Source organism: Yoonia sp. R2-816 (assembly GCF_046762905.1).
Lineage (GTDB): Bacteria > Pseudomonadota > Alphaproteobacteria > Rhodobacterales > Rhodobacteraceae > Yoonia.
The window spans coordinates 169,736-224,034 of the sequence record NZ_JBKQXN010000216.1 but is presented as its reverse complement, the minus strand read 5'-3'; the positions used below and the strand labels follow the sequence as shown (position 1 = coordinate 224,034).

The window sequence follows — 54,299 nt, the reverse complement described above, 5'->3', positions numbered from 1 at the left end:
GTTGATTGATCATCATGAACTGCCTTGCATTACGGGCGCTTGCACGACATCCTTTGCGCTCTCACAGGGTGGTGGGGAACGCCGTATGCTGGTTTAGGAGTGTCTGATGCCCATCATCAACCGCATCGCTGATTTTGCTGACGATATGACCGCCTGGCGCAGGCATTTGCATGCCCATCCCGAGTTGCGGTTTGAGTGTCATCAGACCGCGGCATTCGTGGTGGACCGTTTGCGGGAGTTTGGTGTGGACGAGATCCATGAGGGTATTGCCACATCCGGTGTTATTGCCATCATCGAAGGGACAGGCGGGGGTCCGACCATCGGGTTGCGCGCCGATATGGATGCCCTGCCGATGGATGAGATTACAGGGCTGGATTATGCCTCGACCATACCGGGCCGCATGCATGCCTGTGGCCATGACGGCCACACGACGATGCTGCTGGGGGCCGCCCGTTATCTGGCCGAAACCCGGAATTTCGCTGGCCGTGTCGCGCTGATCTTTCAGCCGGCTGAGGAGGGCGGCGGCGGGGCTGAGGTGATGGTGAATGAGGGGGTTCTGGACCGGTTCGAGATTGCCGAGGTCTATGCCCTGCACAATGCGCCGGGTACGCCGGTGGGGGCGTTTTACACCACGCCCGGGCCGATCATGGCGGCGGTCGATACGTTTCATATCAATATCAGCGGCCGGGGCGGACATGGCGCGATGCCGCATGAGACCGCCGATCCGATTGTGGCAGCTGTGGGCATGGTGAACGCGATCCAGACCATCGTCAGCCGCAACCATTATGCGCAGGATGATCTGGTTGTTTCGGTGACCCAGATCCATACCGGGTCGGCTGACAATATCGTGCCGGAAACTGCCTATATCAATGGTACCGTTCGCACCTTCAAACGCGGGGTGCAGGGCATGGTCATGGCCCGGCTGGATCAGATCGTGGCCGGGCAGGCGGCGGCCTATAGTGTTGAGGCGGAGCTGGACTATGAGGTTGGTTATCCCGCAACGATCAATGATCCGGATCGTACGGCCTTTGCCGCGGGTGTGGCACGTGAGGTCGCGGCCGAGGTGATTGACGATGCGGGCCGCGAGATGGGCGCGGAGGATTTCGCCTATATGCTGGAGAAGCGCCCGGGGGCCTATCTGTTTGTTGGCAATGGGGACACGGCGGGTCTGCATCATCCGGCCTATGATTTTGACGATGCGACGGCCCCGGCGGGTGCGTCGTTCTTTGCCCGGCTGGTGGAGCGTGCGCTGCCGCTGGGATAATCAAATTTCCAGAAATTTGATCCCTCCGGGGGGAGTATTTTGGGAAGAAAGAAGAGGGTCGCATGGCGCTTGAGGATGCAAAAGGGCAGGTTGATCTGGCGTTTACGCGGGCTGATCGTCGTGGGCTGGCCTATGAGAACGCATTTGGCGGAGCGGTGTCGTTTCTGCGCCGTGCCTATAGCAAGGATCTGACCGGCGTGGATCTGGTGGTGACCGGTGTGCCGTTCGATCAGGCGGTGACCCATCGCCCCGGGACGCGGTTTGGCCCTCGTGCGATCCGTGAGGCGTCGTGCCTGCAGCCTTATGATCCGCCCTATGGCTGGGACGGGTTTGATCCGTTGTCGGCGTTTTCCATCGTCGATTATGGCGATGTAGCGTTTGATTACGCCAATGTGCCGGGGGTGCCTGCGCTGGTCGAGGCGCATGTGGCAGGCATATTGGCGGCGGGGCCGGGGACCGTGACATTGGGTGGCGATCATTTCATCACTCTGCCAATCCTGCGTGCCTATGCCGCCAAATATGGCCCGATGTCAGTGATCCAGTTCGACGCCCATTCCGACCTGTGGCCGGATGATGATATGGACCGGATCGATCACGGGACGTTCATGTATAAGGCTGTGAAGGCGGGGTTGGTGGATGTGACCCGGTCGGTGCAGGTGGGTATACGCACCGAATGCGCCGATTATCTAGGGATGCCCTATATTGATGCCCGGACCTGTCACGAACTGGGCAGCGCTTATGTCGTGGATCGTGTGAAGGCGATTGTGGGCGATCATCCGACTTATGTGACGTTTGATATCGATGCGCTTGACCCTGCCTTTGCCCCCGGTACCGGCACCCCGGTCTGGGGTGGTCTGGCAAGCTGGCAGGCAGCGGCGATCCTGCGGGATCTGGCGGGGGTGAATGTGGTCGGCGGTGATGTGGTTGAGGTGTCGCCGCCTTATGACACGACAGGGGCGACGGCAATTGCGGGGGCGCATGTGGCGATGGAGCTTTGCTGTCTGGCGCTTTGGAACAAAAGGAAAAAGTGATGCCGAACCAGCCTATCAGCGGGAATGATCTGGCGCGGTTTTCGGGGCCGCAGACATTCATGCGCTTGCCGGAGGCGGCGTCGGCTGCGGGCCTTGATGTGGGATTTATCGGGATTCCGATGGATATCGGCACATCCTGGCGGTCGGGCACCCGGATGGGGCCGAAGCAGTTGCGCGAGCAATCCGCGATGATCCGTCCCTACAATATCCAGACGGGTGCGGCGCCGTTTGACGCGCTGCAATGTGCCGATCTGGGTGATGTGCCGATCAATACGTTTTCGCTGAGCGAGAGTATTCGCATTATTACAGAAGCTTATGCGGCACATTTGAAGCATGATTTCGTGCCGATGACGTTGGGTGGCGATCATACATTGACGCTGCCGGTGTTGCGGGCGGTCGCGGCCAAGCATGGCCCGCTGGCATTGATCCACGTGGATGCCCATGCGGATGTAAATGACGAGATGTTTGGTGAGCGCGAGACCCATGGTACGGTGTTTCGGCGGGCCTATGAGGAGGGTCTGATCACGCCCGACCGGGTGTTTCAGATCGGGTTGCGCGGCACCGGGTATACGGCGGATGATTTTACCGAGGCTGCCGGGTGGGGGTTCAACCAGTATCTGGCCCCGGATCTTTGGCATAAGTCGCTGACCCCGCTGGCGGCTGAAATCATGGCGAAGATCGGTGATCAGAAGACCTATGTGACCTATGATATCGACAGTCTTGATCCGGCTTATGCCCCCGGGACGGGGACGCCGGAGATTGGCGGACTGACCACGCCGCAGGCGATGGAACTGATCCGGGGCTTGCGGGGCCTGAATATCGTGGGCTGTGATCTGGTCGAGGTGTCGCCGCCTTATGATCCGTCGGGCAATACCGCGCTGACCGGGGCGAACCTGATGTTCGAGATGCTGTCGATCCTGCCGGGAGTGACGTATCGGTAGCTGTGCAAAGCGCCACCTTGCCCCAATACCGCACCTGATGCAGACTGATATGCGGGGGAGGCATGTGTCATGACATCCAAGACCGCAGGTTCCACACCACAAGGCAATCTGACGCCGCAGCAGCCGGGCAGGCCCGCCATCAACAAGGTGACGGCAAATGATATCGCGGAGGCGCTGAAGGCCGGATTTTCCGACTTTCTGGCACGCCCGGTCATGAGCGGCTTTTTCGGTCTGTTCTATGCGCTGTTCGGCATTTTGTTTGTTTGGGTCCTGTTCTGGCTTGGCGAGGTCTGGATGGTCATTCCCGCCGCAATCGCCTTTCCGCTTGTGGCCCCCTTTGCAGCCGCCGGGCTTTATGAAATGTCGCGCCGGTTGCAGAAGGCAGAGAGCTTTGGCTGGTCGGACATACTTTCCGTCATGGCCCGGCAACGCAAGCGCGAGATGGGCTGGATGGCCTTTGTCACCCTGTTCATTTTATGGGTGTGGTTTTACCAGTTTCGAACCGTGTTGGTGATCGTGCTGCAGAATGCGTCCTTTTCGGATTTGGACGGGTTTGTGAACACCGTGTTCTTCACATCCGAAGGCTGGACGTTCCTTGCAATCGGCACTTGCGTTGGCGCGTTTTTGTCGGCCGTTCTCTTTTCGGTGACGGTCGTGGCCATGCCTATGTTGCTGGACCGGGACATCGATTTCATTTCTGCGATGCTGACGTCGCTCCGTGTTGTTCAGGAAAATCCGGCGGTCATGCTGGGATGGGCGGCGATTATCACCGTCACCATGCTGTTGTCGTTGGTTCCGGCGTTTCTGGGCCTGATTTTCACGCTGCCGATCCTGGGGCACACCACATGGCATCTTTATCAGCGGGCTGTGGCCCCGGCGGAGAGATGATCCTTGTAGCGGGTCTTCAGCCCGACACTACCCGTCGGTCAGATAATCGGCCGAGACGTAGCCGCTGACCTCTGGTGCGTCGGCCAGTGAAACCTCGCACCAGAGTTGGCCGACTTCGGTGAGGCATGTGCGTCGATTAAGAACTGTGCCTTCCGGCAGGCCCATGATGATGTTGAAACCCAGGCTGGGGCCGGATCGCAGTTTGAGCAATTCATCGCCCGTGCCGGCGACAACGACCCTGTCTGTGCCAAGCGTGGCGCAGCCAGCGGCCATAGTGAGGGCAAAGAGTGTGCTAAGGGTTTGGCGCTGCATGATATGACCTTTTTGTTTTGCCTTCGATAGCGCGGCCATTGCCCAAAGCCTAGTGTGTTCTTTCGGCATGGTTTGGGCTGGCAGCCCGCGCGCAGAATGCGTACACAGCGCGTAGACCTGTTTTACATGCCCCGAGCTGAAGGAGCGATGCCGATCCATGCGAATTCTAGCCTTTCTGTTGGTATTTGTGCTTGTGGTTGTGGCCTATATCCGGCTTGCGCCGACCAACGCGGCACGCTGGCACAAATTGCCGGATATGGCGGAGCCGGGCGATACGTCCGAGGAGGGTGGGTTTTTATCGGTCCGCCGCATTACGGCCCCCGCTGATGAGGTGTTGAAGGCGGTGGAGCAGCGCGCGCTGGCCACGCCGCGCACCCGGCTGATTAAGGGCAGTGTGGATGAGGGTATGATGACATTTCAGAGCCGTTCGCTGGTCATGGGTTTTCCCGATCATACGACGGTGACGGTGCAGGGGGACCTTCTGGTGATCTATGGACGCCTGCGCTTTGGCCGGTCTGATCTGGGGGTCAACCGTGCCCGGATCGCGGGCTGGCTGGAAACGCTTGGCCCCTTGACCGAGCCGCTGTGATGCGCCAATCGGTGCCCTATGATAGCGCCTGAAAAAATCGAACAGATCATTGACCGTTTCCAGTTTCTGGAGGCGAAGATGGCTGATGGCGCGGCAGGGTCCGAGATTGCCGCGTTGGGCCGCGAATATGCCGAATTGCGCCCCGTGGTGGAGACCGTGACGGCCTACAAGGATCTGGTTAGCCAGATCGCCGATGCCGAGGCGATGCTGGCCGACCCGGAGATGAAGGAACTGGCCGAGGCGGAACTGCCGGAGTTGAAGGCGCAACTGGAAGCGTCTGAGCATGATGTCCAACTGGCGCTGTTGCCAAAAGATGTGGCCGATGCCCGTCCGGCCTTGCTGGAAATTCGGCCCGGCACTGGCGGTGATGAGGCGTCGCTTTTCGCGGCTGATCTGCTGCGGATGTATCAGCGCTATGCCGAAAAGCAGGGCTGGCGATTTGAAATCCTGGAAGAAAGCCTGACAGAGTTGGGCGGTATCAAGGAAGTTGTCGCGCGGATTGCGGGCGATGGTGTCTTTGCCAGGATGAAATACGAAAGCGGTGTGCATCGCGTCCAGCGCGTGCCGGAAACGGAAAGCGGGGGGCGTATTCATACCTCTGCCGCGACCGTTGCGGTGCTGCCGGAGGCAGAGGATGTCGATATCGAGATCAACCCGGCTAACATCCGGATTGATACGATGCGGGCGTCCGGGTCGGGTGGCCAGCATGTCAACACGACCGACTCAGCGGTGCGTATCCTACATGAGCCGACGGGGATCATCGTGGTCAGTTCCGAAAAATCGCAGCATCGCAACCGCGAGATTGCGATGCAGGTCCTGAAAACCCGGCTGTTTGATCTGGAACGTCAGCGGGTCGATAGTGAGCGCTCTGCCGATCGGAAATCGCAGGTGGGGTCTGGCGACCGGTCGGAGCGTATTCGCACCTATAACTTTCCGCAGGGCAGAATGACGGATCATCGCATCAATCTGACCCTGTATTCGCTGGGACAGGTGATGCAGGGCGATCTGGATGAGGTTATCAACGCATTGCAAGCCGATGCGCAGGCCACGCTGTTGGCCGAGATGGGCGCGTGACCCGTCCGCTGACAGGCAGCCAGATGCTGCTTGCAGCGACCAAAACCCTGAGTGATGCCGGTGTGCCGGATGCGGCGCGTGATGCGCGCAAGCTATTTGCCTATGCGTCAGGGGTCGAGGCATGGCGGCTGACCCTGACCTTGCCCGAACCTGTGACCGACGAGGTGCGAGACCGGTTTGATCTGCTGATTTCGCGCCGTGCCGCCCGCGAGCCTGTGTCCCACCTGATCGGCACGCGAGAGTTTTATGGTCGCAGTTTTGAGGTCACAGCAGATGTGCTTGATCCGCGTCCTGAAACCGAAACACTGATCGACGCGGCGTTGCGCAATAACTTTGCTCGGGTTCTCGATCTTGGCACTGGGTCGGGCTGCATTCTGGTAACGCTTCTGGCCGAGATGCCCCATGCGATTGGTGTGGGGGGTGATGTCTCTGCCGCCGCGCTGGCGATCGCCGAGCGGAATGCCCGCCGTCATGGTGTCGATGATCGTGCCACATTTGTGCAAAGCGACTGGATGGCGTCCATTCCGCAGCCCTTTGATCTGATCGTGTCGAACCCGCCTTACATTGCGGCGGATGAAATGGCCGACCTGTCGCCCGAAGTGCGCGGGTTTGAGCCGCGCATGGCGCTGACGGATGAGGGTGATGGGTTGTCGGCCTATCGGGCGATCATCGCGCAGGCAATCCCGGCCTTGATGCCGGGCGCATCGCTTTTGCTTGAAATCGGCCCGACACAGGGACATGCGGTGGGGCAACTGATGCGGGATGCCGATTTGCGGAACGTGACGGTCATTCCCGATCTGGACGGGCGGGACCGGGTGGTCGCGGGCCAAATGGTGGGATTTGACGCGGCAACCCGCCGATAAGTGGCAAAAACCTGCATTTCGACCAATTTATGCTTGTCTTGCGTGGCCTGCCATGCTTATTCAATGGCATCAGCAGGAACGAGGGCCGTTCGGACCTCTCCGCCGATTTGCCGCCAAAACATCGCAAGGCCATATTTTTGAGACACGCATAAGGCGTGATGCACGGTCAGCGAAACGACAGCCAAAGGCTTGAAAGCATATCAATGAGATCATCGAAGTCACGGTCGCGGAATAAGAACCGCAACAACCGACCCTCGGGCGGGAATATCATCAACCGGGTGTTTGACAGCTCGGGTCCTGATGGCAAGGTGCGCGGCACCCCGCAACAGATCATCGAGAAGTATAATCAGTTGCACCGCGATGCGTTTTTGTCGGGTGACCGGGTGGATGCCGAAAACTTTGCCCAGCATGCCGAGCACTACACAAGGATGCTGGCCGAGGCGCAGCGCGAGGTGGATGCCAAGCGCGAAGAGCAGGAAGAACAGAACCGTCAGCGTCAGGCCGAACGTGATCGCGAACGCAATGAACGCCTGAAAGCACAGGAAGCCGCGGCCAATGACCCGTCCGCGATGGATCAGCCAGCAGTTGATATCCCCGAGCAGGATAGCGGTCTGGTGGAAACGCCGGAAGAAAAACCCAAGCCGCAGCGGGCCCGCAAGCCACGCCCGCCACGCAAGCCGCGTCCGAACCCCGATGAGGGGGACAACCCGGGGGGTGACAGCGCCCCAGAGGCCGCAGAGTGATAGATCAGCCCTCCGATTTCGGGGGGCTTTCTTTTTGCAGGGTGGTGGTTGTGGGAGCCAATGGCGCGGGCAAGACCTGGTTTGCGCGGCGGCTGTCGGATCGCATGGGCGCGTCGGTGATCTGTAAGGATGCTTTGGCTTTGAAGACTGGTTGGGTCCAGCGCGCCCGCGCCGATGTACGGGCCGACATTGTTGATCGCATTTCGGCGGAGCGTTGGGTGCTAGAGGGCGGGCCATCGGTGTTAATTCCAGAGGTTCTGGCGCGAGCCGGACTGGTGATCTGGCTGGATATATCGGCCGGTTTGCGATTCTGGCGGATTATACGCCGTAGCCTGCGCTATGCCGGTCGTGTGCGCTCGGAACATCCGCCGGGCAATCGTGACTGGCCCGGTTTGCGGCAGTGGCGGTTTGCCTGGGGCGCGTTGACAGGCGGTGACCGGTTTCGCGGGGCGATTGAAGCGGGGTTGGATGGGGTGGTTATCCCGGTGGTGCGGCTCAGGACGCGGGTGGAGGTTGTCGACTGGCTTAACGCTCATCCCGGCGGCTGAGTATGAGGTCCCGGATCAGGTCCGGGACGGTGTCAAGCGAGACTGCGTGCGAGGGCGCAAAATTCCTCAAGCCCGACCTGTTCGGCCCGTTCGGTGGGTTTGATCCCCACGACGGTCAGGTGATCCTCGATCTCCGGGCTTACGGATTTGAGTGCCGAGCGCAGCATCTTGCGCCGCTGGTTGAAGGCGGCGGCCACGACTGTGTTCAGTATTCCGGGGTCAGCCGGATAACGAGGCGCGGGTAGGGCGGTCAGATGGACCACGGCAGAGCTGACCTTGGGCGGGGGGGTGAACGCCTCTGGAGGGAGTTCCATGACGATCTGCGCGTCGGCGCGCCATTGCGCCAGCAGAGCGAGCCGCCCGTAGGCTTTGCTGCCCGGTATCGCCACGATCCTCTGTGCCACTTCGCGCTGAAACATCAGTGTCAGGCTGTCCCAGAACGGGGGCCATTCCGGCGGTGTCAGCCAGCGCACGAGAAGTTCGGTACCGACATTGTAGGGCAGGTTGGCTGCGATCTTGATCGGTTTGGTCAGATGGTCGAGCGGGTTGACGGTGAGCGCGTCGCCATTGATGACCTGCAGCCGCCCCGGATAGGCGTTGGCGATTTCGGCAAGGGCCGGCATGCAGCGCGGGTCCTTTTCGATGGCCAGCACCTTGCGCGCGCCCTCGGCCAAAAGCCCACGCGTGAGCCCGCCGGGACCGGGGCCGATTTCGAGGATGTCCGCTTGCGTCAGATCCCCCGCCAATCGCGCGATCTTGGCTGTCAGATTGAGGTCGAGCAGGAAATTCTGCCCCAGCGATTTCTTGGCGGCCAGATCGTGTTTCGCAATCACCTCGCGCAGGGGAGGCAGCGCGTCGATCCCGCTCATCCGCGTGCTTGTGCCATTTCGGCGGCCATGCGCAGCGCTGCGATCATTGAGGTTGGATCAGCAACCCCCTTGCCCGCGATGTCGAAAGCCGTGCCGTGATCGGGCGAGGTGCGGATAAACGGCAGCCCAAGCGTGACATTGACCCCGCCTGAAAAATCCAGCGTCTTGATCGGGATCAGCGCCTGATCGTGATACATGCAGACGGCCACATCATAGGTTTCGCGCGCGCTTGCGTGAAACATGGTGTCGGCGGAAAGCGGGCCAGTGATATCCATCCCCTTGGCCCGTAGCGTGGTCAGGAGTGGCGAGATCAGGTCAATCTCTTCGCTGCCCATCTTGCCGCTTTCGCCAGCATGGGGGTTGAGACCGGCCACCGCAATGCGTGGGTTGGCGATGCCGAAATCCTTTTGCAGCGCCTGATGTGTGATCTGAAGCGTGTCGGACAGCAGTGCTTCGGTCAGTTCGGTCGCAACGGCGGATAGCGGGATATGAATGGTTGCCGGAACCACCTTCAAAGCATCGCAAGCCAGCATCATGACCACCCGGTCAGTTTCAGCGAGTGCCGCCAGATATTCGGTGTGGCCGGGGTAGGAAAAACCGATACCGTCAATGAGCGCGGCCTTGTGAATGGGGGCGGTGCACAGTGCACTGGCTTGATTGTTCACGACGAGTTCGACACCGGTCCGGATGGCGTCGATCACACCCTGCGCATGTGCCGGATTGGCCATGCCGGGTGTGGCGGCAGAGCCGAAGTTTTGCACAAGAACCGGCAAGGCGTGACGTACGATTGCTTTGGCGTCCGCAGCCTTGCCCACGGGCTGAAACGGTGTGCCGGTTGGCAGGTGCGATGGATCGCCGATCCAGACAAGCGGCAGTTCATCCTTGAGCGCCTGCCATGCGGCGACGGCGATTTCAGGCCCGATCCCGGCGGGTTCCCCGCAGCTGATTGCGACAGGTTTCATCGGAATGTGATCACGGCAGAGGAGCGCAAGTCTTCGAGCAGGGCATCTGCAAAACCGGCAAGCCGCTGGCCGCGGATCTGGTTGCGCACCGCATCCGGATCAGCCTCGCCCTGACCGGCGGCGGTGCGTCCACATAGCATGAGGAAAACCAGTGTTTGCCCGTTGTTGCGGGTCAGGTTGTAGGACGCTTCGCCGGGATCAAGCCGGGCAAGCTCAAGCGCCACGTCCTGCGGGATTTCGGATGGGGCCACATCGCTGCGGTCCAGCACCTCTGCCGGTTGGTTCCGAGCGATCCCATAAAGGTCATCGCAGGTATCCACGCTGGCGGCAATCTGGGCGGCGGTGCGCAAGCCGGCGTCTGATTGGCCACCGGGGATGTAGTAGGCCGCATAGTCAATGCTGGCAGGTGAGGCGACGGTCTGTGCGACCTCGCGTACCCCACGCATCTGAAACAGTGCTACGCCATTGGTGATGTTGATCGGATCGGTGACTTCGCCAGGCCGTAGATCCAGCAACAAGCCCCGCAATTGTGGCGGGTAGTTGGTGATTGGCAACCAGCCGAGCCGTCCACCCTGATCGCGCGATGGCAGGGCAGAAACTTCGCGTGCTGCGGCTTCGAACGCGCCGAAGGAGCGCAGTCGCGAAATCCGTTCAGCGGCGGCTTGCGCCTGTCGTGCCCGGTTTGGCGGGGCCGGAATGATGATTTCGGACAAGAGTACTTCGATCGCGGTGGTGCTGTTGCCGCGCCCTGCGATAGCCCGTTCCACATCAGCATCGGTGATGGTGACCTGCCTGCTGAAGCGGCTGCGAATATAGTCGCGCCAGCTGATCCCGATCTCAACAAAGTCGCGCAAGGTTTGGAAATCTATGCCATTTTGCTGCAGGACCCGTGTGAATTGATCGAGATCCTGATTGGCCCGCCCGGCGAATTCCTCAAGTGCTGTATTCAGCGCCTCTTCGGTCAGGACCAGCCCGACACGGTCAAGCTCCTGCTGTTTCAGCCGATCCTCGATCAACCCATCGCGGGCCTGTTGGTCGAGGTCACCGGGCGTGCGGAACAACTCCAGCAAACGTTTGCGTTGGTCGATCTCGTACTGGCTGATCGCCCGTTCATTGACCGTGATGGCCGGGGCGAATTGCCCTTGGGCGCCAGCGGTGCCTGCAAGGGCAAAACCCAGCATCAGGGCCAAAAGCGTGGCAAGTGACAAACGTGCGCGCATGCGGTTCCTCATCTTCTTCGTTCAGTTCGTGCAACGGGCTGCGGGGCGGCCCCCGGACCGGCCTGCGGAGAACCCGCTGATCGACCCGCTGAGCCCGAATGATGTTGTCGGGTCTACCGTAGTGGAAGACGTGTACCTGCGCGAGGCGGAAACGTCGATGGTCACGCATTCGTTGCGCCATTCCAGCCCGATCCCGCCGCGTACCGGCCGGTCGGCGGCCACGTCATAGCGCGCATCGAGGCTAAGCGACCACGCCTGACTGAGTTCGAAAGCTGCATCAAGCGTCCATTCCGATACCGTGTCGGGTCGGTTTTCCGCGGCATCCTTGGCCTGCCAGATATAGGCGGCGGAGAGCGAAACCGTTTCGTTTTGCCAGCGGATCAGGCTGGCGGCCCGTGTGGGTTCCAGATTGTCGTCGAACAGCGTCCGCGCGTCGAACGCGAACCCGTCGGGGATCTGCAATTGCCCGACCACAACCCAATCGGATTGGTTGTTGGCCAGCCCTGATGACCGGGTGAAATCGGCGTTGTCTTCGGTGCGTGAGACTCGCCCGAATGTTAGGGTTGAGATTGTGCCCGCAGATCCGGTACGTGTCCAAGTCACACCCGCTGCGACTTGTCCGCCGGTCTCAACCGCGTCCTCGCCAGCGAAGCGCGAGATTGAGAACAGGTTGGCCTGATCGAATTCGCTGCGCGTGCTGTCCTCATTCGGGGGGATATCGCCGAACTGATCTGATCCGGCGATCAATACAGTTGGTTCGATCAGATGCGACGTGCCGGTATCGGTGGTCATCGCCCAGGGCCAGCGCAAGGTCACGCCGACATGTGGCACGATCCGCAGGTTGGTATCTTCGAATGCCGTGTCGTCCTGCACGTCGTAGATATCGGCCCGGACGCCTGTTTGCCATTCGCCGACGATGCCGTAGCCCAGCAGCCGGTCCTGTTGCCACACCGCGCGCGCGCCAGCACGGGTGACATCCCGACCCGCATCCCCATTGGTGTCGCTATAGCGATATGCGGCGTCAAGGCTGGCCCCAAGCGTCAGCGTGCCGCCGAATGTGGGGCGGGTCCGCGTTTCATAGCTAAGATCGGCCACGATGGGGGGCAGGGACGAATTGTCTTCGTCGTCGCGCAGCGTCTGGTAATAGGTCAGATTGACCTGGGTCAGCGTGCTGTCGGTGACCCGCAGCAGCCCGATGGCGCTGTCCAGACGGTCCTTGCCCGAATAGCCGTAATCCAGCAGATACGCCCGGTCGCTGACCGCTTCGATATCAAAACTCAGCTGGTAGTCGCCAGACAGCCTGAATGTCCCTTCGGCGAAGATATATGACCGGTTTTCGTCTTCGAGTGTGTCATCGCTGACCGCCCCTTCGGCCCGGAAAGTCCCGTTCACAAAGGCCTGCCGATAGATCAGTTCCAGTGTCCGGGTTTCGGGTGAGAGATACGGCGTGACGGTGATATCCCGGTGATCCCCGAGCGTGATGAAATAGGGGACTTTGATCCCTGTTCCGAGTTGCGTCGTGTTGGCCTGTTCTGGGATCAGGAGACCCGTGGCCCGTTCCAGATTTGGGTCCGGCAGGCGCATGCGCGGGATCCATGCCACAGGCACGTCGCGGATCAGGAAGGTCGCGTTTTCGAAATAGAGCTGTTGCTCGGTTTGATCATGGATGACCCGTTCGGCGCGGATGCTCCAGATGGGCGGCCGGTTGCCGCAAACAGCGCAGGATGATGCGACGGTGCGATAAAGTTGCGAGTATCGCCCATTGCGCCGGTCGAGTTGGTTGGCCGCGACCTGCAGTTGTTGATCCAGTACCAGTCGCGCCCCTTGCAGAACGCCGTTTTCAAGCTGGGGATCAAGGCTGGCCTGATCAGCCGTTAAAAGCGTGCCGTCAGCGGCCTGAAGAACAATCGGCCCTTCGATTGTGAGTTGGTCGGTGGTCTGGTCATAGATGATCCGGCTGGCGCGTAGCCTGTTGCCTTCGTACAGCACCTCGATATTGCCGCTGGCGATCAGTTGATCCTGACCGTTCAGGGTCACGTTGTCGGCCACCAAGGTCGCAGCCCCTTGCGACAGCGCCAACGTGGGCAGCAGCATCAGCAGAAGAGCGAGGATGCGCATTATCCGTCCTCGTTATGCAGAAGAAAGCCGAGCGACAGGGCGATGGCCGCAAGGGGCGGTGCCCAGGCGGCGAGCACCGCGGGCAGTTGACCGTTTTCGCCGAGGATTTGCGCGAAGTTGCGGATAAAATAGATCACGAAGGCCAGAATGATCGCAAAAAGCACCATCAGCCCGGTCCGCCCGCCGCGCTGGTGGCGCAGGGTGAAGCTCGCCCCGATCATGACCATCGATACCAGAAATGCGGGCAGTGCCAGTTCGGTGTGAAACCAGACCAGATGCCGCTGGGCGGAGAAACCTGCCGTGCGCAGCCGGTCGATAAAGGCTGGCAGTTCCCAGATCGGGATGGATGCGGGCGTGCCGAAACTGTCCCTGATCTGATCGGGGGTCAGGCTGGAGGGGATTGTGAGCGTGTCGTGCAACGTCGCCGAAGCTTCGGGTGTCTGTTCCCCATCCAGTTCCCAGAGTTTAGCGCTGGCCAATGTCCATGCGCCATCATTCAGGATGGCGCTGGTTGCGTCGACCCGCTGCACCAGCCCACCCTCTGGTGTGAATTTGATGAAGGTGACTTCGTTCAGGGCGGTGCCATCAAGATTTGCGCTTTGCGCCCGGATCACTGTCTGGCCCTCCCGGTTGCCCTGCCGCAGCCAAAGGCCGGAGGAGCCAATCGACAGGACCGAACTTTCGCCCTTGAGCGCGCCGCTGCGCGCCTCAAACTGTTTGAGTGTACCAGCCACGATAGGGTTGAAGATGGCCACCGACACAAGCCCGATCATCAATGCCACCAGCAGCGGCGCCCATAGGGCCCGCAGCGCCGAACGCCCAGCTGCCCGGGTCACAACCATTTCCGACGACCGAGCAAGGCTGAGAAAGAGCGCGATGGCCGTCAGGATCATGATCAACGGCATGATCCGATAGATCCCTTGCGGGACATTGAGCAGGGTCAGTGCAAAAACCTCGACGAAGCTGGCGTCATTTGCATAGCGCCGCAATTGTTCGACAAGGTCGATGAATACCAGCATCAGAAGAAATACAGCGAAGATGCCCAGAAAGGTCATCAGGAAGCGCCGGGCAAAGTAACGGTGCAGGATCATGATGGTACGCTGTCCCTGATCCGGCGTTTGAACAAAGACGGCCTGCTGGCGGCAAAAAGCAGGCACCAGACGATGAAGAAGCCCGCAATACTTGGCAGATAAGTGGCAAACCACAGGTTTTCATTGGTTCGCGCCGCGTTGAGGCCAGCGGTTTCGATGCCCTTGACCACGATGATCAGGAATATCGCCGCAACGATTTGCCGCCAGACGCCAAAGCGGCTGAAGCCGCCGATAAGCAGCGTGGCAAAGCCAAGTAGGGCTGCGACCGTGCCAAGGATCGACTGGCTGAACCGGTCATGCCCGCGCGACAACAGGCGTGCAGCGCTGTTCCCCGTCTCTTCCTCTAGCGCGGGCGTTGGGTTCAGCAGCTCCCATGTGGGAACCTGCGAGGCCCGCCGCCCGCGGCTGGTGCCGGTAGTGATCAGGCTGCCGATATTGTAGGCAAAATCGTCGAAGGACGTCGTGAACAACCGTTGGTCGGCAGTCCGCAGGGTTTGTGCCATGCCGTCCACCATCACCAATTGGGTGTCGTCCCCGTCGCGGACCAGATAGGCCTGAGCCGCCGTATAGGTCACTTCCTCATCAGGGTTGCGCGTGTCGGACAGAAAGATGTTCAACAACTCACCCGCCGGTGTGATTTCACGGACATAGAAGGTCACATTCTGGATCGGTTCAATGAACTGCCCCTCGGTCAGGAGCCGCGCTGTTGCGTTCTGGGCGATGTCGTTTTGTCGCTCTGCCAGCCGGGCGGTGCTGATGGGCACTAGGAAATGCATGAGAATGGACATCAGCAGCGCCACGATCAGTCCGAAGTAAAGGACCGGCCGTGCCAACCGGAAGGCGGAATATCCGGTGGCCTGTACGACGACCAGTTCGGATTCGGTTGTCATCCGGTTGGTCACGTAAATTGCCGCTGCAAAGGCTGCCAGCGGCAGCGCCAGCCGGATCACGGCGGGGAGTGTCAGCGCGGTGAATTCCAGAAAAACCCATGCTGACTGCCCGTCGGCAATCAGTTGGTCAAACAGGACGACGGCCCGATTGATCCAGTAGATCAGCACGAGGACAAGGCTGAAGAAGCCAAACAGCACCATCAGTTGCGACAGCATATACCTGTCAAATCGTCCCAATGCTGCATCCTTTGCCGATATGCCTGCCTGATTTGCGGCAAACTAGCCCATCCGCCAGATGGATTGAACAGCTATCTGGTCATTGCGCCGGGTGCGGGCTACCTATTGCGACAACCCATCAGAAAAAGGAGCCACCATGACCACGCCCATCGAAATTCAGTTCAAAGATGTCGATCTTGATGCCGTGGCCACCGCCGACGGTCTGGTAGCGGTATTTGTGGATGGCGATGGCAAGCTGGATGCGGGAGCGCGGAAGGTGAACACGCTGACCCGCAAGTCGCTGGCCCGTTTTGTGGAAAGCGAAGCCTTTGAAAAGGCATCACCGGGTGATGTGTCGCTGCTGTCCTATCCGGTGGGCATGGCCGCGACCGGTGTGTTGGTGGTCAAGCTGGGGCGTCGCCCGTCATCGCAGGAGGCCCGCAAGGCCGGTGCGCAGATCGCCAAGCGGTTGGGCGACAAATCGCTGCTGGTTCTAGCCGGGTCGATTGGCCGGGCGGATGAAATTGCGCTGGGTCTGATGCTGCGCGCCTATGATTTCGATACGCACAAGACCGGTGACAAATCCGGTCGCGGTGCGGTGACATGCATGGCCTCCAAGCCGGATGAGTTGCGCAAGGCGCCGTTGAAGGCCATTGCCGAAGGTGTGTTTTTTACCCGTGATCTGACCAATGAGCCTGCCAATATCCTGACCACCACCGATTTCGCCGACCGTCTGGCGGCCATGCGCGATCTGGGGCTTGAGGTCGAGGTGCTTGAGGAAAAGGACCTTGCCAAGCTGGGCATGCGCACCTTGCTGAGTGTCGGGCAGGGGTCGGTCAGCCCGTCTAAAGTTGTCGTCATGTCCTGGAATGGCGGCAAGAAGAAAGACGCCCCCTTTGCGCTGGTGGGCAAGGGCGTGGTGTTCGATACCGGGGGTATCAGCATCAAACCTGCCGCCGGCATGGAAGACATGACAATGGATATGGGTGGTGCCGGTGTTGTGGCCGGGGTCATGCGCACGCTCGCCCTGCGCAAGGCCAAGGCCAATGTCGTGGGCCTTGTGGGGATCGTGGAAAATATGCCCTCTGGTTCGGCCACCCGCCCGGGCGATGTCGTCACCTCGATGAAGGGCGATACGGTCGAGATCATCAATACCGATGCCGAGGGGCGTTTGGTACTGGCTGATGTGCTTTGGTACGCTCAGGACCGGTTCAAGCCTGCGGGGATGATCAATCTGGCGACCCTGACCGGTGCCATTCTGGTCGCTTTGGGCAACGAAAATGCCGGCGTGTTTTCCAACTCTGACGAATTGAGCGGTGATTTCATCAAGGCGGCGAAGGCCGAGGGCGAAGGCGCATGGCGCATGCCCATGGCCAAAGCCTATGACGCCCTGCTGAAATCGCGCATCGCGGATATGAAGAATGTGGGTGGCCGCAATGCGGGGTCGATCACAGCGGCCCAGTTCCTGCAGCGTTTCGTGAAAGATGACGTGCCTTGGTGCCATCTGGATATCGCCGGGGTGGCCAGTGTGAAATCCGAAACAGCACTGGCCCCTGCGGGAGCGACAGGCTGGGGTGTCATGGCGCTGAACCGTCTGGTGGCCGACAAGTACGAGGGCTAGATGGGCGCCGCCTATTTCTATCATCTGACCGACAGCCCGCTTGAGGCGACGCTGCCGATGCTGATTGGCAAGGCCCGTGGTGCGGGCTGGCGGGTGTTGGTGCGCGGGTCTGATCCCGCGTTGCTCAAACGCTTGGATGACGTGCTGTGGCAGGGGCCGGATGACGGCTTTCTGCCCCATGGCATGGCTGGCGGGCCGCATGATGCCGACCAGCCGGTGCTATTGGGTGATGTGCCAAGCGACGGTTTTGCATGTGTGATGAGCGTGGGTGGCGCGGATGTCAGCGCGGACGAAGTGACAGCGGTCGAACGTGTCTGCATCCTGTTTGATGGCCATGACGGGGCGGCGCTGGAGCATGCGCGGGGGCAGTGGAAAGCCCTGACCGATGCCGGATGCGCAGCCCAGTATTGGGCGCAGGACGGCGGGCGCTGGATTAAAAAGGCAGAGAAGGCCAGCTAAGGCGCGGGTTTATTTGCCCCTTGTCTGCAAGGCCGCTTGGCCGCGCCAACCCAATCAAAATACTTGATATTTTCCGGTTCGGGTTTATCGTTCGACTGTTGTCAGTTGACGTAGGGGAAATATGTACCTCGGCCTTTTAGGCCGATTGAACATTCTTTTGGGGAGGAAGTTATGCACGACCGATCAATCCAAAGACCTGCCGTCTGGCTTATGCCAATGGCCGCTGCCGCCGTCCTGACGGCTGCACCCGTACTTGTCGAAGCCGGGCCGAATACGACGAGTCTTCAGCATACTTATGTGCTGTCCGATCTCGAAAATCCGTGGGATATGGCGTTTCTTGACGATGGCACCATGTTCTTTACCGAAAAGTGCAAGGGGCTTTCCGTGCTGATGCCATCGGGTGAGGTCAATGCCCTGTTGGGCATGGATGGTAGCGAGGGTTACGGGACGACAGGGGATGACCTGTTCTGCGATGGGCAGGCCGGAATGAATGGTGTCGCCGTTGATCCGGATTTTGCCGACAATCGCCGGATCTATGTCTATTCGACCTCCAACCTGTCTGATCCACAGACCAACAGGCTGATGCTGTTGGTCGTGAACGAGGACTTCACCAATGTTTCGGATCGTACCGATATCGTTGATGATGTGCCTTACAAGACGGCGGCGACCGATCACCCGTTTGGTGACACCGGTGCCCATAATGGCGGTCGTGTGCGGTTCAATCCGGCGGATGGCTTCCTCTATCTGACCACGGGCGATACGCATAACGGGGAAGTGCCGCAAAGCCCCACGCTGATGGGCAGCAAGGTGCTGCGCATCGACACCGACGGCAATGCGGCCCCCGACAACGCGCCGCCCGACGGGTTTGATCCGCGCACCTATACCTATGGGCACCGCAACATTCAGGGCATCGCGTTCCACCCGGAAACCGGGGCGCCGATTGTGGCGGAGCACGGTCCTTGGCATTCGGATGAAATCACCGTGCTGCAAAATGGGGGCAATGCTGGATGGGACCCACGTCCGAACATGGCTGGACGCGGTGACTGCCCGGACAATTACTGCGGCTACATGCCAAACCAGATGGACGGGATGAATCGCTACGAGCGCGCATCTTTCATGCCAATGACCGACCTTGCCACTTATCCCGACGCCATGCCCCCGATCTGGGACAATAACGGCTGGTCGCAAGGCACATCGTCAGCCGCGTTCCTGGTTGGTGACCAGTGGGGCGATTGGAATGGCAATATGGTGGTTGGCATCATGGGGATCGGCTTTGGCGGTACCCCGATTGGTCAGCGGATTGATGTGATCGAACTGTCGGACGATGGACAGTCCGTCATCGACGTCACCGAGATGACCCTGCCAATGGAGGCCGGGCGCTTTCGTTCGGTCGTGCTGGGGCCCGATGGCAGCCTTTATGCCGCGGTGGACGAAGGCGAAATCCACAAGCTGACACCAGGCGGCTGATAACACCTGCCCACGCCGCGCTGCGCGGCGTGGGCGTTAGGCGGCGTCTGCATTTACCACGCGCCATCTAGGCCGCGGACAGGATCAGCGCAGGTAGACCGCGCAACACATCGGAATTGCGGGTCGCACGGGCGAGGGTCCAACCGCCCTGAATAGCAAGAAAGAGCCGCTGCGCGTCGGCGTCCGCCTGCGCGGGCGTTTCGCCCAGCCGGATCGCGTGGTCGCGGATGCGGGCCATCCAGGCATTGAAAATCTCTTTCAATGCCAGTTGAAAGGTCGCGTTTTCCGGGCCTTCCAGCAAGGTAGCCGAGACCGGGCATCCGATCTTGCCCTCCTGAATGTCAAAGAATTTCGCTAGCTTGTAGCATAGCGTCGTGGCCCCGTTTGCGTAATCCGTTGCCGGGCTGAACGAGTCGTCAATGATCCGCAGCATCTCGGTCGAGGCGATGTCAGCGGCGGCGAGGGCAAGGTCAGCCTTGCCGTTTGGGAAGTGATGATAAAGCGACCCCTTCGGCACGCCCGCCTCTTGCAGGATCTCGGCGACGCCGACCCCGTGAAATCCCTTTTGCTGGAACAGCAGCCCCGCTTTGAGGGCCAGTTTGGTACGCGTGTCTTTCATGAAGAAAGGGTATTGCACGATTAGACCGATCGGTCTACCGTCGCAATTAGACCAAACGGTCTAGGGGGGGTGACGATGAATATGCATGTCGATATCGGCCCGGAGCCACAGCGGTTCTATTCCGGCGGGCACAAGCTGCAGGGTCAGCTTTTCCTGCCCCCGGCACGTCCGCTGGCGGTGGCGGTTCTGAACCCGGCCACAGGTGTGCCGCAAAGCTATTACGCCGCATTTGCCCAATGGTTGGCCGCCGAAAAAGGGATTGCCTGCCTGACGTATGATTATCGCGACTTCGGGGCGTCGGCTCGCCGGGCGGCCCGCCTAAGCCGGGCCACAATGGTCGATTGGGGTGTGCATGATCAGCAGGCCGCCCGCGATCATCTGGCAGAGCTGTTCCCGGGCGCACCGCTTTGGGTGATTGGCCATTCGCTAGGCGGGTTGTTGTTATCATTTCAGCAGGGTCTGGACCGGATCGACCGGGTGATCACCGTGGCGAGCGGTCCTGTGCATTTCTCGGACCATCCGTTTCCGTATCGGGTTGAGGTGGGCGCCTTCTGGCATCTGATCGGCCCGCCGCTCACGAAACTTATGGGTTACGTGCCCGGGCGCCGCTTGGGTTATGGGTTCGATCTGCCTGCGGGCGTGTTCTGGCAATGGCGCCGGTGGTGCACATCGCGTGGGTTCTTTGCTGCCGATATCGGCCACCGGATGCCCATGCCGGACTGGAACGGGTTGAAGGCCGAGATGAAGGTGGTGGCGATCAAGGATGATGTCATGGTGCCGCCTGCAGCGGTGTGGCGGCTGATGCAGTTTTACCCGTGGGCCCGCAAGAAGCAGCTGGTTGTTGATCCGCGTGCGCATGGATTGCAGAAGATCGGCCATATCGGCCCATTTGCCACCCGCAACAAGGTGATCTGGGACGCGCTGATTGCCTAGTCGGGCGCGATGAAGAAGGCGAAGGTGGGGTCGAACCCTTCGGGTAGTTCCGGCGGGGTGGGGGTGCAGGCGGCCAGCAGGATCAAAGCGCAAAGGAGGCTGGCACCTTTCATCGGGTCAGCACCAGCCGGCCATTGGTGATTTCAATCCGGTCATAAAGCCCCAGATAGGTCATGCCCAAAAGCGAGCCTTCCATGTCGCCTTCATTGACAACCGCAGGCAGATTGCGGTCGAGGATATCGCCCATCGCCACGGTTTCAAGCTGCACCAGGGCGGTGCGCACGACACCGTTAGCGGTGCTGGCAGAACCGAAATAGTTGAGCGTGTCGGGATCAAGCCCGATCCGCGCGGCATCCCGCCGGGTCAGCACCACCTGGCTGGCCCCGGTATCAACCACGAAATCGACAGAGACGTCGTTGATATCGAGGGTCAGATAATAATGGCCATCACGGCTGCGTGGTACTTCGACGCGGGCATCGCCGATAAAGGTCTGGCGCCCGGTCACGTCATTGCTGATCTCGTCCCACAGCCCGTAGGCCCCCACGACACCGACAAAGATCAGAAGCCAGATCAGCGCCTGCTGGGCCATCTTGCCCAGATCATTGCGATTGGCGGCGATATAGGACCCGGCAATGGCCAGTCCCAAAAGGCCCAGATAGATGGTTTGCATGATCTGATCAGTGGTCATGGAAGTGATATAGGACCTATCCGCCGATCCCAAAACCCCGCAATCCGTCGAGAACGAATTGCACGGCCAAGGCGGCAAGCAACATCCCAAGCACGCGGGTAACGATGTTCAGCCCGGTCTTTCCCAGGGCACGCTCGATGGCGGGTGCGGCGAGAAAGGCCAGGAAAGTGATCAGCAGAACGGCCATCAGAACCCCGGCAATGGCCCCGAAATCAGCCGCGCCCTCGGCTTGACCCGCCAGCAGGATGATGGTCGTGATCGCCCCTGGTCCCACGATAAGCGGCAGGGCGAGAGGGAAGACGGACGGATCGTCGTGGTGTTCGGCCTGACCTTCGGCGGCGCTATCCTCGCGCCGGGCCTGCCGCCGCTGAAACAGCATGTCGAGGGCGGTGAGGAACAGCAGGATACCGCCCGCGATCCGGAACGCATCCATCGAGATACCGATGAAGCCCAAAACTGTTTCGCCAAGGAACAGGAACAGAATCATCAACACCGCCGATACGAGGCAGGCGCGGACCGCGATGGCGCGCCGTTGGGCGGCGGTCATGCCTTGTGTCAGCGCGATGAAGACGGGGGCCAACCCAGGCGGGTCCAGGATGATGAACATCGTGGTAAAGGCGGCGATGAGGGCAGGGAGTTCGGTCATGCGGTTCTGTCTGACAGGGGGTGGATCAAAATTCTAGAATTTTGATGCCTCCGGCGGGAGTATTTTTGGAAGAAAGAAGAGTGTAGATCAGGCTTTTTCCGCCTTCTCCAGTTTTTCCAGCGCGGCCATCCACATGGCCTCGGCCCGTTCCAGACCGTCCATGATTTCGGCGTATTTCTTGTTCCACGTCGCCAGTTCACCTGCCTTGCCGTCCTCGTAAAGCGCAGGGTCGGCGAGTTTCTTGGCGAGTTTGTCGCGCATCTCGTTGATTTTGTTGACCCGTTCTTCGTTTTTGCGCACGTCTGCCCGCAGGCTGAGGATCTGGTCGCGGCCTGGTTTTGCCGCCTTGGTTGGTTGCGGCTTATCTTTTTCGGCGGGCTTGTCCGCGGTCAGCAGTAATTTGCGATAGGTTTGCAGGTCTTCAGCGTAAGGTTTCACATGCCCGTCTTTGACCAGCCAGAGCCGGTCGGCGACCATCGACAGCAGGTGCATGTCGTGGCTGACGAGGATGACGGCGCCGGAATAGGCGGTGAGTGCTTCGACCAGCGCTTCGCGGCTTTCGATGTCGAGGTGATTTGTAGGTTCGTCGAGGATCAAGAGATGCGGTGCGGGCAGGGTGGCCAGCAGCAGCGAGAGCCGCGCCTTTTGTCCGCCGGAGAGCCGCCCGACGGCGGTTTCTGCCTGATCTGCACCAAGCCCAAAGCCGGCCAGCCGCGCGCGAAGTTTGGCCTGCCCTTCGTTCGGTCGTTCGCGGAAGAGATGGTCGAGCGGGGTTTCTTCGACGCGCAATTCCTCGACCTGATGCTGGGCGAAGAAGCCGATGCGGAGCTTGTTGGAGCGAACCATTTTACCGCGTGCGACGGGCAGGCGGTCGGATAGCATTTTCGACAGTGTCGATTTGCCTTCGCCGTTGCGCCCCAGAAGGGCGATCCGGTCGTCCTGATCGATGCGCAGGTTCAGATCGTGCAGCACGATGTGGTTGCCATAGCCAACAGCGGCACCTTCGGTGGCGATGATCGGGGGCGACAGCTCTTCAGGTTCGGGGAAGGTGAAGACTGTGCGCGCGGCGTCTTCGGGCGCGCGGATCGTTTCCATCTTTTCCAGCATCTTGACGCGTGATTGGGCCTGCTTGGCTTTGGATGCCTTGGCTTTGAACCGGTCCACGAAGGATTGCAGGTGCGCGCGTTGGGCATCCTGTTTCTTGGCCGCGGCCGCCTGGACTGCGCGTTTCGCCGCCCGCTGTTTGGCGAAGCTGTCATAGGGGCCGGTGTAGTAGGTCAGACCCTTGTCTTCGAGATGCAGGATACCGCCGACGGAGCGGTTGAGCAGTTCCCGGTCGTGGCTGACGATCAGGACAGTGTGGGGGTATTTGACGAGGTAAGCCTCGAGCCACAGCGCGCCTTCGAGGTCGAGGTAGTTTGTGGGTTCGTCCAGCAGCAAGAGGTCGGGTTCGGAGAACAGAACGGCGGCAAGGGCGACGCGCATCCGCCAGCCGCCGGAAAAGGCCGAGCAGGGCATTTTCTGTTCGTCATTGGTAAAGCCCAGACCGCGCAGGATGGTGGCCGCCCGCGCCTCTGCCGACCAGGCGTCGATATCGGCAAGCCGGGTCTGGACCTCTGCGATGCGGGTGGGGTCGGTGGCCGTGTCCGCCTCGGCCAACAGCGCCTCGCGTTCGGTATCGGCGCGCAGGACGGTGTTGATCAGCGACACCTCGTTTCCCGGCACCTCCTGGCTTACGCCGCCGATTCTCCAGCCTTTGGGTATGCTGACTGACCCGGTGTCGAGCACCATTTCCCCCCGGATCACCCGGAATAGCGTCGTCTTGCCGGACCCGTTGCGGCCCACAAGGCCGACCTTGTGACCGGTCGGGATGGTGACGGTCGCGTGTTCGACCAGTGTGCGGCCTTCGACGGAGTAGGTGATGTCTGAAATCTTGAGCATGAGGAGCGCTATGCTTGAGGAATGCTGCGGGGTCAATCGCTGCACCTGGTGACGGTGCTAACCTTTTTGAAACTCTGATTTGCGACCGTGTTGCCAGCGGGCTTTTTGCAGGGTGCCAACATGAATCTTTATCACTGTTCGATCGATCTGGCTGACAATGCCAAGGCGGTTGCCTTTGCGGTCGCGGTGGAGGCGTGGATGGATCATCTGCAGCAAAACGGGGTGATACAATCATGGCGGCTGTGTCGCCGGAAACTTGGGTTTGGTGCGCCGAAGGCCCGGGATTTCCTGCTGGAGATCGAGTTGCGCGACATGACCCAGCTGGATCAGGCGTTTCGTTTTACCGGCACCGGGGATGAAACGGTGGAGCGTCTTTACACCACCGTGCATCAAATGGTGGGGGAGGTGGATACGGGGCTTTATCGGCCGTTCCCCGATCCAGAGCGGGCGGAGCGGATGGCTTTGATCTGATTTTGCTTCTTGCTGGCGTTGGGGAGCAACCAAGCCTGAGGCAATGGTGATGGTCTTGTGCAGGTCCGGGTGCGCTTAGGGTCAAGGCACGCTCGCTGTGGGATGCGGGCCTTGCTGCATTGAGGGTTGGCCTGTCAGCCGTTGGTTGGCCAGGCGTGGTGTTCGTCGTCGATGATCAGCGCATGCGCGTGCTGTTGCCCGCCGCCTTGCAGATGCGGGTGATCCGGTGGCAGGTCGGGATGGGTGTGGGGCACGATGATCGGGTCGCCTTCGGGCCAGAGGATGGATGCGGCCACAACACCGATTGCACCAAGAATGGCGAGGATGCCGAGCGTCGGACCTGCGCCAAGGGCGGTCATCGCGCTGCCCGCCAGTGGGTAGGTCACCAGCCAGCATGCGTGCGACAGGGCGAATTGCGCGGTGAAGACGGCGGGCCGGTCATCGCTGTGGGCCGACCGCCGCAGAAGTCGCCCTTGCGGTGTCAGCGTGGTTGAATAGCCGATCCCGGTCAGGCACCAGAGGACCAGGAAGGTGGTCCAGTTGGGCGCGAGGAAGGCCTGCGCGCCCATCAGCGCGGTCAGCAGCAGAGCGCCGCTGATCATGACCGGCCGGTCGCTGAGCCGTTTCAGAAGGCCGGGCAGGGCGAGCGCGGCGAGCATGGAGCCGCCGCCGAACGCCGCAAGGGCGAGGGCGACATCGCCGTCTGTGCCGCTATAGCCATCGCGCACAACGACGACAGTATTGACGATGACAAAGGCGCTGGCGGCTGCGGCGGTGAGGGTGAGCGCGAGCAGCCCCCGCAGGCGTGGTGTGGCCAGATAGATGCGCATGCCGCGCGTCAGCCTTTCACGAAAGGGGCGGTCCTTACCGGGTTTGCGCAAGGGCAGTGTTGTGACCCATACCAGCAAGGCGGACAAGGCAAAGCCGATAACGGTACCGCCGAAAAGCCAGTGATAGCTCATCATCAGCAGCAGAATGCCAGCGAGTGCCGGACTGATCAGGTTTTCAGTGTCATAGGCCAGACGTGAGAGCGAGAGGGCTTTGGAATAGTCGTCTTCATCCTCCAGCACATCAGGGATGGTCGCCTGAAAGGTGGGTGTGAATGTGGCCGAAGCGGTTTGCAGTAGGAATATCGCAACGTAGATCTGCCAGATTTCGGTGATGAATGGCAGGGCAAGTGCGACCCCGGCCCGGATCAGATCAGCACCGATCAGAACGGGCTTCCGCGGCAGGTTGGCTACCAGCGCGCCAGTGATCGGCGACAGGCCGACATAGGCCACCATCTTGATCGCGTAGGCAATACCGAGGACCGCCGCCGCCGCCGCCCCGGCCAGATCGTAGGCCAGCAGGCCGAGTGCCACGGTCAAAAGCCCCGTGCCTAGAAGCGCGACGACCTGTGCTGCGAAAAGCCTGCCAAAGACCGGATGGATGATAAGCTGCCACATGCATCGACGCTAGCGTGTGAGGCTGATGCACGCAAATGGTGGTGTTTGCCGCAGGCCCCTTTTCATAGGCATTGCTGCGTGTTAGGGGACCGCCAAAGCAAACCAATCTAGCAATGAAAGACAGTAAAACATGGCTATCCAGCGCACGTTTTCCATCATCAAACCTGACGCCACCAAGCGGAACCTGACCGGTCAGATCATCGCGAAATTCGAAGAGGCAGGCCTGCGGGTCATCGCCTCAAAGCGGATCCATCTGACACTGGCGCAGGCGCAGCAGTTTTACGGTGTTCACAAGGACCGCCCGTTCTTTGACGAATTGTGCGAGTTCATGATTTCCGAACCGATTGTCGTGCAGGTTCTGGAAGGTGAAGACGCCATCGCCAAGAACCGCGAAGTGATGGGCGCCACAAATCCGGAAGATGCGGCACCGGGCACGATCCGCAAGGAATTTGCGCTGTCGATTGGCGAAAACTCGGTGCATGGTTCTGATGCGCCGGAGACGGCTGCCGAAGAGATTGCGTTCTTCTTTTCCGGGCTGGAACTGGTGGGATAAAATCCCACCCTACCTCAAGCTGCGAGGGGGGCGTCCTTTGGGGCGCCCTCTTTCGTTTCCATATGGTGGCGCAGCAAAGCTACGTTTTTCTTGTTGGCCTTGTTGCCGATGTCGAAGATATCTCCGATGAGGGGTATTGATCCGATGATAGCGTCGATGGCGGTGTTGACAGCCATGCGCGCGATCACGGGTCTGGACGCGCCCATTTGGCGAGCGCGGTAGATGATGTATCCGGCGGGCCCGAGAGCGGCAATATCGCCGATGCCCGGGATCAGGCCGAGGATGGAATCGAGTCCCACCCGCACCCCGACAATAGGCAAGCGGACCAAATTATCCATCCGGTCCGCTATCCGGTCGAGCCGGTCGATTTCAGTTATCTCAGACACGCGCCGGTTCGTCGCGGGCGATGATGTAGACGGCGTGCACGATGCCCGGAAAATAGCCCAGGATCGTCAGCAGGATGTTGAGCCAGAAATGCTTGCCTAGACCAACCTGCAGGAAGACCCCCAAGGGAGGTAGAAGAATGGCGAAGATGATGCGGATGAGGTCCATGACGTTTCCTTTCCTGTTACATTGATTGACAACATAATGCGCCGACCGCCATTTGGTTCCCCATCAGATCATGCTGACCATCAATGGCTCGCGCTCCCGGACAGGTTTGGCATTCTGCGCGCGTTTTTCAAGATTGCGCTCTAACGCTTTGTAATTGCGGATATTCGCGTTGTAGAGCGCGTCAAAAACATCGCCAATAAAGGGGATTGCGCCTATGGCCGTATCAAGCGTGACATTCATGGCCATATAGGCAAGCGCACCGGGGGTTGCCCCCAGCTTATGCGCCCTGTGGATCATCCATACGCCCGGCAGCGCCGCCAGAAGGTCACCCACAACGGGGATCAGACCGACGATGTTGTCCAGACCGATCGAAATGTTCGTACCGGGGATGAAGAAAATTGCGTCCATCCGGAAGGCCAGCTTACGCAGACGGGCGAGTTCAAAATCGATATCTTGTTCTATGTTCATACCATTAACATACCCGATTCTGATGGCCATGTGAAGGGTATTTACTTTATGTCAGGTAGATCTGACCGTTATTGCCAAGGAAGTGCGCTTTGTCGCCGTCATAGCTGATACAAATAGGGGATACTGATATGCGCTTTGCTTGCGTTTTATGTATATCTTTTGCGGTTTCGATCCCGCAGGCGGCATTGGCCTTGCGCTGTCAGATGTCGTCTTTCGATGATTTCGCGGTTTTGCCGAGCACTTGTGATCGGATGATGGTCGTCGGAAAAGTAGACGCGGAATTTGTATTTGACGGGGTGATCATTGGCCCAGATTTGCCGGACAAGCCCCTTCGCGTGCGGATCGCGCCGCAGTTCCGGGAGCCGCCGCATCCGGTTTGGGGCGGTCCGATACTGCCGACGGATTTTCCCTTGTTGGCGCCGCTGGTGCGTGGTGATGATGGCGTGCTCCACTTTGTCGGGAATATGTGCCAGTTATTGACAAGGTCTGCAAATGAAGAGGCAATTGCGCGGGTGAGGGCATGCCAGCGTACAGGTATTTGTCCGCCCTAGCGTCGCTTGCCGACCCCGATACTGTCCAGAATGCGCTCCATCTCGGACAGGTCCTGGTCAAAGCTTTGTGCTTTGATTCTGTCGAATTGCTTGCGCAGGGCTTTTTTCTCTTCGCCTTTGCAATCGTTCCAAGGGCGTCCCTGCAGCGCCATGTGCAGCACGTAATAACCGATAAAATGGGGTTTAGAGCCGTTTTCCAACAATTTGGTATAGGCAGCGTCCGCACCCATCTCGTGCAGTTGTTCTGCGGTGCTGATCCCGACCTCTTTCAATGCTTTTTCGAAGGCCGGGCCAATGTTGCGGATGGTGGTCAGGGCTGCCATGGCGGCAATCTAGCCAATGGTCAAAAAAAGGGCCAGAGGGGTGAGGCGAGATCGGGGAGGACGATCTGGCGGCAGCATACCCCGCTGGCCGAATACTTCTTTTTATCAGCGCAAGCCTAGATGCTTGCGTAATCGGTAAAGACTGGTGCCGACGGTTTGCCGTTTGACTGAAGTGCTGCTGCACTTGGCGTCTTGGGCTGTGGTGTCGGCGACTGCTTCTCGCCTTTTGGTTTTGAACTGGCCATGTCTCTGGTCCTTTTCTCAACTGAATAATAAGTCACTAACTATGTAGGTAGTGTAGTCAGCTTACCTCGGATCAGACTAGGACATTTGGCACATAGCGTGCTTGTGACGTGACAAAAATGTGACCAGTCCCCTTGTTTTTAGGTTTTTCCGCGTCTGGGTGCGGCAGTGCCGCCCTTACCTAACCCCTTGCGAGGCTTGGGTTTTCCGCCGGGCGGTGTGAACCGTTTTGAGGTATCATTGGCGTTACCAGAAAATTTCCCGCCTGGTTTGCCTGCTCTCGCTTTTGGCGGTTTTGTTTCGGAATTGTAACCGGATTTTCCCTTTTGTGACGGCTTCTTGCCGACAGATTTGCCAGTGTTCGACGGTTTGGCGCGTTTTTCAACCAATGCATCACCGTGGTCGCGCCGGGCTGGCTTGGCGCGTGGCTTTCGTGCCGCCCTGTCATCCGCAGCACCGGGAACGGGTTTGACCGCAGGCAGGTCGTCCTGTTTCGAGGGCGGCGGTGCGGACCGGTCGCGTGGCCGCTTGTCGTAATCCCGCTTCGTCTTGCGCGGTCCGCGTTCGCCCAGTTGCGGTGGCCCGTCAAGCGCGCGCAGCTTGGCCTGGTTTTCCAGTGACATGTCAGGGCCCACGGATTTGAGGAAACCCTGCACCGCTGGTTCTGATATTTCGATGAATGTCTCGTTCGGCTGGATGCGGATCGCCCCGATTTCCTTCTTGGTGATCCCGCCTGCCTTGCAGAGCATTGGCATCAACCAGCGCGCCTCTGCCTTGCCTTCGCGCCCGATGTCGATGGCAAACCACTTTGACGGGCCAAAGGATTTGTGTTCGCGCGGCGGGCGGTCGTCGCGGGCGATATCCTTGATTTCGCTGAGATCTTCTGGGGCGGATTGCTTGCCCGCATAAAGCCGGAAATAGGCGGCGGCGATCTTTTCGGCTCCGTGCTGATCAAGCAGTCGCGCGGCGAAGGCCTGTTCGGCTTCGCTGAAATCCTCAGACCAGATCGGGTCGGTCAGTAGCCGTTCTTCGTCCTTTGCGTTGATTTCGTCCGCACTGGGTGGTTTGCCCCAACTGGCTGTCAATTTGCCCCATTTCAGCAGGTTTTGCGCGCGTTTATACATTTTCGCGGGCACGATCATGGCCGAGATGCCCTTGCGCCCCGCGCGTCCGGTGCGCCCTGACCGGTGCAGTAGCGTTTCGGCATTTGTGGGCAGTTCGGCGTGGATCACGAGTTCCAGATTGGGCAGGTCGATGCCGCGTGCGGCCACATCGGTTGCCACGCAGACGCGCGCGCGCCCGTCGCGCATGGCTTGCAGCGCGTTGGAGCGTTCAGTTTGCGTCAGTTCGCCGGAGAGGGCGACGACGGAGAAGCCCCGGTTTGACAGCCGCGTGGTGAGGCGCGTGACCATGGCGCGGGTGTTGCAGAATACAATGGCGTTGGGCGCATCGTAATAGCGCAAGGTATTGATAATGGCTGCATCTGTGTCGTGATTGGCGACGCTGAGGGCGCGATATTCGATATCGGCGTGCTGGGTTTCTTTGGTTGTCGTTGCGATCCGCACCGCGTTTTTCTGGTAGGATTTTGCCAGTGTCGCGATCATCGGCGGGACGGTGGCGGAAAACAGCAAGGTGCGCCGGGTTTCGGGCGCTTGATCGAGGATGAATTCGAGGTCTTCGCGAAAGCCAAGGTCGAGCATTTCGTCGGCTTCGTCCAGCACCACGGCCTTGATATCGCTGAGATTTATCGTGTTGCGCATGATGTGGTCGCGCAAGCGGCCGGGCGTGGCCACAACGATATGCGCGCCGCGGTCGAGTGTGCGCCGTTCGTCGCGGAAATCCATGCCGCCGACGCAGGAGGCCAGTGTTGCGCCGGCACCGGCATAGAGCCATTGCAGCTCGCGCTTGACCTGAAGTGCGAGTTCACGGGTGGGGGCGATGATCAGGGCGAGCGGATTGCTTGCGGGGTCTAACGTGCCGTTTTCATTGAGGATTGTGGGGCCAATTGCGAGGCCGAAGCCGACTGTCTTACCAGAGCCCGTCTGGGCGGAGACAAGCAGATCCTGCCCTTCAAGTTCCGCGTCGGTGACAGCGGTCTGGACAGGGGTCAGATCGGTATAGCCCTGTTTGGAAAGGGCATCGGCGAGGGTGGGGATCATGGCTGCGGCTTTCTTCGACGTAAGCCCCGCGCAGTACGCCTGTCGGCGACGTTTGTATAGGGGGCAGACGCAACGTTCGGTGGGGTGTGCTGTGTCGTGATGGTCGGGTGGTGAAAGAATCATCCGTTAACGCTGATCTATATGGGGTTTGGGGCGGTCGGCATCGCGTCGGCGATGCGTCGGCAAAACGTCGGACCCTACCGCGCGGTGGGGGTGGGTTAACGGGGCGGGCGGTGGATGTGTGAATGGGGCGTTAAGGTTTTGGTTTGGCGGGGTGGAACCCCACCCTACGGGGTTATCTGACCGCGTGTAACGTCAGTTGATGGAACGGTTGATGAATTCGTCTTCTATTCCGTCACAGTCGGAAGCGGTAAAGGTGCCCATTTCCGTCACGATCGCGCCGTCTGCAAAGGCCCATTGCCGCAGTTCCTCGAACTGGTCGCCATCGACCGAAACGGTGCTGGTTCCTGTCAGGAACGCGCCATCAAGAACGCCCGTAAAGGTCACCAGGAATCCCCAGCTTTCGCCTTCAGCCGTCGTGACATTGCCATAGCCGCTGACGTCGATGGCTTCGCCTTCGATTTCCTCGAGAAGCACGGCGGCCGAGAGGGTGTCGGTTTCTGTGCTGTAACATGTCGGCGGCAGAGGCCGGTCGGGTGCCGTGATGATCGGGTTGCCGAGGTGGCCGTCTGCCCAGGCTGGGCCAAGCCCGAGGAGCGTGGCAAGGAGGAGCGCCGCGGCTTTGGTCGACATGCTGACTATCCTTTGAGGTGCGCTGGTGCGCTTTGTTTTGCATCTGCGGAATTATGCGTGAGCCTGTCTTTTTCCACAAGACGCGCGGCAGGCATAGGTGCTGATCCTTAGGCCTGACTGGAAAACCAGAAGTCGATGCGCGTTCTCAGGGCAGCCCAGATGGCAGAGGCGCCGCGTTGGACCTTGGCGCCGACCCGGGTTTCGACCTGTTCGCGGGTGACTTCGTAGTCGATCCAGCTTGTCCCGCCGCTTTCGAGGTTGGAGACCACGGGCTGCACCCGGTCGATGGATTTAGCGAAGATCGCGTCGTCGGTTTCTGCCGCTTCGAATTCGTCCCAGAGGGCGCGGAAGGCACTGGCCTGATCGGCGGGCAGCAGGCCGAAGATACGGGTTGCGGCGGCCTGTTCGATGGCTTCGGTTTCTGCCGGGTCGTGGTTGCCGTGGATGGGATTGTCGCCTGCGTCGATTTCCACGATGTCGTGGATCAGAAGCATCCTGATGACCCGGTCGAGGTTGATGGCGCGATTGGCGTGTTCGGCCATGACCATCGCGTAGAGCGCGATGTGCCAGCTGTGTTCGCCGGAGTTTTCGCGCCGTGATCCGTCGCAAAGCGTGGTGCCGCGCAGAACGGATTTCAGTTTGCAGGCTTCTGTCAGGAAGGTCAGTTGGGCGTTGATACGGTCAGTCAAAGGCACGACATCCTTTTTCATGGGTTTGGGCGAAGGGTGCCGCTGTTAAGCCAAATGAAACGATGCGAGTCTATGGTGATCGAAGGTTATATGGACCGACTGCAATATGCTGAATGTGTATGGCGGGATGGAGGGAGAAGACGAGACAGAGCATATATGGGGCGAAGCAACTGGCATCGTCGTCTTCGTTTGTGATCGACGGGGTTTGGGCGCGAGGTCAGGCGCAGACAAGGATGTCGAGTGAGCTTAGTCTGTGCAGGGGTGCGGCAGAACAGGGATGTTTTATCGCCTCCGCCGAGATCGCGTGCATCACCGATGCTTGCGGCGTTCGGTTGCGGGTCAACCAAAAGAAAGAAAGAACGGCATCACCAGAGGAGGGAATAGGACGGCACGGCCAAAGGACGGAATAGAACGGCGCCACCAGCGGACGCAATGGGACAGCACGACCAAGGGACGCAATAGGATGGCACCACAACGGAAAGGAATAGAACGGCACAAAAAAATGAATGCCAGCCAGTGAACTGGATCGTTGATTAGCGTGTTACACGTCTGGGCATGGCAGGGGATTTGTCGGCCTGCTCGCTTTTGGCAGGGGCAGTGGCAGTGGCTGGGGCTGAGGGCGCGGGTGTCGATGCGGCGTCGTCTTCCAGATCCCAGGGGCCGACAACGGGTTTTGCGGCTTCGGCGGCCTTCTTTTCCGCTTCGGCTTTGGCGGCTTTTTCCGCTTCTGCCTTGCGCGCGGCGGCGGCTTTGCGGGCTTCTTCCTCTGCGGCTTTTTTCGCTGCCTCTTCTTCGGCTTTGCGGGCCGCGACGGCTGCGATCTCGGCCTCGATTTCGGCGGCTTCGCGTGCGGCTTCTTCCGCGGCTGCCTTGGCGTTGTCGACCGGTGTCGTCTCTGCGGCCTTCCGTTCGATTTCGGCCTCTGCGGCTTTCTTGTCTTCTTCTGACAGGCCTTGCAGCGGTGCCGCCTTGGGCGGTGGTGCGTTTTTGAACCCGTTGGCCTGCCGCCGCTCCAGCAGTTCGCGCGCGCGTGCTTCGGCCCGCCGGACGCGCACGGCGGTCAGATAGGTCTCTTGCAGGGTTTGCGAGGATGCCCCAAGCAGTTTGCCGATTTCTTCCACGATCCCGACATCACCCGATGCTGCCTGATCCGCGAGGGCGAGATCGGCAAGTTCATTGGCAACTCTGTCGACATAGGATTCGGCCATGACTACCTCGTGTTTTCGGTCAATCGCCGCCGGACATAGGCCTTAACTGTGTCAATCATTGGGTCCATATATGGATCTTCGAAGAAATGTCCGGCCCCTTCCATTTCATCATGGGTGATCGTGATCCCTTTTTGCTCGTGCAGCTTGTTGACAAGGCTGACTGTGTCGCGCGGCGGAGCGACCCGGTCGTTTGAGCCGTTGATGATCAGCCCCGAGGACGGGCAGGGGGCGAGGAAGCTGAAGTCGTACATATTTGCCGGTGGGCTGACCGAGATGAACCCGGTGATTTCGGGCCGCCGCATCAAGAGCTGCATGCCGATCCACGCGCCAAATGAAAAGCCCGCCACCCAGCAATGTTTGGCGTTGTTGTTCATCGACTGCAGGTAGTCGAGCGCGCTGGCGGCATCGCTGAGTTCACCAACCCCCTGATCATATTCGCCTTGGCTGCGCCCCACACCGCGGAAGTTGAACCGCAACACGGTAAAGCCCATGTTATAAAAGGCGTAGTGCAGGTTGTAGACGACCCGGTTGTTCATCGTACCCCCGAATTGCGGATGCGGGTGCAGCACGATGGCAATCGGTGCATCCCGATCTTTTTGCGGGTGGTAGCGCCCTTCGAGGCGCCCTTCGGGTCCGGGGAAGATGACTTCGGGCATTCTTGATCCGTCACTGCTATGGCCCAAGTGCATTGTTGACGAAAATGCTCAGGCACTTTAGAAAGATTCTAAATTCGGGGATGACCCCAAATCTTGTGTTCACGGTGAAGTAATGACGCGAGGCTGCGGCGTCAATGAAATTGCGTGTCGCGCGCGAGGGGGCTGGCATGAAATTAAGTACAAAGGGCCGCTATGCGATGGTGGCGCTGGCTGATCTGGCCTTGCAGGAGGGCGATGGCCTGGTCAATCTGACGGAGATTTCCAAGCGTCAGGATATCTCACTACCGTATCTGGAGCAGCTGTTTGTGAAGCTGCGCCGCGCCGGCCTGGTTGAATCCGTGCGTGGCCCGGGTGGCGGTTATCGTCTGGCCCGGTCGGCGGCGGATATTCGGGTGTCAGAGATCCTGGGTGCCGTGGATGAGACCGTATCAGCCATGCACAAGGGGGCAGGGGCGTCGGGAGCGACCTCTGGCAGCCGCGCCCAATCCATGACCAACCGGTTGTGGGAGGGGTTAAGCGCCCATGTCTATGTGTTTTTGCATCAGGCCCGCCTGTCGGATGTGGTGGGCAATGAATTGGCCCCCTGTCCGGCCGTTCCTGCGCTGTTCGAGGTCGTTGATGAGGCGTGATCCAAAGGTGCGGCTGCGCCGCGAGACATGTTTAGCCGGGGCCAGCCCCGGACCCCGGGATATTTCTGCTCGGAAGAAGGGATGAGGGTGTATCTGGATCATAACGCCACGACGCCTTTGCGGGCAGAGGCGAGGGCGGCGATGCTGGCGGCGATGGATGTGGTGGGTAATCCGTCCTCTGTGCATGCCGAGGGGCGTGCGGCAAAGGGGCTGGTTGAGAAGGCGCGGGCGCAGCTGGCTGAGGCTGTGGGTGCCTCGGGTGCGGATGTGGTGTTTACATCTGGTGCGACCGAGGCCGCAGCGCTGGTGCTGGCGGGGCGTGGGCTGAAGGCGGCACCGATTGAACATGATGCGGTGCATGCCTGGGTTGATCCGGTTTTGCCGGTTGTGGACGGTGCCGTGCAGGTGGACGATCCGGGCGCGTCGGTGCTGCAACTGGCCAATTCGGAAACAGGGATTGTGCAGGAATTGCCGCAGGGATTGGCGGTGTCTGATATCACACAAGGGTTTGGTCGCATTCCCTTTGCCTTCAACTGGTCAGGCGTGCGGATGGTGTTTTTGTCGGCCCATAAATTTGGTGGCCCGAAAGGTGTGGGTGCGCTGATCTTTCCGGCCGGTACGGACGTGGCCGCGCAGATCAAAGGTGGCGGGCAGGAGATGGGGCGCCGGTCGGGCACTGAGAATGTGGTCGCCATTGCCGGTATGGGCGCTGCTGCGCAGGCCGCGCAGGCCGATCTGGCAGGTGGAAAATGGGACCGGATCGAGAAACTTAGAAATATTCTAGAAAGTGCTATTGAGGCTGCCGAAAACAGGACTATTTTTGTCGGGAAAGGGTGTCGCCGTCTTCCGAACACGAGTTGTTTTGCCACCCCTGGGTGGAAGGGTGAGACGCAAGTCATGGCGATGGATCTGGCGGGGTTTGCGGTTTCGGCAGGATCGGCCTGTTCATCAGGCAAGGTGAAGGTGAGCCGGGTTTTGAAGGCCATGGGACTGGATGATGAAGCTGCCGCGAGTGCGCTGCGCGTGTCGCTGGGGCTGGAGACAACAGAGGATGAGGTCATGCGCTTTGCGCAGGCCTGGACAGAGAAACGCGCCCGCAGGCGGGCAGCTTGAGAGAGGTCGAGATGAACGCGATGGATGCAGTTGAAGTCAAAGAGGGCGTTGATCAGGAGACGGTTGATGCGGTCAAGGAACTCTCGGGTGCTTATAAGCATGGTTGGGAGACCGAGATCGAGATGGAGTATGCGCCCAAGGGCGTGAACACCGATATCGTGCGTCTGATCTCAAACAAGAATAATGAGCCCGAATGGATGACCGATTGGCGTCTGTCGGCCTTTGCCCGCTGGGAGCAGATCGAGGAGCCGACATGGGCCATGGTCAGCTATCCCGATATCGATTTTCAGGACATCTATTACTATGCCCGCCCCAAGAGCATGGAAGTGAAGCCAAAGTCGCTGGATGAGGTCGATCCCAAGCTGCTGGCGACCTATGCCAAGCTGGGTATCCCGTTGAAAGAGCAGGCTATTCTGGCAGGTGTTGAAGGGGCTGAGGATATTCCCGCCGAAGGCCGCAAGGTGGCTGTGGATGCGGTGTTTGACTCTGTGTCCGTGGGCACGACCTTTCAGGCGGAGCTTGAGAAGGCGGGCGTCATCTTCTGTTCGATTTCCGAGGCGATTGAGAAGCATCCGGAATTGGTGAAGAAATATTTGGGGTCCGTTGTGCCGCCATCGGACAATTTCTATGCCACGCTGAACTCTGCCGTGTTTTCGGACGGGTCGTTTGTGTATGTCCCGCCCGGGGTCCGCTGCCCGATGGAGCTGTCGACCTATTTCCGCATTAACGCGGAGAATACCGGCCAGTTTGAGCGCACGCTGATCATCGCTGACAAAGGGTCTCATGTGTCCTATCTGGAAGGCTGTACTGCGCCAAAGCGTGATGTGGCCCAGCTACATGCTGCCGTTGTCGAGATCATCGTCGAGGAAGATGCGGAGGTGAAGTATTCCACCGTACAGAACTGGTATCCGGGCGATGAGAACGGTGTCGGCGGGATCTATAATTTTGTGACGAAGCGTGCCGATTGCCGGGGTGACCGGTCAAAGGTGATGTGGACGCAGGTGGAGACCGGGTCGGCGATTACCTGGAAATATCCAAGCTGCATTTTGCGGGGCAATGACAGCCAGGGTGAGTTTTATTCCATCGCCATTGCCAACAATATGCAGCAGGCCGATACGGGCACCAAGATGGTCCATCTGGGCAAGAACACCAAGTCGCGGATTGTGTCCAAGGGGATTTCTGCGGGCAAGGCGCAGAATACCTATCGTGGCCTTGTGTCGATGCATCCGAAGGCGAAGAATTCGCGCAATTATACCCAGTGTGACAGCCTGCTGATCGGCGATAAATGTGGTGCGCATACGGTGCCTTACATCGAGGTGAAGAATAACTCATCCCGGGTGGAGCATGAGGCGACCACATCGAAGGTCGATGACGATCAGCTGTTCTATTGCCGTCAGCGCGGCATGGATGAGGAAGAGGCTGTGGCGCTGGTCGTGAACGGGTTCTGCAAGGAAGTGCTGCAGGCGCTGCCGATGGAATTTGCCATGGAAGCACAGGCGCTTGTGGCGATTTCGCTGGAAGGCTCTGTCGGCTAGGTCATGCGCACGATTTCGCACCGATATCGTCGCGGGTCCGTCACCGCGCGGCCCCGTTTCCGCCCCGATTGGGTGGGACACTGCATCCTGAGTAGGGATGGCGGACCGATAGATGGCGCGAAAATACGACATCAACGATTTCAATGCGCGGGTGAAGCGCATCAACAATCCGCGCAACAACGCCTATTACGATCCCGAACTGAAGATGCATGTGCCCAAGCACACATCGCAAAAAGAGATCCGGCAGACCGTCAAGCGCAGCAAGATCAATATCTCCAAAATTCTGGTGTCGTTGATCATTGGTGGCGTGGCCATGATGGCCGGGCAGGCGCTGCGCATTCGTTATCTGGGAATGACCGAGGTGACCGATGCCTCGATCTTTACCGACATACTGCTCAGCCTTCTTGTTATGCTGACGCTGGCGGCGCTGATGCATCATCGCAAGATGGTGTTGCGCGTGGCACAGGTGGCCGGCGCAGTGCTGATGTTTGTGGCAGGTCACAATCTGATGTGGGCCTATCCGGACAAACTGGCGATTGTCTATTCGCCGGAATATGTCGAGACCGTGCGCGCACAGACAGTGCCGATGTCGCTGGTCTTTCGGGACGTGACAATCAGTCTCTGACCCCTGAAAATTTATTCCACGCAGCCTTTGCCGGACCCGTCCGCGCGAAGGTTTTTGCCGTGACCGAAACATATACGTATTGAGGAGAAAAGAATGCTGGATATCAAAGGCCTGAAGGTCAAACTGGAAGAAGAAGACAAGCAGATCCTCAATGGTGTGGATCTGAAGATCGAACCCGGATCGGTACATGCCATCATGGGTCCCAACGGGTCTGGCAAATCCACCTTGTCCTATGTGCTGTCGGGCAAGGACGGGTATGAGGTGACGGATGGGTCGGCCCAGCTGGAAGGTGCTGATCTTCTGGATATGGAGCCGGAAGAGCGCGCCGCGGCAGGTCTGTTTCTGGCGTTTCAGTATCCGGTCGAAATACCCGGTGTGGGCAACATGACGTTTCTGCGCACGGCGGTGAATGCCCAGCGGAAATCCCGTGGTGAGGAAGAGTTGAGCGCCGGCGATTTTCTGAAAGAAGTCCGTGCCAAGGCCAAGAGTCTGAAGATTGATGCCGATATGCTGAAGCGTCCGGTCAATGTGGGCTTTTCCGGTGGTGAGAAGAAGCGCAACGAAATTCTGCAGATGGCAATGCTGGAACCCAAGATGTGCATTCTGGACGAGACCGATTCAGGGCTGGATGTCGATGCGATGAAGCTGGTGGCCGAAGGTGTGAACGCCCTGCGGTCCGAAGGCCGGTCGTTTCTGGTGATCACCCATTATCAGCGTCTGCTGGATCATATTCAGCCCGATGTGGTGCATATCATGGCCGATGGTCGCATCGTAAAAACGGGCGGTCCCGAACTGGCGCTTGAGGTCGAGAACAACGGCTATGCCGATATTCTGGCAGAGGTGGCCTGATGGCGCTGGCGAAACTAAAAGCGGATGTGACAGAGGCCCGGCTGGCGCGATTGACCATGCCGGACGGGGCCGGTTGGGCCAATGCCGCGCGTGCTGATGCGCTGGCACGGTTGCAGGCGATGGGTCTGCCGAGCAAGCGCGACGAGTATTGGAAATATACCGATCCGACGTCGCTGAATGCCCCGGAAGCGCCCGAGGCCGCGCTGTTTCACAGTGATGAAAGCCCGCTGTTTGATGCGGTGGATCGTGTACGGGTTGTGTTTGTCGATGGTGTCTTTGATGCAGATGCGTCTGATGATCTGAGCGGCGAGGGTGTCGAGATTGAGCGTCTGGCCGATGCGATGGCGGCCGATATTCATTGGGTCAAGGACGTTTATGGCGTGCTTGAAGCGAGGGGTCAGACCCCGGTGAACCGCCCCTTTGCCGCGATGAATACCGCCTTTGCCAGTGATGGTGTGGTGATCCGCGCGACGGCGAAGGTATCCAAGCCGATCAACCTGATTTATCTGCATCAGGATGTGGCGTCGGACGCGATCCTGCATAATGTGGTCAAGGTTGAAGCAGGGGCCGAAGTGACCTTGCTGGAAACCGGACCGGCGGCGGCCCGTTTTTCCAAGCAACTGGAGGTCGAGGTGGCGGATGGGGGGACGTTCCATCATGTCCGTGCGCAAGGTCGCGACCATGAACGTCGCGCTGTAACCCATTGTTTCGCAAGGATTGGTGCGGGGTCGACTTTCAAGTCCTTTACGCTGACCTTTAACGGTGTGCTGACCCGCAACGATTGTATTATCGAGATTGTCGGGGATGAGGCTGTGGCCCATGTGGCTGGCGCCTGTGTTGGTGATGGCCGCGATTTTCATCATGATGATACCGTTTTCATCACCCATGACGCAGTGAATTGCGAAAGCCGTCAGGTGTTCAAGAAAGTGCTGCGCAATGGGGCGACGGGCGTGTTTCAGGGCAAGATCCTGGTGAAGGCCGGTGCCCAGAAAACCGATGGCTATCAGATCAGCCAGTCGCTGCTTCTGGATGACGACAGCCAGTTTCTGGCAAAGCCGGAGTTGGAGATCTATGCCGATGATGTGGCCTGTTCGCACGGCTCCACGTCGGGCGCGATTGACGAGGAGGCGTTGTTCTATCTGCGCTCGCGCGGCCTGCCCGAGAAGGATGCGCAGAGCCTGTTGACCCTGGCCTTTGTTGCCGAGGCGCTGGAGGAGATCGAGGATGAGGCGTTGGCGGATGACCTGCGGGACCGGCTGGAAGGCTGGTTGGCGCGTCACACCTGATGCCTGTCACAAGTGACATCGTGCGCACTTGGCGCGCGCCGCGTGCTGTGATCCGCAGCATTCTGGATCAGGGCAGGCGGGAGGATCGGGCGATTGCCTATCTGATGATCGCCTGTTTCCTGATCTTTGTGGCCCAGTGGCCGCGTTTGTCACGTACGGCGGCCGGTTTCGACCTGCCGCCAGGGGCCGAGGCGCCGGATTTGACCCGGCTTATGGCTTATGAGTTTCTGGCCTGGATCATGATCTGGCCGCTGTTCTTATACTTCCTTGCGGCGATCACCCATATGATTGCCAAGGCGCTTGGCGGACAGGGCGACTGGTATGGTGCGCGTATCGCCTTGTTCTGGAGTATGTTGGCAACGGTCCCTGTTCTTCTGTTGCACGGGCTGACCGCCGGGTTTATTGGCCCCGGACAACAGACCAATATTGTCGGGGCGATCTGGGTGATCGGATTTCTGGTGATTTGGTTCCAATCCTTGCGCGAGGCGGAAAGCAGACCATGAGTGTTGATTTCCAAAGCTGGATGCGGGCCGTCTGGATGAGTTTGCTGGAACCGGCTGACATGGCCCGCAAGGCCATTGATTTGCGCATCGACATGCGCACCTTGTGGATGGGTCTTGCGCTGATCGTGATCCTCAATGTGCTTTTGCTGGCGCTGATGCAGGTGATCTCGCCTGTTCCTGACAATGCGCCGCCAAGTCCACTGACGCTGAGCCCGTGGGCCTTGACCGGCGTTCTGGGGCTTTTCATGGTTCTGATGGTGTATGGCACCTATTTCGCCGGACAGATCATGGATGGCATCGGTGATTTGCACGCGACCCTGACGATCATTGTCTGGTTTCATGCGATCAATCTGACACTTGAGGTCATCCAGATCGGTCTGATCCTGATCAGTCCTCAGATAGGATTGCTGTTCGGGATGGTCGCGCTAGGTGCCTTGTTGTGGTGTTTTCTGAATTTCATCAACGTCCTGCATGAGTTCAACAGCTTGGGCAAATCCTTTGTCGCGTTTGTGTTGTCCCTTTTTGGCGTTGGCGTGGTCGCCCTAATCATACTGGCAATGGTGGGCGTATCGCTGTCCGGAGGAACGATATGACCTATGATGTGGCCAAGATCCGCGCTGATTTCCCGATCCTTTCACGCGAGGTGAATGGCAAGCCGCTGGTTTATCTCGACAATGGTGCCTCTGCCCAGAAACCGCAGGTTGTCATTGATGCGGTCACTCGTGGCTATGCCGATGAGTACGCCAATGTTCATCGCGGTCTGCACTACCTGAGCAACCTGTCCACCGAGCGATATGAAGGCGTGCGGGGGATCATTGCCCGCTTTTTGAATGCGCGGTCCGAGAATGAGATTATCATCAACTCCGGCACGACAGAGGGCATCAATATGGTCGCCTATGGTTGGGCTATGCCCCGGTTTGAACCCGGTGATGAGATTGTTCTGTCGATCATGGAACATCACGCCAATATCGTGCCCTGGCATTTCCTGCGCGAACGGCAAGGCGCCGTGATCAAGTGGGTCGATGTGGATGCCAATGGCGATCTGGACCCGCAAAAGGTGATTGATGCCATCGGCCCGCGGACGAAACTGGTGGCCGTGACCCACATGTCCAATGTGCTGGGCACGGTTGTGGATGTGAAGGCGATCACGGCTGGTGCCCATGCCAAGGGTGTTCCGGTGCTGGTCGATGGCAGCCAATCGGCGGTGCATATGCCGGTTGATGTGCAGGATATTGGCTGTGATTTCTTTGCGATCACCGGCCACAAGCTTTATGGACCTTCCGGGTCCGGCGCGATCTATGTCCGCAAAGAGCGGATGGCCGAGATGCGCCCGTTCATGGGCGGTGGTGACATGATCCGCGATGTGACGCGGGATGAGGTGACCTGGAACGACCCGCCGATGAAGTTCGAGGCGGGCACACCGGGGATCGTCCAGACCATTGGGCTTGGTGCTGCGCTGGAATACATGATGGATGCGGGGATGGATCAGATCGCCGCGCATGAACGGGGCTTGCGTGATTATGCCCGCGACCGTCTGGACGGGTTGAACTGGCTGAATGTGCAGGGCGTGTCAGCCACCAAAGGCGCGATATTCTCCTTCACCTTGGAGGGGGCGGCCCATGCCCATGACATCTCGACCGTGCTGGACAAAAAGGGCGTCGCAGTGCGCGCCGGGACCCATTGCGCGATGCCATTGATGGAACATATGGGGGTGGGGGCGACCTGCCGGGCATCGTTCGGGATGTATAACACGACCGAGGAAGTGGACGTGCTGATCGACGCGCTTGAGCTGTGCCACGAGTTGTTTGGGTAAGGGGCGGCGGTAAAGGGGCAGCGTTCACCGCCTAAGCGCAGTGCTATCCGTCACGTCCCGGATCGTCAGGGTTGCTGGAGAATAGGGCGATCTTGTTGCCATGCGGGTCACGCAGGTAGCCCACATAGAATTGCGGGCCGTATGAGGCGCGAAAACCCGGCTGCCCCTCATCAATTCCCCCGGCGGCAAGTGCTGCTGCGTGAAGGTCGCGCACCTTTTGTTGGCTTGATGCCTCGAACGCGATCATCGTTCCGTTCCCGGCTGAGGCAGGGCGTCCATTGAAGGGTGATTTGACGTAGAAATCCGGCGGGGCCGCTGACTGACCGGGCTGGCGGGGCAAGATGTAACTCAGGTCGCCGTGATATTTTTCCAGCTGGTAGCCGAGTTTTGGCAGTAAGGCGGAGTAGAACCGTTCCGCGCGCGCGATGTCGTCAGCACCGACCGTGACATAAGCGATCATTTTGGGCGTCCCTCTCTGGACAGGCGGCGGTCGGTTTGCGTTTAACGCGATTTTGCGGCGCCAACACGTTGTCCGCTGCTTGAATGGCCCATTGAATATATTGAAAACCGGTGCTTTGCCATAGTCAGCGGGATCGGTCCTGAGAGAGTGGAAAAATCCGGCAGACCAGGCCGGTTTGGATGCGCGCCGGAACGCGCATCCGATTGTTTAGTATTGCTCTGGACCGCAGTAGAGGTCTTCGCGGTTCTTGACGTGATCGCGGTGCTTTTCGACGAACTTCATGACATTCGCCATGGTGCATTTGTCGCCAAAGCCTGACCAGGGTTCGAACCCGTGCAGGTTCAGGATGCTTTCTGGGTCTTGCCGAAGCAGACGCACAAAGACAGAGGCCACGATCTTGCCACCGACACCTGTCAGGCGACCGTTGCCCTTTTCCTGCGCTTCTTGCAGGCAGTAGAACCAGAGCGGGGTCTTGTCGATGTGATGGTCTTTCAGCACTTTGGGCGTTTTCAGGACATGCAGCCCCAGCTTATGCGCCATTTGCTGACCTGACGGGATTTGCATCGCCGTCCGGTCACGCAGGATGTTGCGCAAGGCAAGCTTTTTGGCCTGTGCGACCGGGATGTCATGATCACCCCATTTCAGGCCGGAGCCGACGATATTGTCGGGCAGCTCAAACAGGGTTTCGGCCATTTTGGTGCCGACCGGCAGCGCCTTTTGTGCATGCGCACCAAAGAACTGATCCATTTCGATCGTGGCACCAGGATCACGCGGGCCAAAGCCGCGCAGGGCAAAGAGATCAAGTGCTGCCTCGCCTTTGCGCAGCACATATTCCGGCTGCACGGTGGCATGGCCAAACCGGTAGGCCGCCACCGAAAACTCGGCGGGCATCATCGGCCCATCGGGGAAGATATCATGGTCGAGCGCATGGTTGATATCGTCCTGATCCACGAAGGATGGCAGGAATTCATGCAGCACGAGCCACTGATAATGCAACCGGATGAACCGGCGAACCTGTTCGAAATCCTGCAGTTTTGGCGGCAGGATGTCGTGCCAGACATCGCGGCGCACGCCCATCTGGGCGCAGTTGGCGATGTCATGTGCTTCATCCTTGCCTTCGTGGATATGCGTCATCAGAATGTTGTGCAGGCAGACGAACGCCCCCTGGATCTGGCTGACGAGGATGTTTTCGTCATTGCGGAAATCGCCGATTAGGGCGGTGCCTTTGCAGTTCCGCGCCAGATCGTAAGGGTTATCCTTGCGGCCAAAGAGCAGGAAATTTTCTGTCCCTTCGGCGTGGGAATAAAGATAGTTCGAGGCCTCGGGCCCGTCACCATAGACGCAATCAAGATCAAGGTTCGGCGTGCGGACATTGCGGATCGACCGCGGATCAATCGCCGTACCAATGGCGCTGGTTGTATCAAGCGTGATGTCGTGGTCGATGAACTGGCCGAAAAAGGTCATGCCGGCATCGGCATCGCCATCATCAACTTTCGCAGTCCGCATCGTTTCGACAAGGCTGTCGAACGCATTGACAATATGTTCCTTGGTCAGATTACCGGTCACCGGGTTGGGATGGCCGAGATAGCCAAAAACCTGCGGTAGCGGGCTTGGGTCATTGGTTGCGTGGTGCTTGAGGCATTCGTTCAAAAACAGATCGTAACGGGACATCCCGTGGGCTGTCTTACTCATATCATTGCTCCAAAAATTGGTACTCAAAATGGTCTGTCTTGTGCATTTAGAAATAGAGAGATGCACGTCGCGATTATGGCCCGGCGGCGTCATAGCGCAAGTCAGGTTTTGCCTACCCGCGTTTGGGCATTGCAGCAGGACTGCGACGATGCTAGTTGGGCGACAGGCACCCGTAGCTCAGCTGGATAGAGCGCTGCCCTCCGAAGGCAGAGGCCAGAGGTTCGAATCCTCTCGGGTGCGCCAATTCATTGTTCAAGATGAAGCCGAATTTCTGATTGATTGTAGCCCTCGAGTATAGTTGCTCTTTTGTTGTTGCATTTATCATAGGCAGACAGCGCGGCAGACTGTCGCGGTTGCGGTCTGCCTTAGGCTATTGTCCGCAGACCTGACCCAATGGCTGTGTGACCGAGGGATTGTCATGACCTTGCCTTGATTGGGTCACAATACAGAAATAGAGAATTCAACAAATATAGCCATCCAGATGTCGAGAATTGTAATGGAAACGACAGTCGAATTTCTGAAGAAAATTTGGGAACTGACGGGTGGCGTACTGTTCGATCATGGGCACTTTTTAAGTATTGTGCCACTTATCGTAGCCTTGGTGATTGCCACCATTGTTGTTGTCGTGCGGCTATCGCGAAAATCAAAAGGTCGTATCCCATCCGTACGCCGTGTGTTCGCGATGCTGTTTCCGCGCAGGATTTTCCTGCATCAATCGGCTAAACTTGACTATGCAGTGTTCGGCATCAACCAGATCGTGTTGTTCGTTATCGCGATTTCTGCTGTGATCAGTCCGACAATTGTTGCCGTTATTGTCAGCAGCCTTGTTGAAGCGATTGGGCTTCAACCTGCAGATGGCGACATCACGATGACCGAACGTGTCTTGTGTTCTATCTATCTGGTGCTGCTTTGGGATTTCAGTGCCACCTATGCTCACTATCTTAAGCACAAGGTTCCGATTCTGTGGGAACTGCACAAGGTGCATCATTCCGCTGAAGTGATGACACCAGCCACGGCATTGCGGCGCCATCCATTGGAAGCAATTTTTGGGGCACTCGTTTCCGCCATCGTGATCGGTCTAGGCATTGTTGTCTGGCAATATGTTTTCGGGCTGAACGTGTCATCGATCAACATATTCGGTACGTTGCTGGGTGTCTGGCTGTGGCGGGTTGCCGGCTACAACCTACGCCACAGCCATGTCTGGATTTCCTACGGTGATTTCTGGAACCGTATCTTTATCTCCCCTGCTCAGCATCAGGTGCATCACAGCAAATCGCCAGAGCACTACGATACCAATTTTGGTCATATTTTCTCTTTCTGGGATAAGTTGTTTGGTACCTTGTATCTGCCCCGCCATGACGAGCGGATGAAGTTTGGTATTGATGATGAAGAGATGCACGAGTACCGGTCCCTGTTTGGACTTTACATCACGCCGTTGATCAAGATCTGGCGCCGAATTCGACCTTCAAGACGTCAATCACCTGTAACGCCGCCAGCCGAGTAGGCACACCGCATGCTGTTTGCGTCACTGACGTTTCTACTGGGCTTTCTGCCCTTCGTGATCAGTGGCGCATTTCTGACTCGCCGGCTTTTTGGCTTGCGAGCCTGTCTGGGCTTTCTGGTGTTGGCGTCGCTTGTTTTCTACGGCTGGCATTATCCGCCTTATGTGCTGTTGCTGGTCGGTAGTGTGCTTGCAAATTTTCTGCTTGCGCTGACCATTCACCGCGAAGGTCGAAAGTTAACCCTTGTGATCGGCGTCATGTTGAACCTTGGCCTGCTCGGCTGGTTCAAATATGCTGGCTTCTTTGCTGAAATGCTGGAGGCGATATCGGGCACGTCGATTGGTCTAGCGGCCATTGCGCTGCCGCTTGGCATCTCCTTTTTCACGTTCCAGCAGATTGCCTATCTTGTTGATATCTATCAGGGCAAGGCGCGCCCCGGTGATGCCCTGCAATATGCTTTCTTCATTACGTTTTTTCCGCAGTTGATTGCTGGACCGATTGTGCATCACAGCCAATTGATCGGGCAACTGAGTGACAAAAGATTCGCCGCATTTCGGACCGAGGATGTCGCGGCGGGTGCGCTGCTGTTCTGCATTGGTCTGGCCAAGAAAGTGCTGATCGCCGACACCCTTGCCGTCGGGGCCGATACCATGTTTCTGACGGACAGTCTGGGCATCCCGCTTAGCATGGCTGAAAGCTGGTTGGGGATGCTGTGCTATACATTCCAGATCTATTTCGATTTCTCGGGATACACTGATATGGCGCTGGGGCTTGGGCTGATGTTTGGATTGGTTCTGCCCGAGAACTTTCGCTCGCCATACAAATCACAGAGCATCATAGAATTCTGGCGGTGCTGGAATATGACTCTTTCTGCCTTCCTGCGGGACTACCTGTATTTTCCGTTGGGAGGAAATCGGCGCGGCCCCATCCGGCGCTATGCCAATTTGTGGATCGTCATGTTGTTGGGCGGTCTTTGGCACGGGGCGGGGATGCAGTTTGTCATGTGGGGTGCGCTGCACGGGTTGTATCTGACGGTCAATCACGTCTGGAGCCGACATCTGCCCGGTATCCTACCGCGCGGCGTTGGCTATGCGCTGACCTTTCTGGCGGTGGTGATTGCCTGGGTGTTCTTTCGTGCTGACGGGATCGGGCAGGGGTTGTCGGTCTTGGGGGCGATGTTCGGCAATCATTCCGCAGATGCGCTGGCACTGACGATCTTTGCGGATGCACCGCAGCTGATCGTGATGGTTCTGTTTGCAGCAGTTTTGTGCTTTGTGGCGCCGAACGCCCTGCAGATCGTCAGCGGGTTGCGCGAAGGGCCGCGCCAGACGGTGTGGTACGGTTTGGGCGGGACGCTGGCGGCCTTTGCTCTGTTCAACATTTATGCGAGTGGCAGTTATGCGTTCATCTATTTCCAGTTCTGAGGTGCGACCCGCCACGTCCGCCGTGGCGCTGCGGATCTTGGTGGTGTGCTTCGGCATGACACTGCTTATTGTGACTGTCGCGACCGAGATGCTGGTGCGCGCGCAAGTGGCCCCGCAGGACAATCGCCCGCAGCATCTGGCGCTACTGGAAGCCACGGCGAGTGCTGACGTCGCCTTTGGTGACAGTCACGTGGCCCGCGGGTTTGATGCGCAGCAAGGGTTCATCAATCTGGCATATCCGTCGGAAAATATCGCCGATATGTTGATCAAGGCGCGTCATTATTTTGCGGATCACGCACCTGAGCGGGTGATCTTGCAGGCAGATCCGCATTTGTTTGCTCCCTATCGCCTGAACGCTGCACCCGCCGTATTGGAAGAGAAGACACCCATGCTACTGGCTGCGACACCGCGTCACCGCCCGCAGTTATTGGCGTATTGGACGTCATACTTCGAAAATGGCGGGCAGTTGCGGTCGACCGTTCAGCAGACGCCAGCGGGGTCATTGTTGTCGTCTGGCGATCTGTCGCTTGATTTGCCGCGTCTTCAGATGCGCGATGCCCGTATGCGGATCGGGTCGCATCGCGTGGCGCGGCCCGATCAAGTGGCTATAGGACAGGAACAGTATCGTGCGCTTGTGGATTTTCTGGCGGGGCAGGGCGCGCGCATCTGTTTCGTGACCTTTCCGGTATCGCCCGCTTATGCCGCGGCGCGCGAGGCTTGGCCATCGAACGGCCACGCAGAGATGATTGCATTCTTCGAAAGCGAGGCAGCGCGCGTTGGAGGCCAGTATTGGGACGCGCGGACCCATGTCACGGACTTGTCTTTGTTCCGTGACATCGACCATTTGAATGCCAAGGGTGCGGTTGGCTTTTCGCAGGATCTGCATACCGCTTGCGGTTGGGGAGTCGACTAACGCCTTTGTGTTTCGGCGGCTTGCCTTACCACTTCGCTGACTTGCGCCAGTTGTTGGGCCAGCGGGTTGGTTTTGCGCCAGATCATCCCGATGGTGCGTGATGGTTTGGGCCTGTCAAACTGTGCGACATCGACCCGGGCGGTTCCGGTTTCAACCGGCACGGCCATTTCGGGGATCAGAGTGACGCCGATACCGGCGCCGACCATTTGCACTAGCGTGGACAATGAGCTGCCGTCCAGACCATCGCGCGGGAGACCCGATTGCAGGTTGCAGAATGACAGTGCCTGATCGCGAAAACAGTGGCCTTCCTCCAGCAACAACAGCCGCATCTGGCGCAGTGTTTCCCCGTTGGGGATCGGGTTTCCTGAATCGCTGTCCGGTCGGACCAGCACAAAATCCTCGGAAAAGAGTGCAACCTCTTCAAATGCGGGTTCAGAGACGGGCAGGGCGACGATAGCGGTGTCGAGCCTTCCTTCCGCCAGTTCCTGAAGCAGTTTTGGCGTCAGTGTTTCGCGCACATGCAGATCAAGATCCGGAAATTGATGGGTTAGGCGCCCGATGATGGCGGGCAGCAGATAAGGGGCGATGGTAGGGATGACACCAAGCCGCAGCCGTCCGGCGAGTGCCTGCCCGGATGCCCGGGCCAGATCGCCAAGCTCATCCACTGCGCGCAGAATATCGCGGACCCGCTGCGCGAACTCCTCGCCAAAGCGGGTCAGGCGCACCTGCCGTGCGCCGCGTTCGAAAAGTTGCGTGCCCAGTGTTTCCTCAAGCTCTTTGATCTGCATGGACAGGGCCGGCTGCGAGATTGCGCACGTCTCGGATGCGCGTCCGAAATGCCCGTGCTTTGCCAAGGCCTCGAAATAGCGGAACTGTTTGAGGGTCAGGTTTTTCATAAGGTGATCTTATGGCGCCAATCAGGAGATTCAACTTAAACTAATGAAACAAACTTGGTACAAACGAAACATAGTAAAGCAATGCTGCAGCGATGTGGCCGATTTGCGAGGCCTCGTTTGCAGCGCAGCCCAACAACAGGATCGGAGAGAGAAATGGACGGAAGTGATGTCGGCAAATGCCCGGTTATGCATGGCGGGGCGATCAATACGACCAATGCAGTGCGTTCAAACAAGGATTGGTGGCCAAATCAGCTGAACCTGAAGATCCTGCACCAGAACTCACCCAAATCCGATCCGATGGGGCCGGATTTCAACTATGCCGAAGAGTTCAAGAAGCTTGATCTGAAGGCGCTGAAGAAAGACCTGACCGCGCTGATGACGGACAGTCAGGATTGGTGGCCTGCCGACTATGGCCATTATGGTCCGTTCTTTATCCGCATGGCTTGGCATAGTGCCGGGACCTACCGAACCGCTGATGGTCGTGGTGGTGGATCGACTGGACAACAGCGCTTTGCCCCGCTTAACAGCTGGCCGGATAACGGCAACCTCGACAAGGCGCGCCGTCTGCTTTGGCCTATCAAACAGAAATACGGCAACCAGATTTCATGGGCTGACCTGTTTATCCTGACGGGGAATGTGGCGCTTGAATCCATGGGGTTCGAAACCTTTGGTTTCGCTGGTGGCCGCGCTGATGTGTGGGAGCCGGAAGAGGACGTCTATTGGGGCGAGGAAGATGTGTGGCTGGGCGACAGCCGCTATAGCGGAGAGCGTGAGTTGCAGAACCCGCTTGCGGCCGTGCAGATGGGCCTGATTTACGTCAATCCCGAAGGTCCAAATGGCAATCCTGATCCGTTGGCGTCGGCTCGCGATATTCGTGACACGTTCGAGCGGATGGCGATGAATGACGAGGAAACCGTCGCATTGGTGGCGGGTGGCCATACATTTGGCAAGGCGCATGGTGCGGGCGATCCGTTGATGGTTGAGGTCGAGCCGGAAGGTGCGCCGATCCATCAGATGGGTCTGGGTTGGACCAACGGCTTTGAAAGCGGCAGGGGTGTTCATGCGACCACCAGCGGCATTGAGGGCCCATGGACGCCGAACCCGACCAAATGGGATATGGGGTATTTCGATGTGCTGTTCGGCTATGACTGGCAGCTGAGCAAGAGCCCCGCCGGTGCCAACCAGTGGGAGGCCAAGGATTTGGGTGCGGATGACCATGCCCCGCAGGTCGATGGCTCTGGTCAGCCGGTCAAGCTGATGATGACCACCGCCGATATGGCGATGCGTATGGACCCGGCTTATGAGAAAATCTCGCGCCGGTATCACGAGAACCCGGACGAGTTCGCAGATGCGTTTGCGCGTGCATGGTTCAAGCTGACCCATCGCGATATGGGCCCCAAGACCCTGTATCTGGGTGAAGAAGTGCCAGAGGAAGAATTGCTGTGGCAGGACCCAATCCCGCCTGTCGATCATGATCTGATTGATGACAGCGACATCGCAGACCTGAAAGCGCAGATTTTGGCGTCTGACCTGTCGATTTCACAGCTTGTTGGCGTGGCCTGGGGCTCTGCCTCGACCTTCCGCGGGTCTGACAAGCGTGGCGGCGCAAATGGTGCACGAATCCGGCTTGAGCCGCAAAAGGATTGGGAGGTCAATCAGCCCGATCAACTGGCCAAGGTATTGGGCGTGCTGGAGGGCATCCAGTCAAAGTTCAATGATGGGCAATCCGGCAGCAAGGCTGTGTCGATGGCCGACCTGATTGTCCTGGGTGGGTGTGCTGCGGTTGAGCAGGCCGCGCAGAATGCTGGTCATGCGATCACGGTTCCCTTCACGCCGGGCCGGACGGATGCGACGCAAGAGCAAACTGATGTGGAGTCGGTTGCTGTTCTTGAGCCTGCCGCTGACGGGTTCCGCAACTATCTGAAAGACACCTACACGGTGCCAGCCGAAAAGCTGCTGCTGGATCGTGCCCAATTGCTGACCCTGACCGCTCCGGAGATGACCGTGCTGGTCGGTGGCCTGCGTATGCTGGGGGCCAATGTCGGTGATGCCTCGCATGGGGTGTTTACGGATAAGACCGATACGTTGAGCACTGATTTCTTTACCAATCTGATGGATATGGGCACGGAATGGGTGCCGGCCTCTGAACATGAAGATGTGTTCGAAGGCCGTGATCGCAAGTCAGGTGACGTCAAGTGGACAGCGACCCGGGTTGATCTGGTCTTTGGGTCGAACTCCCAATTGCGTGCCTTGGCGGAAGTCTATGCGCAGGACGATGCGCAGGGTCGGTTTGTCGGTGATTTCGTGGCGGCATGGACCAAGGTGATGAACCTTGATCGGTTCGACATCGCCTGATCTGAAGTGATCGGAAATGAGGCGCGCGATGTTGTCGCGCGCCTTACGCGACCGCCAGCCCGGCGTTCGTATTCAGGAAATACTGCGAAAAAACCGGTCCGCAGGCCGCGCCTATGGCCCGTGCATTGCCGCCGATATTGCCGCTTTCAATGGTGGGCAGGATCAGGCCGCGCGTGTCCTGATCCCTGATGTGATGCCGGACCCGTTCAACCAGATCGCCGCGTACCGCACTTGGAAAGGCCCCGTCGATCAGGATCGCCTCAAAGTCAATCACGGCGCAGGTCGACAGGCTGGCCTTGGCCAGTTCCAACCCGGTCTGGTCCAGCCAGGGATCGACGTGATCTGTGAATGCACCCCAGTCCTGCGGCGATTGCCAAAGGAGGGCGGGGTCGATGGCTGCCTTTTTCAATCGTGCCTCAAGCAGATGAAGTGAGGCCGTATCGACCAGTTGCCGGTTTTTCCCGTCTGGTCCAATGCTGCGCAGGGATCCCAGGGCACCGGCATTGCCTTGGCGCCCTTCAAAGACAGAATGGTTCAGAACAATGCCCCCGCCGACAAACGCCCCGACAAAGAAATACGCGTAATCGCGGAAGGCTTTGCCCCGGCCATAGACATGTTCGGCCTGGCAGGCGGCGGTGGCATCATTGACGATCAGAACGGGCAGACTGGTGATCTGTGCGATCCGGCTACGGATGTCTATGTTTTTCCATGACAAAAATGTTTCGGCGGCGCGCCCTGTCAGGTCGCTCCAGTTCCACATCTCGAACGGGGCGGCGACACCGATGCCGCAAATACGGGCTGCAGCTCGCGGGCCAAGCAGGGTGGTGATGTCTGCCACGCTGTCGGCCACGAACCCAAAGACATCCTCTGGCATGGGGTAGGGATAGGTGGTCTGGCGCTGGTGCCTGATCCGGCCTGCGAAATCCATGACCAGCAGATCGGCGGACCGTCTGCCGATTTTGAGGCCGAATGACAGAACCCCGCCGGGAGACAGTTTCATCGGGACGGATGGTTTGCCGACCTTGCCGCGTTGCGGTTCGCCGCGTTCAAGAAGCCCGTCATTTTCAAGCCGTTTGAGGATGGCCGACACCGTAGGCGGTGACAGGCCGGCCCGTCGCGCCAGATCGCTGCCGGGCATGTCGCCGTGCCGCTGGAGCAGGGACAACAACAGCCGTTCGTTATGATCACGCACGCCCTTCTGGCTCAGCCCTGCGCTGATTGACCTTATGTCGGGAATGTCATGGCCGCGTGTCATCGGGCATCCTCCAACCGTTACATTACATGGTTTCAATTAATAAGGAAAGTTAACTAATTAATTGACAGGTTCGTGAGAATCGCGTTGGGTAGAGACATTCGCCCGATAAATCCGGGCGTGTCGGGGAGGGGGCTTCCCTCACCAAAAACCGCGTTTCTGGGAGGAAATTATGAAAAGACTGCTAATTGGAACTGCGCTTGTTGGCATGACAACTGCCGGGTCGGCCATGGCCGATGCTCATGGCACATCGGCCTGTTTGATCACCAAGACTGATACCAACCCGTTCTTCGTCAAAATGCGTGAAGGAGCCGAGGCCAAAGCGGCGGAACTGGGCATCACGCTGAATTCTTATGCCGGTCAGATCGACGGCGATAATGAGGCGCAGGTGGCGGCCATTGAAACCTGCATCGCCAATGGCGCGTCGGGTATTCTGATTACCGCTTCTGATACGGCGGCCATTGTTCCATCGGTCGAGGCGGCCCGCGAGGCCGGTTTGCTGGTGATCGCGCTGGATACACCGCTCGACCCGATTAATGCCGCCGACGCGACGTTTGCCACCGACAATTTCCTTGCCGGTGAATTGATCGGTCAGTGGGCGGCCGGTGCCCTTGGCGATGCCGCGGCTGACGCCAAGATCGCGATGCTTGATCTGGCAATCAGCCAGCCAACGGTCGGCGTGCTGCGTGACCAGGGTTTCCTGCAAGGGTTCGGCATTGATCTGGGCGATCCGTCGCGCTGGGGTGACGAAACCGATGAGCGGATCATCTGCAATGAGGTGACAGCCGGCAACGAAGAAGGCGGGCGGACGGCGATGGAAAATTGCTTGGCGATCGATCCCGACATCAACGTCGTCTACACCATCAATGAACCTGCGGCGTCCGGCGCTTATGAGGCGTTGGTGGCGGTTGGTCGTCAGGAAGATGTGCTGATCGTGTCGGTTGATGGCGGTTGCCCGGGTGTGGCCGACGTGGCCGATGGTGTGATCGGTGCCACATCGCAGCAATATCCGCTGCTGATGGCATCGCTGGGGATCGAGGCGATTGCGGCCTATGCTGCCGATGGCACCCTGCCAGAGAACACGGAAGGCAAGGAATTCTTTGACACCGGAGTAGCGCTTGTCACCGATCAGCCGGTTGACGGCGTCGAGTCGATCTCGGTCGAGGAAGGCACGGATCTTTGCTGGGGGTGATCTAACCCCTGCAAGCTAGCCAGTCCTTGGGGGCGGACCACTGGCCCGCCCCTGAAACAGGACTGCAAAACCAGACGCTCAGGGGAGAGTTGCAGATGACTGACAAGAGCGACAATTACGAAGCCGTTCTGGAAGGTGCTGAACAATCGGTGGCGGCGTTCGCGCAGGAGCGCAAGACGCCGCTGATCATGCTGCA

At 59.0% G+C, this 54,299-nt stretch carries 58 protein-coding genes and 1 tRNA gene (1 of these 59 cut by a window edge); 32 read left to right on the top strand and 27 right to left on the bottom strand.

The features are described 5' to 3' along the window. The first annotated feature begins 106 nt into the window (after nt 1-106). The 4 genes from ACFWW2_RS15250 to ACFWW2_RS15235 all read left to right on the top strand — a co-directional run bounded on the left by ACFWW2_RS15250 (nt 107) and on the right by ACFWW2_RS15235 (nt 4,124). Nucleotides 107-1,264 carry a M20 aminoacylase family protein gene (locus tag ACFWW2_RS15250; protein ID WP_393929214.1) on the top strand — a complete coding sequence of 386 codons (1,158 nt, stop codon included), beginning with the start codon at nt 107-109 and terminating at the stop codon, nt 1,262-1,264. Between the two features lie 62 nt (nt 1,265-1,326). Beyond that, the gene (speB, locus tag ACFWW2_RS15245) at nt 1,327-2,295 is read left to right on the top strand and encodes an agmatinase (protein ID WP_393929212.1); all 969 of its coding nucleotides are present in this window, start codon (nt 1,327-1,329) and stop codon (nt 2,293-2,295) included. Continuing rightward, on the top strand, nt 2,295-3,236 hold the full coding sequence (gene speB / locus ACFWW2_RS15240) for an agmatinase (protein ID WP_393929210.1): 942 nt from the start codon (nt 2,295-2,297) through the stop codon (nt 3,234-3,236). Before speB (ACFWW2_RS15245) ends, speB (ACFWW2_RS15240) begins: the two co-directional genes overlap by 1 nt. A 69-nt stretch (nt 3,237-3,305) precedes the next feature. After that, complete coding sequence (locus ACFWW2_RS15235) at nt 3,306-4,124, top strand: DUF2189 domain-containing protein (protein WP_393929208.1); 819 nt, start codon at nt 3,306-3,308, stop codon at nt 4,122-4,124. A gap of 27 nt (nt 4,125-4,151) precedes the next feature. On the opposite strand, the gene ACFWW2_RS15230 is transcribed toward ACFWW2_RS15235, so the two are convergent. Then, the gene (locus tag ACFWW2_RS15230) at nt 4,152-4,436 is read right to left on the bottom strand and encodes an SH3 domain-containing protein (protein ID WP_393929206.1); all 285 of its coding nucleotides are present in this window, start codon (nt 4,434-4,436) and stop codon (nt 4,152-4,154) included. 157 nt (nt 4,437-4,593) lie between these two features. Here ACFWW2_RS15230 and ACFWW2_RS15225 point away from each other — a divergent pair, with 157 nt between their 5' ends. From ACFWW2_RS15225 to ACFWW2_RS15205, 5 genes are all read left to right on the top strand, one after another. Further along, nucleotides 4,594-5,025 (top strand): DUF1499 domain-containing protein, encoded by a 432-nt coding sequence (locus ACFWW2_RS15225; RefSeq protein WP_393929204.1) that lies wholly within the window; start codon nt 4,594-4,596, stop codon nt 5,023-5,025. 18 nt (nt 5,026-5,043) lie between these two features. After that, nucleotides 5,044-6,099, top strand: a complete 1,056-nt coding sequence (prfA, locus tag ACFWW2_RS15220; RefSeq protein ID WP_393929202.1) for a peptide chain release factor 1 — start codon at nt 5,044-5,046, stop codon at nt 6,097-6,099. Next, on the top strand, nt 6,096-6,962 hold the full coding sequence (prmC, locus tag ACFWW2_RS15215; RefSeq protein WP_393929200.1) for a peptide chain release factor N(5)-glutamine methyltransferase: 867 nt from the start codon (nt 6,096-6,098) through the stop codon (nt 6,960-6,962). Before prfA ends, prmC begins: the two co-directional genes overlap by 4 nt. Nucleotides 6,963-7,165: 203 nt before the next feature. Beyond that, a complete protein-coding gene (locus tag ACFWW2_RS15210) occupies nt 7,166-7,705 on the top strand; it encodes a DUF4167 domain-containing protein (protein WP_393929198.1) in 540 nt (179 codons plus the stop codon). A gap of 50 nt (nt 7,706-7,755) precedes the next feature. Beyond that, a complete protein-coding gene (locus ACFWW2_RS15205) occupies nt 7,756-8,253 on the top strand; it encodes a DNA topology modulation protein FlaR (protein ID WP_393929196.1) in 498 nt (165 codons plus the stop codon). 32 nt (nt 8,254-8,285) lie between these two features. Here the strand turns inward: ACFWW2_RS15205 and rsmA are convergent, their stop codons facing one another. From rsmA to lptF, 6 genes are read right to left on the bottom strand one after another with little or no spacing between them, the layout of a single operon-like run. Continuing rightward, nucleotides 8,286-9,122: a 16S rRNA (adenine(1518)-N(6)/adenine(1519)-N(6))-dimethyltransferase RsmA gene (rsmA, locus tag ACFWW2_RS15200; protein ID WP_393929194.1), complete on the bottom strand. Its 837-nt coding sequence runs from the start codon at nt 9,120-9,122 to the stop codon at nt 8,286-8,288. Further along, nucleotides 9,119-10,084, bottom strand: coding sequence for a 4-hydroxythreonine-4-phosphate dehydrogenase PdxA (gene pdxA, locus ACFWW2_RS15195; RefSeq protein ID WP_393929192.1), 966 nt, complete (start codon nt 10,082-10,084; stop codon nt 9,119-9,121). The genes rsmA and pdxA overlap by 4 nt, the downstream gene beginning before the upstream one ends. After that, complete coding sequence (locus tag ACFWW2_RS15190; protein WP_393929190.1) at nt 10,081-11,316, bottom strand: peptidylprolyl isomerase; 1,236 nt, start codon at nt 11,314-11,316, stop codon at nt 10,081-10,083. Before ACFWW2_RS15190 ends, pdxA begins: the two co-directional genes overlap by 4 nt. 9 nt (nt 11,317-11,325) lie before the next feature. Next, nucleotides 11,326-13,422, bottom strand: coding sequence for an LPS-assembly protein LptD (locus tag ACFWW2_RS15185; protein WP_393929188.1), 2,097 nt, complete (start codon nt 13,420-13,422; stop codon nt 11,326-11,328). Continuing rightward, on the bottom strand, nt 13,422-14,513 hold the full coding sequence (gene lptG / locus ACFWW2_RS15180; RefSeq protein ID WP_393929186.1) for an LPS export ABC transporter permease LptG: 1,092 nt from the start codon (nt 14,511-14,513) through the stop codon (nt 13,422-13,424). Before lptG ends, ACFWW2_RS15185 begins: the two co-directional genes overlap by 1 nt. Further along, nucleotides 14,510-15,619, bottom strand: coding sequence for an LPS export ABC transporter permease LptF (gene lptF / locus ACFWW2_RS15175; RefSeq protein ID WP_393929184.1), 1,110 nt, complete (start codon nt 15,617-15,619; stop codon nt 14,510-14,512). The genes lptG and lptF overlap by 4 nt, the downstream gene beginning before the upstream one ends. Nucleotides 15,620-15,776: 157 nt before the next feature. On the opposite strand from lptF, the gene ACFWW2_RS15170 reads away from it, so the two are divergent. From ACFWW2_RS15170 to ACFWW2_RS15160, 3 genes are all read left to right on the top strand, one after another. After that, complete coding sequence (locus ACFWW2_RS15170) at nt 15,777-17,240, top strand: leucyl aminopeptidase (protein WP_393929182.1); 1,464 nt, start codon at nt 15,777-15,779, stop codon at nt 17,238-17,240. Further along, on the top strand, nt 17,241-17,699 hold the full coding sequence (locus tag ACFWW2_RS15165) for a DNA polymerase III subunit chi (RefSeq protein ID WP_393929180.1): 459 nt from the start codon (nt 17,241-17,243) through the stop codon (nt 17,697-17,699). A gap of 171 nt (nt 17,700-17,870) precedes the next feature. Beyond that, a complete protein-coding gene (locus tag ACFWW2_RS15160) occupies nt 17,871-19,166 on the top strand; it encodes a PQQ-dependent sugar dehydrogenase (RefSeq protein WP_393929178.1) in 1,296 nt (431 codons plus the stop codon). Between the two features lie 67 nt (nt 19,167-19,233). On the opposite strand, the gene ACFWW2_RS15155 is transcribed toward ACFWW2_RS15160, so the two are convergent. Further along, entirely contained in the window at nt 19,234-19,785 is a 552-nt protein-coding gene (locus tag ACFWW2_RS15155; protein ID WP_393929176.1) for a TetR/AcrR family transcriptional regulator, read from the bottom strand. Nucleotides 19,786-19,860: 75 nt separating this feature from the next. Here ACFWW2_RS15155 and ACFWW2_RS15150 point away from each other — a divergent pair, with 75 nt between their 5' ends. After that, a complete protein-coding gene (locus tag ACFWW2_RS15150) occupies nt 19,861-20,718 on the top strand; it encodes an alpha/beta fold hydrolase (RefSeq protein ID WP_393929174.1) in 858 nt (285 codons plus the stop codon). Here ACFWW2_RS15150 and ACFWW2_RS15145 read toward each other — a convergent pair. The 4 genes from ACFWW2_RS15145 to ACFWW2_RS15130 all read right to left on the bottom strand — a co-directional run bounded on the left by ACFWW2_RS15145 (nt 20,715) and on the right by ACFWW2_RS15130 (nt 23,993). Continuing rightward, nucleotides 20,715-20,831: a DNA polymerase III subunit chi gene (locus ACFWW2_RS15145; protein WP_393929172.1), complete on the bottom strand. Its 117-nt coding sequence runs from the start codon at nt 20,829-20,831 to the stop codon at nt 20,715-20,717. The genes ACFWW2_RS15150 and ACFWW2_RS15145 overlap by 4 nt on opposite strands. Then, a complete protein-coding gene (locus tag ACFWW2_RS15140) occupies nt 20,828-21,406 on the bottom strand; it encodes a TIGR02281 family clan AA aspartic protease (protein ID WP_393929170.1) in 579 nt (192 codons plus the stop codon). Before ACFWW2_RS15140 ends, ACFWW2_RS15145 begins: the two co-directional genes overlap by 4 nt. A 16-nt stretch (nt 21,407-21,422) precedes the next feature. Next, nucleotides 21,423-22,052 (bottom strand): MarC family protein, encoded by a 630-nt coding sequence (locus tag ACFWW2_RS15135; RefSeq protein WP_393929168.1) that lies wholly within the window; start codon nt 22,050-22,052, stop codon nt 21,423-21,425. Nucleotides 22,053-22,139: 87 nt separating this feature from the next. Further along, a complete protein-coding gene (locus tag ACFWW2_RS15130) occupies nt 22,140-23,993 on the bottom strand; it encodes an ABC-F family ATP-binding cassette domain-containing protein (protein WP_393929166.1) in 1,854 nt (617 codons plus the stop codon). Between the two features lie 120 nt (nt 23,994-24,113). Here ACFWW2_RS15130 and ACFWW2_RS15125 point away from each other — a divergent pair, with 120 nt between their 5' ends. Next, on the top strand, nt 24,114-24,464 hold the full coding sequence (locus ACFWW2_RS15125) for a DUF6614 family protein (protein ID WP_393929164.1): 351 nt from the start codon (nt 24,114-24,116) through the stop codon (nt 24,462-24,464). A gap of 134 nt (nt 24,465-24,598) precedes the next feature. Here ACFWW2_RS15125 and ACFWW2_RS15120 read toward each other — a convergent pair whose 3' ends face one another. Next, nucleotides 24,599-25,909 (bottom strand): MFS transporter, encoded by a 1,311-nt coding sequence (locus tag ACFWW2_RS15120; RefSeq protein WP_393929162.1) that lies wholly within the window; start codon nt 25,907-25,909, stop codon nt 24,599-24,601. Nucleotides 25,910-26,039: 130 nt separating this feature from the next. Here ACFWW2_RS15120 and ndk point away from each other — a divergent pair, with 130 nt between their 5' ends. After that, entirely contained in the window at nt 26,040-26,462 is a 423-nt protein-coding gene (ndk, locus tag ACFWW2_RS15115) for a nucleoside-diphosphate kinase (RefSeq protein WP_393929161.1), read from the top strand. A 14-nt stretch (nt 26,463-26,476) separates the two neighbouring features. Here the strand turns inward: ndk and ACFWW2_RS15110 are convergent, their stop codons facing one another. The 3 genes from ACFWW2_RS15110 to ACFWW2_RS15100 all read right to left on the bottom strand — a co-directional run bounded on the left by ACFWW2_RS15110 (nt 26,477) and on the right by ACFWW2_RS15100 (nt 27,482). Further along, nucleotides 26,477-26,848 (bottom strand): DUF4112 domain-containing protein, encoded by a 372-nt coding sequence (locus tag ACFWW2_RS15110; protein WP_393929159.1) that lies wholly within the window; start codon nt 26,846-26,848, stop codon nt 26,477-26,479. Beyond that, nucleotides 26,841-27,014 carry a YqaE/Pmp3 family membrane protein gene (locus tag ACFWW2_RS15105; protein WP_393929157.1) on the bottom strand — a complete coding sequence of 58 codons (174 nt, stop codon included), beginning with the start codon at nt 27,012-27,014 and terminating at the stop codon, nt 26,841-26,843. Before ACFWW2_RS15105 ends, ACFWW2_RS15110 begins: the two co-directional genes overlap by 8 nt. A 63-nt stretch (nt 27,015-27,077) precedes the next feature. Then, the gene (locus ACFWW2_RS15100) at nt 27,078-27,482 is read right to left on the bottom strand and encodes a DUF4112 domain-containing protein (protein ID WP_393929155.1); all 405 of its coding nucleotides are present in this window, start codon (nt 27,480-27,482) and stop codon (nt 27,078-27,080) included. A 251-nt stretch (nt 27,483-27,733) separates the two neighbouring features. Here ACFWW2_RS15100 and ACFWW2_RS15095 point away from each other — a divergent pair, with 251 nt between their 5' ends. Then, nucleotides 27,734-28,033 carry a hypothetical protein gene (locus tag ACFWW2_RS15095; RefSeq protein ID WP_393929154.1) on the top strand — a complete coding sequence of 100 codons (300 nt, stop codon included), beginning with the start codon at nt 27,734-27,736 and terminating at the stop codon, nt 28,031-28,033. Here ACFWW2_RS15095 and ACFWW2_RS15090 read toward each other — a convergent pair. The 7 genes from ACFWW2_RS15090 to ACFWW2_RS15060 all read right to left on the bottom strand — a co-directional run bounded on the left by ACFWW2_RS15090 (nt 28,030) and on the right by ACFWW2_RS15060 (nt 34,064). Then, nucleotides 28,030-28,356 carry a TfoX/Sxy family protein gene (locus ACFWW2_RS15090; protein WP_393929152.1) on the bottom strand — a complete coding sequence of 109 codons (327 nt, stop codon included), beginning with the start codon at nt 28,354-28,356 and terminating at the stop codon, nt 28,030-28,032. The two genes, ACFWW2_RS15095 and ACFWW2_RS15090, sit on opposite strands and share 4 nt — an antisense overlap. A 116-nt stretch (nt 28,357-28,472) precedes the next feature. Continuing rightward, nucleotides 28,473-28,601, bottom strand: coding sequence for a hypothetical protein (locus ACFWW2_RS15085; RefSeq protein WP_393929150.1), 129 nt, complete (start codon nt 28,599-28,601; stop codon nt 28,473-28,475). Nucleotides 28,602-28,739: 138 nt separating this feature from the next. Continuing rightward, nucleotides 28,740-30,758, bottom strand: coding sequence for a DEAD/DEAH box helicase (locus ACFWW2_RS15080; RefSeq protein WP_393929148.1), 2,019 nt, complete (start codon nt 30,756-30,758; stop codon nt 28,740-28,742). Between the two features lie 315 nt (nt 30,759-31,073). Continuing rightward, on the bottom strand, nt 31,074-31,511 hold the full coding sequence (locus ACFWW2_RS15075) for a hypothetical protein (protein WP_393929146.1): 438 nt from the start codon (nt 31,509-31,511) through the stop codon (nt 31,074-31,076). Between the two features lie 107 nt (nt 31,512-31,618). Next, nucleotides 31,619-32,200 carry an HD domain-containing protein gene (locus ACFWW2_RS15070; RefSeq protein ID WP_393929431.1) on the bottom strand — a complete coding sequence of 194 codons (582 nt, stop codon included), beginning with the start codon at nt 32,198-32,200 and terminating at the stop codon, nt 31,619-31,621. A 533-nt stretch (nt 32,201-32,733) separates the two neighbouring features. Next, nucleotides 32,734-33,408, bottom strand: coding sequence for a hypothetical protein (locus ACFWW2_RS15065; RefSeq protein ID WP_393929144.1), 675 nt, complete (start codon nt 33,406-33,408; stop codon nt 32,734-32,736). Nucleotides 33,409-33,410: 2 nt separating this feature from the next. Then, a complete protein-coding gene (locus tag ACFWW2_RS15060; RefSeq protein ID WP_393929141.1) occupies nt 33,411-34,064 on the bottom strand; it encodes an alpha/beta hydrolase in 654 nt (217 codons plus the stop codon). Nucleotides 34,065-34,231: 167 nt separating this feature from the next. On the opposite strand from ACFWW2_RS15060, the gene ACFWW2_RS15055 reads away from it, so the two are divergent. From ACFWW2_RS15055 to ACFWW2_RS15015, 9 genes are all read left to right on the top strand, one after another. After that, nucleotides 34,232-34,693: an Rrf2 family transcriptional regulator gene (locus ACFWW2_RS15055; RefSeq protein ID WP_393929139.1), complete on the top strand. Its 462-nt coding sequence runs from the start codon at nt 34,232-34,234 to the stop codon at nt 34,691-34,693. An 81-nt stretch (nt 34,694-34,774) separates the two neighbouring features. After that, on the top strand, nt 34,775-35,806 hold the full coding sequence (locus ACFWW2_RS15050) for a cysteine desulfurase family protein (RefSeq protein ID WP_393929137.1): 1,032 nt from the start codon (nt 34,775-34,777) through the stop codon (nt 35,804-35,806). Nucleotides 35,807-35,817: 11 nt separating this feature from the next. After that, nucleotides 35,818-37,341, top strand: coding sequence for a Fe-S cluster assembly protein SufB (gene sufB, locus ACFWW2_RS15045; RefSeq protein ID WP_393929429.1), 1,524 nt, complete (start codon nt 35,818-35,820; stop codon nt 37,339-37,341). Between the two features lie 112 nt (nt 37,342-37,453). Then, nucleotides 37,454-37,966, top strand: coding sequence for a hypothetical protein (locus tag ACFWW2_RS15040; protein ID WP_393929135.1), 513 nt, complete (start codon nt 37,454-37,456; stop codon nt 37,964-37,966). A gap of 93 nt (nt 37,967-38,059) precedes the next feature. Further along, nucleotides 38,060-38,815, top strand: a complete 756-nt coding sequence (gene sufC / locus ACFWW2_RS15035; RefSeq protein WP_393929133.1) for a Fe-S cluster assembly ATPase SufC — start codon at nt 38,060-38,062, stop codon at nt 38,813-38,815. Further along, nucleotides 38,815-40,101, top strand: coding sequence for a SufB/SufD family protein (locus tag ACFWW2_RS15030; protein WP_393929131.1), 1,287 nt, complete (start codon nt 38,815-38,817; stop codon nt 40,099-40,101). Before sufC ends, ACFWW2_RS15030 begins: the two co-directional genes overlap by 1 nt. After that, nucleotides 40,101-40,604: a YIP1 family protein gene (locus tag ACFWW2_RS15025; RefSeq protein ID WP_393929129.1), complete on the top strand. Its 504-nt coding sequence runs from the start codon at nt 40,101-40,103 to the stop codon at nt 40,602-40,604. Before ACFWW2_RS15030 ends, ACFWW2_RS15025 begins: the two co-directional genes overlap by 1 nt. Beyond that, nucleotides 40,601-41,197, top strand: coding sequence for a YIP1 family protein (locus ACFWW2_RS15020; protein WP_393929127.1), 597 nt, complete (start codon nt 40,601-40,603; stop codon nt 41,195-41,197). Before ACFWW2_RS15025 ends, ACFWW2_RS15020 begins: the two co-directional genes overlap by 4 nt. Continuing rightward, complete coding sequence (locus tag ACFWW2_RS15015) at nt 41,194-42,417, top strand: cysteine desulfurase (RefSeq protein ID WP_393929125.1); 1,224 nt, start codon at nt 41,194-41,196, stop codon at nt 42,415-42,417. Before ACFWW2_RS15020 ends, ACFWW2_RS15015 begins: the two co-directional genes overlap by 4 nt. 43 nt (nt 42,418-42,460) lie before the next feature. Here ACFWW2_RS15015 and ACFWW2_RS15010 read toward each other — a convergent pair whose 3' ends face one another. Beyond that, on the bottom strand, nt 42,461-42,877 hold the full coding sequence (locus ACFWW2_RS15010) for a VOC family protein (protein ID WP_393929123.1): 417 nt from the start codon (nt 42,875-42,877) through the stop codon (nt 42,461-42,463). A 207-nt stretch (nt 42,878-43,084) separates the two neighbouring features. Beyond that, on the bottom strand, nt 43,085-44,569 hold the full coding sequence (locus ACFWW2_RS15005) for a peroxidase family protein (protein ID WP_393929121.1): 1,485 nt from the start codon (nt 44,567-44,569) through the stop codon (nt 43,085-43,087). A 166-nt stretch (nt 44,570-44,735) separates the two neighbouring features. Between ACFWW2_RS15005 and ACFWW2_RS15000 the strand changes: the two genes are divergently transcribed. The 4 genes from ACFWW2_RS15000 (at nt 44,736) to ACFWW2_RS14985 (ending at nt 48,408) form a co-directional block, all read left to right on the top strand. Continuing rightward, a tRNA-Arg gene (locus tag ACFWW2_RS15000) sits at nt 44,736-44,812 on the top strand. Between the two features lie 253 nt (nt 44,813-45,065). Then, nucleotides 45,066-46,073, top strand: coding sequence for a sterol desaturase family protein (locus ACFWW2_RS14995; protein WP_393929119.1), 1,008 nt, complete (start codon nt 45,066-45,068; stop codon nt 46,071-46,073). A gap of 9 nt (nt 46,074-46,082) precedes the next feature. Next, nucleotides 46,083-47,495, top strand: a complete 1,413-nt coding sequence (locus ACFWW2_RS14990) for an MBOAT family O-acyltransferase (protein ID WP_393929117.1) — start codon at nt 46,083-46,085, stop codon at nt 47,493-47,495. Between the two features lie 55 nt (nt 47,496-47,550). Next, the gene (locus tag ACFWW2_RS14985; RefSeq protein WP_393929115.1) at nt 47,551-48,408 is read left to right on the top strand and encodes a hypothetical protein; all 858 of its coding nucleotides are present in this window, start codon (nt 47,551-47,553) and stop codon (nt 48,406-48,408) included. On the opposite strand, the gene ACFWW2_RS14980 is transcribed toward ACFWW2_RS14985, so the two are convergent. Then, on the bottom strand, nt 48,405-49,304 hold the full coding sequence (locus ACFWW2_RS14980) for a hydrogen peroxide-inducible genes activator (RefSeq protein WP_393929113.1): 900 nt from the start codon (nt 49,302-49,304) through the stop codon (nt 48,405-48,407). The genes ACFWW2_RS14985 and ACFWW2_RS14980 overlap by 4 nt on opposite strands. Nucleotides 49,305-49,457: 153 nt before the next feature. Between ACFWW2_RS14980 and katG the strand changes: the two genes are divergently transcribed. Then, a complete protein-coding gene (katG, locus tag ACFWW2_RS14975) occupies nt 49,458-51,659 on the top strand; it encodes a catalase/peroxidase HPI (protein ID WP_393929111.1) in 2,202 nt (733 codons plus the stop codon). A 43-nt stretch (nt 51,660-51,702) separates the two neighbouring features. Here the strand turns inward: katG and ACFWW2_RS14970 are convergent, their stop codons facing one another. Next, entirely contained in the window at nt 51,703-52,914 is a 1,212-nt protein-coding gene (locus ACFWW2_RS14970) for an ROK family transcriptional regulator (RefSeq protein ID WP_393929109.1), read from the bottom strand. 169 nt (nt 52,915-53,083) lie between these two features. Between ACFWW2_RS14970 and ACFWW2_RS14965 the strand changes: the two genes are divergently transcribed. Beyond that, the gene (locus ACFWW2_RS14965; RefSeq protein WP_393929107.1) at nt 53,084-54,103 is read left to right on the top strand and encodes a sugar ABC transporter substrate-binding protein; all 1,020 of its coding nucleotides are present in this window, start codon (nt 53,084-53,086) and stop codon (nt 54,101-54,103) included. Between the two features lie 95 nt (nt 54,104-54,198). After that, on the top strand, nt 54,199-54,299 hold the 5' portion of the coding sequence (locus ACFWW2_RS14960) for an ABC transporter permease (RefSeq protein ID WP_393929105.1). Its footprint extends 1,054 nt past the window's final position; 101 of the gene's 1,155 nt are visible here — the first part of the coding sequence; its start codon is at nt 54,199-54,201; its stop codon lies beyond the right edge, outside the window.

Excerpts from the sequence above, each read along its gene's own strand:
- speB (WP_393929212.1), top strand. The coding sequence starts at position 1,327 with ATGGCGCTTGAGGATGCAAAAGGGCAGGTTGATCTGGCGTTTACGCGG.
- ACFWW2_RS14985 (WP_393929115.1), top strand. The coding sequence starts at position 47,551 with ATGACACTGCTTATTGTGACTGTCGCGACCGAGATGCTGGTGCGCGCG.
- ACFWW2_RS14965 (WP_393929107.1), top strand. The coding sequence starts at position 53,084 with ATGAAAAGACTGCTAATTGGAACTGCGCTTGTTGGCATGACAACTGCC.
- sufC (WP_393929133.1), top strand. The coding sequence starts at position 38,060 with ATGCTGGATATCAAAGGCCTGAAGGTCAAACTGGAAGAAGAAGACAAG.
- speB (WP_393929210.1), top strand. The coding sequence starts at position 2,295 with ATGCCGAACCAGCCTATCAGCGGGAATGATCTGGCGCGGTTTTCGGGG.
- ACFWW2_RS15165 (WP_393929180.1), top strand. The coding sequence starts at position 17,241 with ATGGGCGCCGCCTATTTCTATCATCTGACCGACAGCCCGCTTGAGGCG.
- ACFWW2_RS15210 (WP_393929198.1), top strand. The coding sequence starts at position 7,166 with ATGAGATCATCGAAGTCACGGTCGCGGAATAAGAACCGCAACAACCGA.
- ACFWW2_RS15060 (WP_393929141.1), bottom strand. The coding sequence starts at position 34,064 with ATGCCCGAAGTCATCTTCCCCGGACCCGAAGGGCGCCTCGAAGGGCGC.
- rsmA (WP_393929194.1), bottom strand. The coding sequence starts at position 9,122 with ATGAGCGGGATCGACGCGCTGCCTCCCCTGCGCGAGGTGATTGCGAAA.
- ACFWW2_RS15125 (WP_393929164.1), top strand. The coding sequence starts at position 24,114 with ATGAATCTTTATCACTGTTCGATCGATCTGGCTGACAATGCCAAGGCG.
- prfA (WP_393929202.1), top strand. The coding sequence starts at position 5,044 with ATGATAGCGCCTGAAAAAATCGAACAGATCATTGACCGTTTCCAGTTT.
- ACFWW2_RS15185 (WP_393929188.1), bottom strand. The coding sequence starts at position 13,422 with ATGCGCATCCTCGCTCTTCTGCTGATGCTGCTGCCCACGTTGGCGCTG.
- katG (WP_393929111.1), top strand. The coding sequence starts at position 49,458 with ATGGACGGAAGTGATGTCGGCAAATGCCCGGTTATGCATGGCGGGGCG.
- lptG (WP_393929186.1), bottom strand. The coding sequence starts at position 14,513 with ATGATCCTGCACCGTTACTTTGCCCGGCGCTTCCTGATGACCTTTCTG.
- ACFWW2_RS14995 (WP_393929119.1), top strand. The coding sequence starts at position 45,066 with ATGGAAACGACAGTCGAATTTCTGAAGAAAATTTGGGAACTGACGGGT.
- ACFWW2_RS15015 (WP_393929125.1), top strand. The coding sequence starts at position 41,194 with ATGACCTATGATGTGGCCAAGATCCGCGCTGATTTCCCGATCCTTTCA.
- ACFWW2_RS15140 (WP_393929170.1), bottom strand. The coding sequence starts at position 21,406 with ATGACCACTGATCAGATCATGCAAACCATCTATCTGGGCCTTTTGGGA.
- ACFWW2_RS15040 (WP_393929135.1), top strand. The coding sequence starts at position 37,454 with ATGGCGCGAAAATACGACATCAACGATTTCAATGCGCGGGTGAAGCGC.
- ACFWW2_RS15145 (WP_393929172.1), bottom strand. The coding sequence starts at position 20,831 with ATGAAAGGTGCCAGCCTCCTTTGCGCTTTGATCCTGCTGGCCGCCTGC.
- sufB (WP_393929429.1), top strand. The coding sequence starts at position 35,818 with ATGAACGCGATGGATGCAGTTGAAGTCAAAGAGGGCGTTGATCAGGAG.
- ACFWW2_RS15120 (WP_393929162.1), bottom strand. The coding sequence starts at position 25,909 with ATGTGGCAGCTTATCATCCATCCGGTCTTTGGCAGGCTTTTCGCAGCA.
- ndk (WP_393929161.1), top strand. The coding sequence starts at position 26,040 with ATGGCTATCCAGCGCACGTTTTCCATCATCAAACCTGACGCCACCAAG.
- pdxA (WP_393929192.1), bottom strand. The coding sequence starts at position 10,084 with ATGAAACCTGTCGCAATCAGCTGCGGGGAACCCGCCGGGATCGGGCCT.
- ACFWW2_RS15135 (WP_393929168.1), bottom strand. The coding sequence starts at position 22,052 with ATGACCGAACTCCCTGCCCTCATCGCCGCCTTTACCACGATGTTCATC.
- ACFWW2_RS14970 (WP_393929109.1), bottom strand. The coding sequence starts at position 52,914 with ATGACACGCGGCCATGACATTCCCGACATAAGGTCAATCAGCGCAGGG.
- ACFWW2_RS15235 (WP_393929208.1), top strand. The coding sequence starts at position 3,306 with ATGACATCCAAGACCGCAGGTTCCACACCACAAGGCAATCTGACGCCG.
- ACFWW2_RS15065 (WP_393929144.1), bottom strand. The coding sequence starts at position 33,408 with ATGGCCGAATCCTATGTCGACAGAGTTGCCAATGAACTTGCCGATCTC.
- ACFWW2_RS15155 (WP_393929176.1), bottom strand. The coding sequence starts at position 19,785 with ATGAAAGACACGCGTACCAAACTGGCCCTCAAAGCGGGGCTGCTGTTC.
- ACFWW2_RS15050 (WP_393929137.1), top strand. The coding sequence starts at position 34,775 with ATGAGGGTGTATCTGGATCATAACGCCACGACGCCTTTGCGGGCAGAG.
- ACFWW2_RS15010 (WP_393929123.1), bottom strand. The coding sequence starts at position 42,877 with ATGATCGCTTATGTCACGGTCGGTGCTGACGACATCGCGCGCGCGGAA.
- ACFWW2_RS15250 (WP_393929214.1), top strand. The coding sequence starts at position 107 with ATGCCCATCATCAACCGCATCGCTGATTTTGCTGACGATATGACCGCC.
- ACFWW2_RS15020 (WP_393929127.1), top strand. The coding sequence starts at position 40,601 with ATGAGTGTTGATTTCCAAAGCTGGATGCGGGCCGTCTGGATGAGTTTG.
- ACFWW2_RS15075 (WP_393929146.1), bottom strand. The coding sequence starts at position 31,511 with ATGTCGACCAAAGCCGCGGCGCTCCTCCTTGCCACGCTCCTCGGGCTT.
- ACFWW2_RS15225 (WP_393929204.1), top strand. The coding sequence starts at position 4,594 with ATGCGAATTCTAGCCTTTCTGTTGGTATTTGTGCTTGTGGTTGTGGCC.
- ACFWW2_RS15160 (WP_393929178.1), top strand. The coding sequence starts at position 17,871 with ATGCACGACCGATCAATCCAAAGACCTGCCGTCTGGCTTATGCCAATG.
- ACFWW2_RS15090 (WP_393929152.1), bottom strand. The coding sequence starts at position 28,356 with ATGGCAGCCCTGACCACCATCCGCAACATTGGCCCGGCCTTCGAAAAA.
- ACFWW2_RS15080 (WP_393929148.1), bottom strand. The coding sequence starts at position 30,758 with ATGATCCCCACCCTCGCCGATGCCCTTTCCAAACAGGGCTATACCGAT.
- ACFWW2_RS15105 (WP_393929157.1), bottom strand. The coding sequence starts at position 27,014 with ATGGACCTCATCCGCATCATCTTCGCCATTCTTCTACCTCCCTTGGGG.
- ACFWW2_RS15095 (WP_393929154.1), top strand. The coding sequence starts at position 27,734 with ATGATGGTCGTCGGAAAAGTAGACGCGGAATTTGTATTTGACGGGGTG.
- ACFWW2_RS14990 (WP_393929117.1), top strand. The coding sequence starts at position 46,083 with ATGCTGTTTGCGTCACTGACGTTTCTACTGGGCTTTCTGCCCTTCGTG.
- lptF (WP_393929184.1), bottom strand. The coding sequence starts at position 15,619 with ATGCTGTCGCAACTGATGGTGCTGTTTGGCTTCTTCAGCCTTGTCCTC.
- ACFWW2_RS15100 (WP_393929155.1), bottom strand. The coding sequence starts at position 27,482 with ATGAACATAGAACAAGATATCGATTTTGAACTCGCCCGTCTGCGTAAG.
- ACFWW2_RS15025 (WP_393929129.1), top strand. The coding sequence starts at position 40,101 with ATGCCTGTCACAAGTGACATCGTGCGCACTTGGCGCGCGCCGCGTGCT.
- ACFWW2_RS15170 (WP_393929182.1), top strand. The coding sequence starts at position 15,777 with ATGACCACGCCCATCGAAATTCAGTTCAAAGATGTCGATCTTGATGCC.
- ACFWW2_RS15055 (WP_393929139.1), top strand. The coding sequence starts at position 34,232 with ATGAAATTAAGTACAAAGGGCCGCTATGCGATGGTGGCGCTGGCTGAT.
- ACFWW2_RS15005 (WP_393929121.1), bottom strand. The coding sequence starts at position 44,569 with ATGAGTAAGACAGCCCACGGGATGTCCCGTTACGATCTGTTTTTGAAC.
- ACFWW2_RS15030 (WP_393929131.1), top strand. The coding sequence starts at position 38,815 with ATGGCGCTGGCGAAACTAAAAGCGGATGTGACAGAGGCCCGGCTGGCG.
- ACFWW2_RS15190 (WP_393929190.1), bottom strand. The coding sequence starts at position 11,316 with ATGAGGAACCGCATGCGCGCACGTTTGTCACTTGCCACGCTTTTGGCC.
- ACFWW2_RS14980 (WP_393929113.1), bottom strand. The coding sequence starts at position 49,304 with ATGAAAAACCTGACCCTCAAACAGTTCCGCTATTTCGAGGCCTTGGCA.
- ACFWW2_RS15085 (WP_393929150.1), bottom strand. The coding sequence starts at position 28,601 with ATGGCCAGTTCAAAACCAAAAGGCGAGAAGCAGTCGCCGACACCACAG.
- ACFWW2_RS15150 (WP_393929174.1), top strand. The coding sequence starts at position 19,861 with ATGAATATGCATGTCGATATCGGCCCGGAGCCACAGCGGTTCTATTCC.
- ACFWW2_RS15130 (WP_393929166.1), bottom strand. The coding sequence starts at position 23,993 with ATGCTCAAGATTTCAGACATCACCTACTCCGTCGAAGGCCGCACACTG.
- ACFWW2_RS15230 (WP_393929206.1), bottom strand. The coding sequence starts at position 4,436 with ATGCAGCGCCAAACCCTTAGCACACTCTTTGCCCTCACTATGGCCGCT.